The sequence below is a fragment of the Vibrio splendidus genome, assembly GCF_002873455.1.
Lineage (GTDB): Bacteria > Pseudomonadota > Gammaproteobacteria > Enterobacterales > Vibrionaceae > Vibrio > Vibrio splendidus_J.
Genome location: NZ_MCUN01000006.1, coordinates 173,015 through 230,685, shown reverse-complemented (window position 1 = coordinate 230,685; position 57,671 = coordinate 173,015). Strand labels below are relative to the sequence as shown.

Genomic DNA, 57,671 nt, shown 5'->3' with positions numbered 1-57,671 from the left:
TTTAACACCAATATAAAAGTCACCAAACTCACGTTGAATGTAGCGGTAGCGTGTCTTGTAGTCGGAGTCAGAACCTGTCTCTTCTAGTACCATCCTTTCGCGGCCCAAACTATCAAGCTCGTAGCTTAGATTTCCAGGAGTCTCGAAGCCTGTTGGTTTGATTGATTTGTAGTCGTATGAGTTTTCAGCATACACAAATTGACCAGAAGCATACGTTAATGGGTAGCCATCAAGCTCTGGATCGAATTCCTCTCCAGCCTCAACCGTAAGGTCGAAATCAGTGGAGCCAGAAATAATCTTCTCAGAAGCTGGCGACGTCTGTGCAAATGTTGAGGAAGTTGAGTCTAGCCAGAATAGTTCGTCTTGATTTACTTTCAAGATAATCTGGTATTCGCCTTCCTCTGGTTTATGTTGATAAAGCATCTCGTAGAGACTGCCTTCTTTATCAATCATTTTCCCGTCATTGAGTGTCACATCCATACAGTCTTTATCTTGATGTGACATGTAGTCATTGTACTTATCCAGTTCACCTAGCTTAGCAAAAGGTGCGTAGCTCTTACCCCATTGGTCAAGTGCGTCACTCATGTTACCTGAATAGTTTTCGTCGCTATTTGAGCCCCAGCAGAACATCAATCCGTGCTCATCTTTAGCAAGTGATGCGTAGCCGATTTCACCATCATTGTCGGCAAAGCTACCCATTTTCCACTCTTGATTATCGAAGTGTGCTTCAGTAAATCCAAGTTCTAGTGCTGGTGGATCAACTTCATCACTAGGCTTCGCATTTGGCAATGCAAAGGTAACTATTTCAGATTCAATATCGTTTTCGTCACCACCAGAGAAGTTGATTCCTTTCGCTACGTAAAGCATCACGCCGTTGGTTTCTGATGTAGGTGTACCTTCCAGTGTGACTAAGCCACTTGCATCTACATTTACTGAAACACCTGGGATTGGGTTGTGTGCTGGCTCATTGTCGTGAGCAGCGTAGTTTGCATAATATTCAACGTCACCAGAAACATTCGAGGTAAATAACTCGCTGATATCGAGTTGTCCAGAGAAGCCTTCACCAGCTTTAAGTGACCAAGTGTCTGTAATAGTCTTCTGCAGATCGGCTTTCACTGTAAGTTCGACAGTAATATCGCCGATCGTAACGACTGGCAAATCAAAACTAGCAGGCTCAGACACCATGAATGTCGCTGCGTGGCCATCATCAGCCGTGATGTTGAACTGTTTTGTGTCTGCGGTTGGTACCTCAGGATGACCTGAGATAAGCAGTTTGCCTGATTTAGCGTCGTACTTTGATGTCAGCCCTTTTACGACATTACTAATGTTGGAATCATAAGTTAGAGTATCGTTCTCGCGATCTGTAAATAGGCCGTTAACCTTTAGCTCTGCTGAGAAAGCTTCACCCTGCTTCATTGTCCAGTTATCAGTAATATCGCGCTGTAATTCTGATCGTGCTTCCGGATCTACTTTTGGCGCAGTATTTACTAGCGAAACATCGAATGAGAATGTAGTACTTAGCTCACTCAGTACTTTGGAGTTAGCAGTGGCACGATCAACTGCTGTTAGAGTAACAATGTAGCTGCTTAGTGTAGGAATAAAGCTATCTTTTGCTGAGATAGTTAATGTCTCGCCTTCTAGCGTTACCGTAATTTCTTGCTCACCATTCACTTCAGCACGAGCGATAGCGATGTTTTGATATTTATCTTCAGAACTGTACTTATCTTGGAATAAGTTTTCAGGAACAGTGATAGTCTGCGTAAACCCTTGACCTTCAACTACCTCCAGTTTTACAAATTTTGATTCGAGATCAGCTTGTGCTGTAGGGTCTACCAGTAACTTGTAGTTAGTCACAACGGTTTCTGGTTGGCTTGGATCGATAACAGGCTTCTCATTAACAAGTTCCTCAGAACCCATGTTCTCTTCTGTTACGATCTCTTTAGAAGTTTCTGCAGCGGTCTCGGTAATGCTATTTGCATTATTTTCGTAGGCTGTAGGATCTTGTGCTTTGGATTCAGTAAGAATTTGTGCAGTTTTGTGCAACTGTGCGCTTTCAAGATCATCTTTTGAAGTAGCTACAAAGTCTGAAAATAGATCGATAGGTTCTTCAATCGTTCCGCCTAAATCTTCGTTTACAGATGTCGTCGCATCTTCGAATGAGCTATTGTTTTTCTGCATTTCAATAGCAACGAGGTCGGTAATTGGAGAGATAACTAATGCAGTTTTATCGGTACCCTCAGGGGTGCGAAATACAACGCTGTTAGCTATTGGTTGGCCTTCATGGTCCATGTCTGTAGTGTAAACATCCATAAAATCAGAATAGCTATCCGCTTTAGAACTCAACGCTGAAAGCTCTTCAGCAAGCGCTTTAGTCATATCGCCTGGACGAAGTGTTTTTATGGCTAGTTTTCCATCAATTTCAGTATCTACTGGAAGTGTGATTTTGCCATCTTTGTCTGTTAAGCCAAATATAGTATCCGTACCAACCTCTAAAACGCCAGATTGACCTACATCGTCAAATACAACTGCATTTTTAAAGTAGCCGTCGAAGCCAGTAATCACAATACCGCCTGGAGTTGCTCCATCAGATGAACCTCCATCTGAACCGCCACAACCTGATAATGCAATAGCCACTGACGCTGCTAGTAAACTAACCTTCTTCATTCTTTCCATCCTTACCGAGTGAAATCTATTATTTTTTTGAAGTTGTATAAAAACGGGCTAGTTTTTACAGCTTGTATTCGGTAGGTGCAAGATACGGAAATTAATAGAAAATCCGTAAAAATTGTCATAAAAAACAATTTGTGGAATTGGTTATTTGCAAGGTGTACGTGCGGGCTTGGCCATATTGTTCGTGGGGATAAAAAACCCCGCCGGAGCGGGGTATTGATATCAATGTGTTCTGTTAGTCTTTGTTAGCGATGCCTGTCCATTCAATGTTGAATTTAACTGCTTCTAGGTACTCGCCATCGCTGTCTTTTACCTTACCAATTACGCTGTATACGTTATTAACAGTTAGTGCTGGTAAGTCAAAGTCAACAGAGGCATAGTTGATGCCGTTTTCTTCATTTGTGTAGCACTCAATCGGTGTGCCATTGAACTCTTTAGATTGCACTGAATCAATATCTTCACCTGTGAAGTAAAAGCCTGAGAAGAATTCTTTAACGGTTTTACATGTAAAATCATTGTTTGGAACATCAAAGTATAAATCTGCGTCCATAGTACCTTCATCACCGTTACTTATATCTTCAGTTAGCGATAAAGTAATAACGCCAAGGTTGTAAGTTATATCTGCTTCTGCTGGTAAGTAGGCGTTAAAGCCGCGCTCCTCACCTGACATTTCAGATGTCACATTGATACGCTTTTCGATGTCTGCTTTATTGCTGAAATATGTGTACCGTTCTGCTGAATCTTCAGTAGAGTCTTTCATTCGGTGAATGATTGTTTTAGCACCAGTAGAAATATCATCTGCGCCTTCAAACACTTCTACTTGGAAGGTTTCAACTAGGTTTTGTCCATCTTCTACGAACTCAAATGTCGCAAAAAGCTTACCGTCGATAACTTCGTAAGTTGCATTTTCAGTTTGAGTATCAGCAGCAGAACAGCTTGTTTTATTTGCGATGCTTCTTACGTTGCCTAGTACAATGCCATCTTCGAACTTGATTGAATCACACCAGATGCTTGCGTAGTTCTGCTCATTTTCACCGTTTGAACTACCGTGCTCTAGCATGTACCAAGTCTTACCTTCTAGAGGGTGAAGATCTGGTTCTGGAACCACACCTTCAGCGACTTTAGGCATCAACATTTCTTGGTAAGCTGCAGCGTCTTCGTTATCAACACCACCAACCATGAATGCTTCAGAAGCGTCAGCAGCCGTTGCTTTGGTTGGCGTACCCGAAATGGTAATGATTGGGTTCGTACCTTCTTGTGGAGATACAGTTAGCCCTGGGATTGTCATATCACCAGTACGGTAAGAAACAATGTCACCATCTTTGTCTGTGAATAGGTTTACAATATTGATGGTTTGTTCGAATGGAACGCCAACCTCTAGCTGCCAGTTGCTAATTTCAGCTTGTAAAACATTATATTCCGCATGGTCAACAGTAGGAACTTGGTTCGCAGCTTCAATTTTAACGTTGAAAGTCGCGATCGCAGAACCAACGACTTCTGGAGTTGAGTTCTTATCTTCAGCCGTTAAGGTCACAGCAAACTCACCAGAAGTTCCAATGTAGTCTGATGCGAATAGAGTCAGAGTATTATCTGTTAGAGTGACAACAATACCGCTTGCTGCTGGGATGTTGTGAGTAACAACTGGTGTGATTAGGTTTTGGTCTTTATCAACAAATAAGCCAGTTATATCAAGAACGATATTTGATGATCTACCATTCTCTTCCAGTATTGAGATTTTACCTTGCTCTGTTTCTAAAACGCTTGCTGTTACAACCAGCTTATTGTTGGCTACAACAACAGGGTCAAGAGCGTCACCAGGAGCGGCATTATCTTCAATAACAGGTTTTAAATCGTTGTCTGCTAGTTCTGCTGGAGTTAGCGTATCAACGATCGCATCTGCTTCTTTTGCAAACTGCTCGGATTTTTCTACATAAGTAGTAGGGTTAGCCGCTTTCGATTCCGTTAGGATCTGTGCTGTTTTGTGTAGTTCAGCATTTGCATCAGCACCTGAAACGAAATCAGAGTAAGGGTCGATAGGCGCTTCTTCTGTACCACCTAAAGCTGTGTTAACAATCGCTACTGCTTCTTCTTCAGTAACGGGCGCAGCGTCTGTGCCTCTTGCCATTTCAATCGCAACTAAATCAGTAATTGGTGAAATTACATCTGATGAAGTTGGAGCGCGGAATACCAACTCATGAACCATTGCTTGAGCCGGGTGGTCCATATCAATTGTGTATTTACCCGCGTATTTGCTGCTATCGTGATTTACGAGTGCAGTTTGTACTAATCCGCCAGGTGTTAATGTTTGAAGCGCAAGAGATCCGGTAACACCACCAGATATCTCAATTTGGCCTTGGTCGTTGGTAAGACCGAAAATAACGTCAGAGCCAATGTCCAAAACGCCATTGTTGTTTTTATCATCAAACACAACCGCTTGGTTAAAGTAACCATCAAAACCTGTAATTGTTACACCGCTCGGAGAAGGTGAAGCTGAATCACCATCTGAACCACCACAGCCTGTTAGGGCGAAAGCCACTGACGCTGCTAGTAAACTAACTTTTTTCATGTCATATCCTTTGTAAAGAGCTCTAGCCAAGCTCTGTATGTCTATTGTTTTGAGTTTTATATTGTTCTGGTGAATGTTTTACTGGGTGTAGATCGTTTTATCAACACACGTAAATTTTGAAAAAATCCATAAAATATATTTGATTTTATTTATAGGTTTCGAGTTTACGACTGTCGTTATCAAGCGGATGTCGAAGGAACGGTGAGTTATGAAATGATGCCGGGGTTGCATTGGGGTTGGTATGTGATGTTTGGTTATGAGAAACGCTACCTGAAGCCGATACTTACACATTCAGAACCAGCTTGCAGGCATTATGGAGCTTTTAACCATCAGGGCCTAGGAATCTAACATTGAGTTTGATCTCTTCGACTTTATGACGCCACTCAGTTTTCGGGCGAAGGATTATGCTAAAGACTTCGCCATGTTTGAATTCGTCATGGTCGAAGAAATCAACGTCCAAGTATGAGTATTGAAGAGTTTTTATTGGTTGTACACCACATTCGATGGGGGCGTTCTTTTCACTGACGGTGTATCCAATCACATCACCATACAAGCCTTGTCCACCGATCGAGAAGAAATCAAACTTGTTGAGGACGTCTTTGCAAACGACAGTTGTGCTGTACGACTGTATATTTAAATCACCATCCATTTCGTCCGGCCAATCAGGATTCTTTAATTGGTAGTTGCCAATGTGCATACCATACCAACCCAAGTAGTAGCGGCCATCGTTGGCGAGATACATGTAGTTCTGCATGGTCATCTGCAGCGCTTCTAAGCCTGTAATGGTGTTTATGCGCTGCTCTATTTGAGCTTTAGAGGCAAGCGTATAAGTTTCATAGTTATTATTCATTTTCACTTGTGCCACATGAGCCGTTGTGAAAGTAGGGTTACTTGGATAGGTTTCTAAGATTTTCCAGTGCATGTCATTATCAAATATCGACTGGGTGCTAGAGACGATAAGAGTATCGCCATCAACCTGATAACTCCCTACTTTACGCAGTTCATATTCATTCGGGCAGGTGGTTAAGGTGTTCGAAGATGCGAAGAACACTTCATCATTGATAAATTTAAAAGCTTCGCAGTATACCTTTTCATAATTGTAAGTCTTGCCTGCAAATCGATGGTTGGTCTCCAGTCGATACCAAGTTTCGCCAATTAAAGGGTGTAAACCATTCTCCTCTAGCCCTGAAGACATTGAAGGGAGAGAAAAGCTGGTCGTAACCCATGCATTTTCTTCTGAACCATGGTAATTATCTTTGGCGCGAGCAATAAGCTGAGTTGGCGCTACACCTACTTTCGGGGTGCCTTGGATACTTGTCTTTCCGCCGATATTCGAAACTGAGAACTTCGGGTGATTAACGGCGATTTGTGTCGTCAGTAGATCATCATCAGGATCTTCAAATAGTCCTATAATGTTAACCGAGTAGTTAATCGGAGAGTTTTCAGTAAAAGACCATTGGTTGATTTCATGCTGAATGCTTTGCTGCACCGTGAGATTCACTTTTGGTTTTTGATTGCTGTCGGCTCGATCTTGTTCCTTTGTGATGACTGTCGTTCGAGTTTCTGCTTTAAATGTCTCCACATCTAATTGCACTGATTCGAAGGTGCCTGGAACTGACGTAGACATTTGTGTAACGTCTGCTTTTTCTTGAGTAGATTGAGTTTTAGCTTTTGTATTTACATCAGTTAAACCCCCCACTAAATCTGTAGTTACCAGGCTATGAGGTGACGGCTTATTATTAGAAGATAACTGTTTTATGCCACTATTGATGTACGGCATGTTAGTTTCTTTTGATGCTATCCAAGGAGGCAGGAGCATGATAAATCCACAGCCTGCAACTAGCAGTAAACAGAATCGCTTTTTCATTACTAAACCAGTTTGCTCTGTAGCCAGCAGCGAGAGAACTTGAGATCTTTCTCAATCAGACTTGCACTACACTCTAGGATCTCGCTGATCTCTCTATTTTTCATACCCATTAAGTATTTAAGCTTGAGGGCTTGAGACTGCCGTGGGTAGTGAAGACTGAAGTTATCTATCGCTTTATCCATGATCATTAATTGCTCAAACTTATCGTCTTGGCTGTCGCTCAGTATGGTTATCTGTTGGCGTTTTTTTGCCTGAAGGTGGCGAGCATTATCGATTAAAATCTGGCGCATCACTTTTGCAACCATAAGGAAAAAGTCTTTTTTATTTTTGATCGATTGAAGGTCAGAAGAGGAGATCTTCAGGTAGGCGTCATGAATCAAAGCTGTCGTGCTGTTCATACTGTCGCTCAATACTTGATTGTCAGTGCCATATTTTTGAGCGCTTCGAGCTCGTTCTTGTTGAGCAATATGTCTTAGTTGTAAGTAAGCGAATTGATATAAATCGGTTTCGGCATTTTTATCGCCGGATTGCCATTGTTGGATAATTTGTGTGATATCTGCAGTTGCCATTAGCTATTAGACCTCACTTTGGTAAATTCAGAAACGGATAAGGTGCTGATATTATGTGATTTATCAGGGTTTAGTGATATTTTTTGTTTGAATCTGTAGAGTATGCCTTGATCCCAATCTTGGCCTGCAGGTAAATATTCCCATGCGGTGAAATGCTGCTGTGGTACTGAGTCGTACCAACGCACGGTGACGTTCATTTGGGCAAGAGAAGTCGTAGGCTCAGGGTTAGTCAGCCACCACATATCTCCAAATTTGTCTGTAACCTCTTGCGTATATTGCTGGTGGTTCGTCGAGCAGACCTCGATATCACTAGGATCAAGAAAAATGCGTTTATCTTTGATGAGCAGGCACTCGTTGATGATGTCGGCTTGTTGATACAGAGTGTGTTGCCAAACACCTTCATATGGGATGTGATTGCCGCGTTCATTGGTGTAAGTGAACCAGATCATCTCAGCCTTATTTGAGTGACGGATGTGCTTTTTCTTTCCCAAACCTTGGGTTTTTTCCATCAGCAACTCGGTTTCTGTATCAAAATCCAATGCAACGGTACGGTACTTCCAATCCCCTTCATCGTTGTAGTCTTCAATTGAGAACCCACTTAAATCGTGGCGAGTACAACCTTTTTGAGCACAACTGGTAAAGCCCGTCCAGCCATCGCTGTTGGATAACGGCTCGCGAATGATCTTTTGGGGGGTGTGGTAAGGGCGTAGATTACATCCGTTAAAGTAGTCACCTGTTCCTGGGAACTGAATGAGTTCTGTGTCTGTGATTTGGTAGCTAAGCTCTCCAATCGGACCTTTGTATTTTGGATTGGTGTGGTGAGCTAAGTCGTAAAAGCAAGCGCGTCCAGCATAGTCTTTCTTGGCTATTATTATGTTATGAAGCACTTTGTCTTTAGGAGAAAAAATGATTTCCTCCGAGGCAAAGTTGTTCTTGATGTATTCTTGGCTTTGGTTGAGATGCTTTGCAGCTTCTTTGACTGAAACAAGGTCAATGCCTAGTTCTTGATCATCTAAGTAGCTCAGATCGAGCTTTTTGAGCTTCTTTTGAAACTCTACGTCAGATAAAACTTTACTCGCTAAAATGATTTCGTCACGGTGTTCTGGCGTGTCATCGAGTGACAGCAGTAAGCGGGTCATATTGATGCTGCGGCTTGGACGTGTCGATGACAAGGTAGGGGTGATGACTTCTTGCCCTGATAGTGTCGTCAATAGGTAGCCGGAGTTATCAGTGCCGATGAAAAAGCTTACGATGTCACCTGAATTGTATTGAAACGCACCTTTATCTGTCGTGCCTGAGAGATTGGAGCTAGTTTCGTAGTAAAGCCCTGATACTGGGGAATCAATAAAATACCCAGTGAGAGGTTCGCTATCATTAGCACGAATGTAAAGACTCGTTGAATAGATGGTTATCAGTAGGAGAAGTATTTTTTTCATAATTAATTATTGGATGACTTTTCTTTGTTTTTGTTAATCACGGACTTTTCAGGTGATGGTGTCAGCATGGCCAATAGCATTTTTTGTTTAACGTCTTTGGGTAAATCAGGGTTTGATAATATCCGACGTCTAGTGAGTTCAAGCATCGTGCCGACTGACATTTTTGCAGCATCACTGCCTTTGGCATGAAACAGCAGACTCGTCACTTCATACATCATCTCTTCCGCGACTAGTTTTTCTTTTTGTAGCTGCACATTCTTATGGAATATCGCTGTTGAAAATGTTGCGCCTGACAGTAGTAATAGAATTGTTAGAGCACTCTGTACAGGGCGTCGCTTTAATAGCTTTGCTAATGAATAAAGCGGCTGCTTCTCTCTCAAAGAAATGGGGCGGAACTCTAAGATACGTACTACGTCTTGGCGCAATTCACTTACGCTGGCATAGCGACGATAAGGTTCGTGGTTTGTCGCTTTTTCTACAATTAGATTAATATCTAAGTTTGAAGAAGAGGCAAAAATCAATGCTAGAACCTTACCCAGTGAGTAAATATCACTTTGTTGAGTTAAGAAGTGACCTGCAATCTGCTCTGGACTGGCATAGGCCTTGCTATAGGCTGTTAATTTGGAAGCATCTGAGCTTTGGTGGAGTGCAGGTTGTTTGACCTTTTGAGTTAGATTGAAGTCGAGAATCTTAGGTGAACCAAAAGGATCAATTAAGATATTCTCAGGCTTGAGGTCAGCATGCAGCACTTGTTTCTGATGGGCATGTTCAATTGCTGAACAAATTTCTTTAAATACACTGAGCTTTTGTTTTTCACTGACAGAACGATTCTGTAAGTACAGAGAAAGCGTTTCCCCTTCAACCCGCTCCATCACAATGTAGACCGATTCTTCGTAGACTCCACCGTCAAACACTTTGGCTATGCATGGATGGTTTAAATGTGCGAGTAATTGCGCTTCTTGAAATAGAGCATGCTCACCTAAAATATGTGAAAGAGCTGGTTGTATGAATTTGATCGCTAAGTCTTGTTCAAAGGTCCTATCTGCTCGACTGGCTGAGTAGACAATCCCCATACCACCGCGACCGAGTTCATGAGATATATAGTATTTATCGACTAAGGTGTCGGTGAGGCTAAGTTCGGATCCTGTTGCTTGCTGTGCGTGAAAGCCGAGCAGTGATGTGATCTGCTCTGAAGATACTTCGTTAATGAGAGGAAGTATTTGCTCATATAAGCTGGGTTCTTCTTGCTCTAGTTGCTCTAAATAGAGACTTTTTTCCGCGTCGGAGAGATCCATGAGGTGATAAAAAACCTCAGTGGGACTACTGCTTCTGTTTTGCACAACTGATCTTTTTTATGTTTTTTATTATTCGTGCATTCTATAAGAGTTTTAGATGCTTTTTCGATATTTTTATCAACTACGCATAAAAAAACGAGCTAACGAGTCGCACTTTTGAGAAATTATGTAAAAATCCTGTTCTGTGATCTTCTCCCCAAAGTTTTATTCTTGATTTTCTGTCAAATATTGACTGGAAATAGATGGTTAAAGATTCACTTTGTGAGGGTGGATAATGAAAATTGCTCTCTAGTCTTATTTGTTTCGTATTGCTGTTTACTCACATCAACGAGGTTACAAAGATATGAAGTTGAATAAATGGTTAGAGGGCATATCCCCTCAATTCGAAGCGGGTGGTAAATACGAAAAGCTTTACCCAGTGTACGAGGCTTTCGCGACGATATTTTACACGCCTGGCAACGTAAACCAAGGCTTGACCCATGTTCGAGACAGTATCGACCTCAAACGAATCATGATTCTGGTGTGGTTGGCGACCTTCCCTGCAATGTTCTGGGGCATGTATAACGTCGGACACCAGAGTGTCTCAGCACTAACATCCAGTTATCAACTCAATGAGCTTACCTCGGTTATCGAAAGTAGTTGGCGCTTGTCGTGGGCATTTGGCGATGTGCAGTCATTGATAGCAAGTGGCTGGGCAAGTCAGATGTTACTTGGAGCACTCTATTTTCTACCTGTTTATGCCACGGTGTTTGTTGTGGGTGGCTTCTGGGAGGTCTTGTTTGCAGTCGTTCGTAAGCACGAAGTTAATGAAGGCTTCTTTGTTAGTTCGGTGCTGTTTGCACTAATCCTCCCGCCAACCATTCCGCTCTGGCAAGCCGCATTAGGTATCACTTTTGGTATCGTTGTCGCCAAAGAGCTGTTCGGTGGTACAGGACGAAACTTCCTTAACCCTGCACTAGCAGGCCGTGCATTTCTCTACTTCGCATACCCAGCCAACATGTCGGGTGGCTTAGTTTGGGTCGCGGCTGACGGCTATTCAGGAGCGACGCCGCTCAGTCAATGGTATGAAGGTGGTAGTACTTCGCTCATCAACAATATGACTGGCGAGGCGATCACCTGGATGGATGCGTTTATCGGTAATATTCCGGGGTCGATGGGTGAGGTTTCTTCGCTGCTTATCATGTTGACGGGTCTGATTCTGATTTTTATGAATATAGCTTCTTGGCGAATTGTTGCTGGAGTCATTATTGGCCTTGTGGTGACCTCTAGTTTGATGAACTGGATCGGCTCCGATACCAACTCTATGTTTTCGATGCCGTTCTACTGGCACTTTGTGTTGGGTGGTGTTGCCTTTGGTACGTTCTTTATGGCGACCGACCCAGTATCAGCAGCCTTTACCAATAACAGTAAATGGGCTTACGGGATTCTTAGCGGCGTGATGACGGTCGGTATTCGAGTGCTCAATCCTGCTTATCCAGAGGGCATCATGTTGGCCATTCTGTTCGCCAACTTGTTCGCACCACTGTTCGACTTTATCGTCAAAGAGCAAAATATCAAACGCAGACTGAAACGGACATTGCGTTGATGTAAGCGTAGAAGAGGAAAATTGACGCCCATAAGAAAGGCTTGCATTGATGCAAGCCTTTCAATTTTTGCCGCGATTGATTTGAAGTTGATTTAACTCCACTTCAAATCAATCTCGAACGGCTGTGTGTTGTCACAATGCTCACCGCACATTTCATCATAAGCGCTGTTATGGATAAGTGTCGCCGATGCTACACCTTGGTCACTAAAGTGATCGCGTGCTTGGTTTACACTCAAAAACTTCATTGGGTGCTGGTGGTTATCTTTGATTAATTGCTTTTGCTCGTCAATAACTTGGTAAGCCAAGTAGATCCCGCCTTCAAATGATTCAATTAGTAGATTCATCACAAACTCCATTGTTGTTCTAGATAGGTTAGTACCTGTGTTACGTGGAGTTGGGGAGTAAGGTTCAAGAGTGGGCATAAAAAAAGCAGGCACAAGGCCTGCTTTTTAAGAGTTATCAACAAAAGGCGTTGATTACCTCATCGTTACGAATTCTTCGCTGCCAGTTGGGTGGATAGCTACAACAGAGTCGAAGTCTGCTTTGGTTGCGCCCATCTTCATTGCAACGCCGAAGCCTTGAAGCATTTCATCAACAGTGAAGCCGATGCCGTGTAGGCCGACGACTGTTTCTTCTTCGCCAGCACATACTAGCTTCATCTTACAAGGTTGACGGTGTTTGGTTACTGCTGTGTACATTGCAGTGAAGCCAGACGTGTAAACCTTGATGTTGTCTTTGCCGTACTTCTCTTCAGCTTCTTGAGTCGTTAGACCGATCGTGCCGATAGGTGGGTGGCTGAATACAACAGTAGGCACTAGCGTGTAGTCCATCTTCGCGTTCGTTTTGCCGTTGAACAGGCGTTCAGAAAGCTGACGACCGGCTTTAACGGCTACAGGTGTTAGTTCGATGCCGCCTTCCATGATGTCGCCAACACAGTAGATGCCAGGAACATTTGTTGTTTGGAACTCATCTACCTTGATGTAGCCGCGGTCGTTGGTTGCAACACCCGTTGATGCTAGGTTGATAGCGTCAGTCGCTGGGTGGCGACCGATAGCCCAAATTAGGTGGTCAACGTTTTGAGTGTTGCCGTTTTCTAGATGCAGAGTCAGAGTACCGTCTGCTTCTTTCACAACTTCTTTAGGTACAGAATGCGTGTGAAGGGTTGGGCCTTCCGCTTCCATTACTTCAACCAATGTTTCGATGATCATTGGGTCGAAGCTACGAAGTGGTGACTCTTTACGGCAGAACAGGTGTGTTTCTGTGCCAAGTGCACTTAGTACGCCTGCAATCTCAACTGCGATGTAACCTGCACCGATAACCGCAACACGCTTAGGTTGCTCCATCAGGTCGAAGAAGCCATTTGAGTCGATACCGTGCTCGGCGCCTGGGATGTTTGGAATGGTTGGGCGACCACCCACTGCGATCAGGATGTGATCCGCTGTGTAGTGTTCACCGTTAACTTCAACGGTTTTCTCGTCAACAAACTTAGCAAAGCCTTTGATTACGTTTATTTTGTTGTTACCCAAAACGCGATCGTAAGATTCGTGGATACGACCAATGTACGCTTGGCGGTTTTCAACCAACTTGCCCCAATTGAAGCCTTTTACTTCAACGTCGAAGCCGTAGTCTTCAGAGTAAAGATTGATAGCTTCAGCAACTTGAGCGCCGTGCCACATTACTTTTTTAGGAACACAACCAACGTTTACACAAGTACCACCAAGGTCTTGAGCTTCGATAAGTGCAACTTTTGCACCGTGCATTGCTGCGCGGTTAGCTGATGCGATGCCGCCTGAACCGCCACCGATACAGATGTAATCAAAATGAGTCGCCATTACTTTCTCCATTTATTGAAGGCTGTGGGTACAGTGAGTGTACTGAACACCTACGTCCTATAGATTCTTAAATTGTCTAATTATTATATTGAGGGCAGATCGGTTGAACTCAATCTCCCTGTTTAAAATTTATTCGTGTACGTCACAATCTGCTGAGCATTCGTCAGACGATGACGTTAAGTTCGAGATTACTCGGGTACGATCCACTCTACTTTGAAGTGACCGGTCGCCGGCGCAATTGCTTCCTTCAAGAACGGAAGAATTTCGTTCATTTGGCTTTCTAGCTTCCAAGGCGGGTTGATAACAATCATGCCTGATGCTGTCATGCCACGCTCGTTGGTGTCTGGTGATACGCCAAGTTCGATTTGTAGAATCTTGTTGATGCCTAAGCTTTCTAGCCCTTCGATCATGTCTTCGATATCACAGCGGTTTACCACCGGGTACCAAATTGCGTAGATACCGGTTGCCCAGCGCTTATGACTTTGAGCAATCGCAGTCACAACATCGCGGTACTCTTTTGCTAGTTCGTAAGGTGGGTCGATTAGCACCAAACCACGACGCTCTTTAGGCGGCAGGCTGCCTTTTAAGCGTTGGAAGCCATCTTCTTTGTAGATAGATACTTGACGATCGCGGTGGAACTCTTGCTCAAGCAGAGGGTGATCGGCTGGGTGAAGCTCGGTTAATACCATTCGGTCTTGGTCACGCAGATGCGCACGTGCAACACGTGGTGAACCTGGGTAGAAACGCAGTTTCTCGCCATTGTTGAGTGCTGAGATAGACTCAAGGTAGCTTTGAATGTCTTCAGGAAGTTCTTGTTGCCCCGCTTCACTTGCAGACCATAGACGTGCAATACCTTGTTTGTATTCGCCCGTTTTTTCAGACCATTCATGCGTTAAGTCGTAACGACCTACACCAGAGTGAGTGTCATGGTAAACAAAAGGCTTATCCTTCTGTTTCAAAGAATTAAGAATAAGGCTCTGTACGATATGCTTTACTACGTCGGCATGGTTGCCCGCGTGGAAGCTGTGGCGATAACTTAACAAATTAAACTCTCGTAACACTCTCGAATTAGAGTGTGGTTAGTGTAGGTGGGGTTAATTTGACTATTATAACCCTCAATGGACCATAAATTCTCGAACAATTCAGGAACAGTCGTTCGCAATATGCAGTTAGTTATTGGTTCTACTATTGAAATTTGCCTTCATGGGCACTATTTAATAACTATTCGCAGGTGATTTTTTAGGGCGCTCCTTAGCCTGATGACTGTAAGACGACCTCATTATAAAAAGACGAAAGTCTCTAAAGCCAAAGGAATGTTTATATGTCTAATCCGCTATTAACCTTCACGGACTTACCTCCGTTTTCACAAATCAAACCTGAGCACGTTAAGCCAGCGGTTGAGCAAGTGATTGAAGAGTGTCGCAACAAGATAGAACAAGTACTTGAAGGTAATACTTCACCAAGCTGGGACAACCTCGTTGCTCCGATTGACGAAGTGGATGATCGTTTAGGCCGTATTTGGTCACCAGTAAGCCATATGAATTCTGTCGTGAACAGTGACGAACTGCGTGATGCTTATGAGAGTTGCCTGCCTGTGCTATCTGAATACGGCACTTGGGTTGGCCAACACAAAGGTTTGTTCGAAGCATATAAAGCGATCAAGGCAAGCGAAGCATTCTCGGCATTAAATCGAGCTCAACAAAAAACCATTACTGACGCACTGCGTGACTTTGAATTGTCAGGCATTGGCTTACTCGCAGACGAGCAGCACCGCTACGGCGAGATCAGTAAGCGCCAATCTGAGCTGGGCTCTCAATTCTCAAACAACGTACTTGATGCAACCATGGGTTGGAGCAAGCAGGTAACAGACGTGGCTGAACTGGCCGGTATGCCTGAATCGGCATTGGCAGCAGCACAAGCGGCGGCGGAAGCTAAAGAGCTAGAAGGTTACCTACTGACTCTGGATATCCCATCATACCTGCCGGTGATGACGTACTGTGACAACCAAGCACTGCGTAAAGAGCTGTACGAAGCTTACGTGACTCGCGCTTCAGATCGCGGTCCAAATGCTGGCAAGTGGGACAACACCGAGATCATCACCGAGCAACTTAAGCTGCGTCACGAGATCGCACGCATGCTTGGCTTTAGCACTTACAGCGAGAAATCTCTGTCGACGAAGATGGCAGAAACGCCAGACCAAGTACTTGGTTTCCTTAACGACCTAGCAGTAAAAGCCAAACCGCAAGGTGAGCGCGAAGTAGAAGAGCTACGTCAGTTTGCTGAGAAAGAATTCGGTGTTTCTGAATTAAACCTGTGGGACATCGCTTACTACAGCGAGAAGCAAAAACAGAACCTGTTCGAGATCTCTGATGAAGAGCTTCGCCCTTACTTCCCTGAGTCGAACGCAGTTTCTGGTTTGTTCGAAGTACTAAACCGTGTGTTTGGTATGTCGGTGACTGAGCGTGAAGGTGTGGATACATGGCATGATTCAGTGCGTTTCTTCGACATCTTTGATGCGACAGGCACATTGCGCGGTAGCTTCTACCTAGATCTATACGCACGTGAACACAAACGTGGCGGCGCTTGGATGGATGACTGTCGCGGTCGTCGCATTACTCAATCTGGCGAGTTACAAACACCAGTGGCTTACCTAACGTGTAACTTCAACAAGCCAGTCGGTGATAAGCCTGCGCTATTTACGCACGATGAAGTGGTTACCTTATTCCACGAATTCGGCCACGGTATTCACCATATGTTAACGCAAGTTGATGTGGGTGCGGTTTCTGGTATCAATGGCGTGCCTTGGGACGCGGTTGAGTTACCAAGTCAGTTCCTAGAGAACTGGTGTTGGGAAGAAGAAGCGCTGTCGTTCATTTCTGGTCACTTCGAAACGGGTGAAGCGCTACCAAAAGAGATGCTAGAGAAGATGCTAGCGGCGAAGAACTTCCAATCAGCGATGTTTATCCTGCGCCAGCTAGAGCTTGGCTTGTTCGATTTCACGCTACACACTGAATACGATCCAGAAGTCGGTGCTCGCGTACTAGAAACACTAGCCGACGTGAAGTCTAAGGTATCAGTATTGCCAAGCCTTGATTGGAACCGCTTCTCACACAGCTTTGGTCACATCTTTGCTGGTGGCTACAGTGCAGGCTATTACAGCTACCTGTGGGCAGAAGTATTGTCTGCAGATGCGTTCTCGGCATTTGAAGAAGAGGGTATCTTCAACACTGAAACCGGCAATCGCTTCCTGAACAACATCCTTGAGATGGGTGGTAGTGAAGAGCCGATGGAGCTGTTTAAACGCTTCCGTGGTCGTGAGCCTCAAATCGACGCGATGCTGCGTCACGCAGGTATTCAAGCTTAGGTTTATGATTACCTTATATTGCTAGCTGCATAGCTTAGATAGATTAAAGGCTGAACATTGCGTTCAGCCTTTTCTTTTTTGGACACCCCAAAGAATCTAGTTCGTATGTGAGCTAGGGATTCACATTACGATTGATAGGGTTCTGCAACGAAATCAATGTCTCTGTCGATTGAACCTCGTCAATCGCCTGCAATTTATCAATCAGTACGAACTGCAGTTCTTCGATCGACTTACACATCAGCTTTACAAAAATATTGTAAGCACCGGTGGTGTAGTACGCCTCGACCACTTCATCTAAAGCATTGAGTTTGGCAATGGCCGAGTGGTAGTCGCGGGCTGCGTTAAGGTTAATACCAATAAAACAGCACACGTCGTAACCTAGCTTTTTGGTGTTTACCACAACTTCTGTTCGCTCAATAATGTCTGCTGATCTCATCTTTTCGATGCGAACGTGAATCGTCGCAGGGCTGACATCGAACTGCTTGGCCATTTCAGCATAAGGAGTACGAGCATCTTCCATCAAGGTTTTGAGAATGGCACGGTCTAGATCATCTAGACGAGCTGTAGTTGTGGACATGCATAATCCTTAGATTGAACGAAAATAGACCGGCTAGAGTACACATCATAGCCAAGGGTGATAATATTAGCAGTAACTATAGGGTTAGGGTGAATTCAGTGCGATTTTCGTTATTTTTTATTGTGATGTGTTGGAGTGTTTTTGCTTCAGCTCAGGCAAAGGATGTGTTGGTTATTCACTCTTATCATCAAGGTTTTTTCTGGACAGACAGTTTCCAAAAAGGACTGGCAGAAGAGCTGGATCGAAGCCGCTTGTCTTATCGAGTCGTATATCTCGATAGTAAACGCACACAAAATGCTGAGTATTTAGAGCGTGTGTATCAACTCTATAGAAATAAATTGATGCACGAAGATTTTGCGGCCGTTGTTGTGAGTGATAACAACGCGTTAAACCTAATGAAGCGATTGGCTCCGGAATTAAAGGGTACGCCAGTGATTTTTGGGGGAATTAACAACTTTTCACCAGACATGATTGAAGGGTTGAACGCGACAGGCGTAACCGAAGATACCGATATGGCGAGCAACATCGAACTGATTAAGCGCCTTCAAACGTCGGTAAAAAGAATTCATGTCGTAACCGATCACTCGGTCACTGGCGAGGCTGTTCGTAACCAGATTGATACCTTTCTTGAAAACAACCCTGAGATGTCAGGTGTTGTGAAGCATTACACGCCAGACACTTATCAAGAATTGATAGCATTTACTCAAAAGGCAAAGCCGGGTAACTGCTTGTTGTTCTGGGTTTATTTTAGAGATATCAACGGCCGTGTGACTAGCAATGAAGATTGGCGAGAATTAAATAAAAAAAGCCAAATACCTATCTATATGGTTAACGATTTAGGCTTGGGGCATGGCGCTATTGGCGGTGTGATTCAAGGAGGAAAGATTCAAGGTCGAGAGGCTGGAAGCATACTTTTAGAAGTACTTGATAACCCATCAGCTCCATTGCGCGCCGTGGTTCCCGGTGCTGCTGAAATTAAACTCGACTATCAACAGATCTCTCGCTGGAACCTAGGCGCAGAAAACGAAGCATCGGTGACTTTCTTAAACAAACCCAAGCCGTTTTGGATTCGTTATCACGATGAAATTCGTACGATCGGCCTACTTTTCTTAAGCATGTTCTGTGTGATCGTCACCTTGATGTACTACCTTAATCGCTTGAAAAAAAGTGAGCGTACGACTAAGAAAAGCCAATTGTTACTTGAGTCAATTTTTGATCAGAGCCTGCAGTTCATGGGAATCATTGATAAGGGCGGTGTGTTGCTGTCGAGTAACAGTAAATTGCATGAGCTTCTCTATAACCAAGGTTATAAATTGGGAACACCTCTTCAAAGCCACCAACACTGGGAAGACTCAGCAAGGCAGGAACTGAAGGATTACTTTACCTCTAGCCATGAACATCAGATTTTACGATTTGAAGCTGAGGTGTGGTGTCGTGATCGTGGTGCGATGGTGTTGGATATCTCATTAAAGCCTATGCCTGGCAGTGAAGAAGAAGACATTCAGTTCCTATTTGAAGCTCGTGATGTTACGTCGGGTAAACTCGCGGAGAATAAGTTGTTCCAGCGTGAAGCTAACCTAAAGCTGTATTACGACAAACAACCCGTGATGATGATTACGCTCGATGGCAATAACCGCATCCAACAAGTGAACCAGTTTGCGGAGCAGTTGCTAGGTTACCCGCTAGACCAGCTATTAGGTCACCGTCCTAGAGAGTTTTATGTCGATGAAAACTCAATGATCCCGCGTCATATCTTGTTGCAACCACAACATAATATTCGTGGCGTATGGCGTCGTGATATCGAATATCGCCATGCAGACGGAAGCACAATCTGGATTCGTGAAAATATTCGCCCGTTGGTTGAGTCTGATCAGCTGTTGATTGTGGGTGAAGACATTACTGAAACTCGAGAGTTGTCTGAAAAGTTAGAGTATCAAGCTCGTTATGATCTGCTAACCGATACCTTCAACCGGAACCACTTTGAACAAGAGCTGCAAAAGGCGCTTAAAGAGGTTGAGAGCCACATGCGAACTCATGCCATGCTGTTCTTGGATTTAGACCAACTCAAGGTCTTGAACGATACTGCGGGGCATGAAGCGGGTGATGCCGCAATCATGTTCAGTGCCAAGCTGCTGGAAGAGGTACTGCCCTACAATGCAGTGTTAGCGCGAATGGGTGGTGACGAATTTGCAGTATTAATCAAAGACTGTACTGAGCGAGATGCGGTCAATGTGTGTCGCAGTATTATCTCGACGATGAGCGAGAACCCATTCTTGTGGGGTGATATTCGCCTTAATTTGACCAGCTCTATTGGTATCCGATTGATTGACCATACTGCCGCCTCACCACAGATGGTGCACGCTCAGGCCGATGCTGCTTGCCATGCAGCTAAAGAGGAAGGGCGTAACCGTTACAACCTTTACCATCAAGATGATGAAGATCTGCGTCGTCGTCACCTAGAGATGGAATGCGTGAACCTAGTGCATGAGGCTTTGGCTAACGATCGCTTAGAGTTGTTTGCTCAGCGCATTCTTGGCCTAGATAAAAGCAGCGACAAAATGCACTTCGAAATCTTGGTTCGTATCAAGAATATCCAAGGTGAATACATATCCCCGGGGATCTTCATGCCGGCCTCAGAACGCTATAACATAGCGCATTTAATCGACCGCCAAGTCGTCAGTCAAACTTTGAGTTGGTTAGAGCATCGCCCCGGTATTATCGATGATTTGGGGATGTGTTCAATCAACCTTTCTGGTCACTCGATGGGTAATCGAGAGTTTGTAGAGTTCTTAATAGATAGCCTAAGCGATTCATCGATACCGTGTCATAAGATTTGCTTAGAGATCACCGAAACCGCCGCCATGAGTAATATGAAGCAGGCGATCAAGTTCTTTACTCGCATCAAAGAGCTCGGTTGTATGATTGCATTGGATGACTTTGGCTCAGGGTTATCGTCATTTGGTTACCTGAAGCAACTGCCCGTTGATATTGTGAAGATCGATGGCTTGTTTGTACGTGATATTGATGTGAACGAGATGGACCATGTGATGGTTCGATCGATCAATGATTTAGCTAAGCAGATGGGTAAACACACGGTGGCCGAGTTCGTTGAAAATACCCAGATCATCGACAAGTTGAGAGAGCTTGGTGTGAACTACGCACAGGGTTACATCATAGGCCGACCTAAGCCGCTTGCGGAACTCGTTGAAGAGTTAAGGCAAGAGCGAGAGATAGAGCAATTGGTTTAGATAAGCTGACTTTAGCTGTGAATACTTTTCACCGTTAATATGTATTGTTGAGGCAATCAGGTAAACTGGTTGCCTCTTTTGTTTTGAATACTACTGTCTGTTGGAGACGACCTTGCAACTACAACTGATTTGCGAAGATGCTACCCAAATCGAACATTTAAATGACTTAGCGACCCGTTGGAATTTATCTCATGATGAAAACAGCGATTTTGCGTTGGTTCTGACGAGCGAACGACTTGAGTTACGCAAAGTGGACGAACCGAAACTTGGCGCTATCTTTGTTGATTTAGTCGGTGGGGCAGTCGGTCACAGACGCAAGTTTGGTGGTGGTAAAGGTCAGGCGATCGCCAAGGCGGCGGGTTTAAACAAAGGCGCAACGCCAACCATTCTCGATGGTACGGCAGGCTTAGGACGTGATGCGTTTGTGTTGGCCTCTTTAGGTTGTAAGGTGCAAATGGTAGAGCGTCATCCTGTTGTGGCAGCCTTACTGGATGATGGCTTACAACGTGCGCAGCAAGATCCAGATATTGGTGATTGGGTAACTGAACGCATGAAGCTGATTCACGCTTCAAGTCATGATGCTTTAGATAAGTTAAGCGACGATCCTAATTTCGAACAGCCAGATGTGGTTTATCTCGATCCAATGTACCCACACCCTGAGAACAAAAAGAAATCGGCTTTGGTTAAAAAAGAGATGCGCGTATTCCAATCATTGGTGGGTGCAGACATGGATGCAGATGCGCTATTGCAACCAGCCCTCAAGCTCGCATCAAAACGAGTTGTGGTGAAAAGGCCTGATTATGCGGCTTGGTTAGATGAGCAAAAACCGAGCATGGCGATTGAAACCAAAAAGAACCGATTTGATGTGTATGTGAAAGCATCAATGACTTAGAGATAAGCTAAGAAAATTTCCCGTCATAAATACGATAAATTACCATTTAACACTTGCGATAGCCGCGTTACGGATGTATATCTAACTAAGAATCATTATTATTCTTAGCTGGAGTTGTAGCATGGCTAAACGCTTTTGTAAGTTAAACCGTCGAGATATTACCGAACACCTAGGAGAGATCCACAGCTTGGTTACTCAACCTAAGTTTGTGTGTCGTTCTTGTGCGCGTTCATCGTCGGATCAAGCGAACTTATGCAAACCAACTGCAATCCCACCGATTGATTGCCAGAATAAACCCGTTGAAGAAAAAGTCGCGTGTGGCCTACTTGCTGAAACCTTACCAACTCCGGAGGTTTCTCTTATCGAGGTCATGGACAGCGCTGAGCCAGCCGTGCAAATTTTTGACCCTGCTAGCATAGAAGCAGCAGATAAAGTTTCGTTGAAAAAAGCCAAATTGAAAAAACTTATGGCTGTTGGCGATGACAAAGCTGAGCTCAAACGAGCGAAGAAAGCGGCTAAGAAACAAGAGAAGTACAACAAAAAGCTCGCGAAGATGATTAAGAAGCAGCAAAAGCTGTTTAAGAAAAGCCAGAAACTGGAAAGTGATCTTGAACGCATCAACCTACAACTTGATGATGCTGCATTTATTGAAACCAAGACTCAGGTCGTGAGCCATAATCACATTCACTGAAGCTGATTCGGATAGTTTATTGCTACAACGATGATTTAAAAAGAGCGACCTTAGGTCGCTCTTTTGCATTTTAGGGCTATCCGAGCTAGTTCGTTTAGCTCAGTGAAAGCGGTTAGGCGTTGCTTGTGGATCTCGCTACGCGCTTCTTCACCCACGTCTCATTGACGAATAAAGAGAACAAGATAACGGCACCACCAATAGACAATCGAACTAAATCGACATCTCTGTTCCAAATCAGGATGTTCACCACAAGGCCTGCTGGAACTAAAACATTGTTCATCACAGCAAGTGCGCCTGCATTTACCATGCATGCACCTTTGTTCCACATAAAGTAACCCAGCCCTGAAGCAATTAATCCGAGGTAGAGCAGGATTCCCCATTGAAGAGTGGTGGTTGGCAGTTTCTCTGGGTTGCCCAGCAGCATGAAAGCAACCGAAGCGACGCATAACGCCCCTAAGTAGAAGTAACCAAATACGGTTCGTTGAGGTAACTCTGTCGATTCCTTCTCCATCAACACCTTATAACCAACCTGACCGATAGCAAAGCACAGGTTCGCGCCTTGTACGACGAGGAAGCCAACTAAAAAGTTTTCGTTGATGCCCGCAAATTTAATGAATACTGCGCCCAATACAGCAATTGCAGCTGTCACTAAGTACCACGGAGAGAATTGCCCTTTGAGAAAGTCATAAATAAGCGTGACGTAAATTGGGGTAAAAACGGTAAACAAAAGGACTTCAGGAACGGATAGCAGCAAGAAAGACTGATAGTAGAAGCAGTACATTAAGCCAAGTTGGATGCCACCAATGGCCATCAATTTAGCGATAAGTTTTCGCGAGACACCACGGAATTTAAGGAAAGGAAGAAACACGATACCGGCAAGGGCAACACGCATCAGTACAGAGAACCAAGCATCAACTTGACCAGCAAGGTAAACGCCGATCAGGCTAAAGGAGAAGGCCCATAGGAGGGTAACACCAGCTAAATAGCTCATAGTAAAACTTCGTTAATAAGATATGAGCTGTATGTTACCTAACCTTAAATCATTAGTCTTCTGAATCTCTTAGAGGCACGACCAGCATATCAACTGGAGAGGCGTTGATCAGTTGTCGTGTTGAAGAAAGCAGTTTGCTCCAAAAGTCTTGATGGTGACCGCAGACCACTAAATCAACATTGAACTCGTTGATGGTGTCACATAACTCATGGCTCAAATCACCACTGCCCACTAAGGTATGAGTGATCGGGTATTGAGCGTAGTCAGCAAAATTTTGCAGTTGAATACGTGATGCTTCCATCGCGTTGTGTTGGGTTTCTGCCATGTTGATATCAATCAGGCCGGTATAAAGCTCTGCGTAGTTAATGTCGATATGGATAAAAGAGACTTTGGCTTCCAATGGCTTAGCCAATGCTACCGCTTTATCCACAAGTAATTTGCTGTCATCTGATAAATCGACTGCGACCAAAATATGTTTGTAACTCATATTGCTACCTCCTTTATTCATTGTCTGATTAAAGATTAGCACTATGTGATGCCTTTTTTTGCTGAAGTGATCTCATATCCACTGTCTTGCGTAATAGACGGTTGAAATATCGGTTAACTAATGGTCAGCGAGATATTCATTAAATAGTGATATAATAAAGAAAATTGAGGATGTAATTAGGAGTCTTAAATGCTGTCAAAAACTATGGTTGAGCAACTGAATGATCAAATTAACCTAGAATTTTTCTCATCCAATCTATACTTACAAATGAGTGCTTGGTGTGAAGACAAAGGATTTGAAGGTGCAGCAGAGTTTCTGCGTGTTCATGCAGTAGAAGAAATGGAACATATGCAGCGTCTTTTCACTTACGTAAGTGAAACAGGTGCAATGCCAATTCTAGGTGCGATTGAAGCGCCAAAACATGAATTTGATAGCCTTGGTGCTGTGTTCCGTGAAACTTATGAACATGAGCAGATGATTACTCAAAAGATCAACAAACTGGCTCACGTTGCTTTCAGCACACAAGATTACTCAACCTTTAACTTCCTGCAATGGTACGTTGCAGAGCAACACGAAGAAGAGAAGTTGTTTAAAGGTGTATTGGATAAGCTAGAGCTTGTTGGTGAAGACGGTAAAGCACTGTTCTTTATTGATAAAGACCTAGCGCAATTGGCAAAAGATGGTTCATCTTCAATTATGGAAGCTCCTGCCGTTTAGGTAGTACGAGAAAGACACTGATTATCTTTTTCTTTTGAGTTTTCGTATGAAGATGTAGGGAGGAAAGGATGATCAGCGGCGACACTATTCTATTTGCACTAATGGTTGTGACTTGTGTGAACTGGGCGCGTTATTTTACTGCGTTAAGAACACTCATTTATATAATGCGAGAAGCACATCCTCTGCTTTATCAACAAGTAGATGGAGGTGGATTCTTCACAACTCATGGCAATATGACCAAACAAGTTCGCTTGTTTAGTTACATCAAAAGCAAAGAGTACCACCATCATCACGACGAAGTGTTTATGACGAAGTGTGATCGTGTAAGACAGTTATTTATACTTTCTTCCGCTCTGTTGGGTGTAACGTTGCTGTCTTCTTTCATCGTCTAAGTTATTTAGTACGCGTGAAGTAGAGTTTAGGTTTTGGTGCGAAGCTTCGGTTGTTGGTTAGCTAAGCCGAGTAGTTGTTTTGCTGCTGTCTGCAAATTGTACAATTGAACATCAATTGCAAAGTTTAAAATTGCCGCTAAAATAGCGAGCAATTAGTAAGGATGTGCTGTTTATGCACATCCTTTTTTATTGATGGCATTTCGAGAACAGGGCGTACTCGGGGTGCAAAAGTGAAGAAAGCAGAACCCCAATGAGTGAAAAGTTTGATGTAATCGTAATTGGTGCGGGCGCCGCGGGCTTAATGTGTGCTGCGGAAGCGGGTAAGCGCGGCCGACGAGTGCTGGTGGTTGATCATGCAAAGAAACCAGGCAGAAAAATTTTAATCTCAGGTGGCGGCCGTTGTAACTTCACTAACTATGATGTTTCAGCTAACAACTTCCTATGTAACAACCCTCACTTCGTGAAGTCAGCTTTATCTCAATACACCAACTGGGATTTTATCTCGATGGTCAGTAAGTACGGTATTGAGTTCGAAGAGCGCGATCACGGCCAGTTGTTCTGTGTGAATGACCACACCGCAAAAGATATCGTGAGTATGTTGCTTGAAGAGTGTAAGCAGGCGAAAGTCGAACAGCGTTACCGTTGTGATGTTCACTCAATCGAAAAAACAGACGCTGGCTTCAAAATGCACCTTAATACCGACGAAGTTGAGTGTGACTCATTAGTGGTGGCTACAGGTGGTTTATCTATGCCGAAACTGGGGGCGACTCCGTTTGGCTATAAGATTGCAGAGCAGTTTGGTTTATCCGTAATGCCGACTACCGCAGGTTTGGTTCCATTCACTTTGCATAAAGAAGACAAAGAAGCTTTTGCTGAGCTTTCGGGCATCGCGATTCCTGCCGAGATCACCGCGCAAGACGGCACTCTATTCAAGGAAGCGTTGTTGTTTACTCACCGCGGCCTATCTGGACCTTCGGTACTGCAAATATCTTCGTTCTGGAAAGCGGGTCAATCGGTTTCGATTAACCTAGTACCTGAAGTGGACGTTGCTGAACTACTTGAAAACTCTCGTGAGAAACACCCAAATCAAAGCCTGAAAAATACCTTAGCGAAAGCACTACCAAAGCGTTTTGTGGAAGTGTTGATTGATCGTAAAGAGCTCGAAGACAAGCCGCTCAAGCAGTTCAATGAAAAACAATTGAATGACATCGTAGAGCATCTAGAGAACTGGAAAATTGCGCCAAACGGCACCGAAGGCTACCGAACAGCTGAAGTGACTTTAGGTGGTGTAGACACCAATCACTTATCCTCAAAAACAATGGAGTGTAAGACTGTCTCTGGCCTCTACTTCATCGGTGAAGTAATGGATGTAACAGGTTGGTTGGGTGGCTATAACTTCCAATGGTGTTGGAGTTCTGGTTTTGCCGCAGGCCAGTGGGTTTAAGCTTTTAGCTTACCCATTAGATTTCAGATTGCATAAAAATGGCGAGTCATAGGACTCGCCATTTTTGTACCTAACACTGTCATCTAGCTCTAGGTTCGACTTTATCGATAGCTTTTCGTGCTCAATCGAATCTTTTTGCTCATTTGCTCATTTACGCAGGTTTGTTTTTTGAAAACTTGATCTGTTGAATCACCAAGCCCGCAATAATCAGCACCAAGCCGAACAACGTTGCTGGGTGAATTTCTTCGCCAATGATCGTTGAAAGTAGCATTAGCGAGATAAACGGTGAGGCAAAAATTAGGTTGCTAATACGTGCCGTATTATTGGTTAGTTTCAGTGCAGAGAGCCATAAGACAAAGGTAATGCCCATCTCGAACAGGCCAACATAAGTCACGGCCATCCAACCTTTCGTTGTGATTTGGCTGAAGCTTTCGCCTTCGTAAATGGTCAAGCCGATCGCGAAGGGCAATGCCACTAAGAAACCAAGCAGTACACCAATCACAGGGTCAGCCTTGTTTTTGGTGTTGAGAATCCAGTATCCCGCCCAAAGCAAGGTTGAAAGCAGCGCCAGTGCTACACCGAGTGGACTATCGAATTGCATTCCCAGAACATCACCTTTGGTAGCAATGACCACCACGCCCGCATAACTGAAAGTACACGCAATCCAATCTTGTTTGCGAATCTTTTGCCCCAGGAACACTGCAGCCATGAGAGTCAACGTGATTGCCCAACTGTAGTTGATGGCTTGCGCTTGAGATGCGGGCAGTAAGTCGTATGCTTTGAAGAGAATCAGGTAGTAAGCCAATGGGTTAACTAAACCAAGCAGCAAGTAGTACCAAGGGTTTGAAAGAAACGTAGTACTCAGCTGTGAGAGTTTACCTTGGAAAGCGCAGATCGCGATCAGTGCCATTGATGACACAATGCTGGCAATGGTCAGCATCTGGATCGGCGAAAACTCAGCAAGGGTCAGCTTAAAAGCCGTAGCAACGGTTGACCACAGTAATACTGCAGCAAGGCCAAAGCCCAAGGCACGACGTTCGTTCATAGCAACTCATTCTAATTTGATGGGACAGAATACGAAGCGCCTAGTCTATCTGTCGAATTTTAATACGGCAAACTGGACATTTATCCAGTATCAAAATACCATTTAATGAGTTATTTACAATTAGGCTAAATCATTATCATGCAATGGATTATCGAACATCAAGCAACGCTTATTGCTGCAATTTCTGGCGCGCTCGTCAGTGGCGGTGTGGTGGGTTGGTGGATTAAACAGAAGTTCTCTTTTCAGAATCGACTTCTCGAACAACAACTCGAGTCCGATCGTTTGTTGCATGAATCTCAACAGTCACAGCTCAAATCATCACTCGCAGAAGCACAACAAGAGCTTAATGAGTTGGATGACGACCGAGATAAAGCCGCATTTGAACTCAAGCAAGCCCACGGCAAGGTGATGGCTGCTATGGAAAAGCTTCGCTACTTTGAAGCCGTGAAGCAAGAGCGTCAGCAGTACGCTGATGAGATCAATGTACTGAAAGACCATAAATCTGAGTTGGAGGCTGAACTTCGAGAGCAAGAAGCGAGGCACGACCAAGAAAACCTGGCCAATAGTGAAAAACTGCAATTGCTAGAACAAGCGGAATCTCGACTTAAGCAGCAGTTTGAACTGTTAGCCAATCAACTATTTGAGAGCAAAACCGCCAAGGTCGATCAACAGAACAAACAAAGCTTAGAAGGTTTGTTATCTCCGCTGCGAGAGCAATTGGAGGGCTTTAAGAAACAGGTTAATGATAGCTTTGGTCAAGAGGCCAAAGAGCGTCACACCTTGGTGCATGAGCTTAAAAACCTGCAACGCCTCAATGAGAGTATGACGCGTGAGGCGGTTAACCTGACTCAGGCGCTAAAGGGTGATAACAAACAACAAGGTAACTGGGGGGAGGTGGTGCTGGCGCGGGTGCTGGCGGAATCAGGGCTGCGAGAAGGCCATGAATACCAAACTCAAGTAAACCTGCAAAACGATGCAGGCAAGCGTTACCAACCGGATGTGATCGTACATTTGCCACAAGATAAGCAAGTGGTGGTGGATTCTAAAATGGCTTTGGTGGCGTTTGAACGCTACTTCAACGCTGAGACTGATCAGCAACGTGACGCTGCATTGCGCGATCACTTGGTGTCACTGCGCGCGCACATTAAAGGCTTGAGCCAGAAAGATTACCATCAGCTCAAAGGCATCCAGAGTCTTGATTATGTGCTGATGTTTATTCCCGTCGAACCTGCATTTCAGGTGGCGATTCAAGCCGACCCTAGCTTGGTCAAAGATGCGATGGAACAAAACATTATCTTGGTCAGCCCTACGACCTTGCTGGTGGCACTGCGTACCATTGATAACCTGTGGCGCAACGAAAGACAGAACCAGAACGCGCAAGTTATTGCGGAGCGTGCGAGTAAGCTTTACGACAAACTACGTTTGTTTGTTGATGATATGGAAGGGCTTGGCAGTTCATTAGACAGAGCGAACCAAAGCTACCAAGGAGCAATGAATAAGCTAGTGACTGGGCGTGGTAATGTGATTCGTCAGGCTGAAAGTTTCAAGCAATTGGGTGTTGAAGTGAAAAAGTCGATTTCTATTGGTATAGCCGAAATGGCTCAAAATGAGGCTTTTTCAGAAAATGCCTCCTTAGTAGAAAGACAACCTGCTGAGGATAAAGTAAACTAATCGGCCGCAGCGCCTATAAACAGTTAGTGTGCTGACGATGAGAACTTACCATGGTAGATAACAGCATTATGGACACAAGCGTGCAGACAAATTCAGCAGTAGAGTCAGAAACCACACACTTTGGTTTCGAAACAGTCGCAAAAGACGAAAAAGTCGCGAAAGTAGCAGAGGTATTTCACTCTGTAGCCGCTAAATACGACATCATGAATGATCTAATGTCGGGTGGTGTTCATCGCTTGTGGAAGCGATTCACGATTGATTGCAGTGGCGTTCGCCCGGGTCAACGTATCCTAGACCTTGGTGGTGGTACAGGCGACCTTACTGCGAAATTCTCGCGTATCGTTGGCGAAAAAGGCCACGTGGTTCTTGCTGATATCAACAACTCAATGCTGAATGTTGGCCGTGATAAGCTGCGTGATAGCGGTATTGTTGGCAACGTACATTACGTGCAAGCAAACGCTGAAGAGCTACCTTTTCCTGACAACTACTTCGATTGCATTACGATCAGCTTCTGTCTGCGTAACGTAACCGATAAAGACCAAGCGCTGCGTTCAATGTACCGTGTACTTAAGCCAGGCGGTCGCCTGTTGGTTCTTGAGTTTTCTAAGCCAGTACTTGAGCCTCTATCAAAGGTTTACGATGCATACTCTTTCCACCTGTTGCCAAAAATGGGTGAGCTGATTGCCAACGACGCAGACAGCTATCGCTACCTTGCAGAATCAATCCGCATGCACCCTAACCAAGAAACCTTGGAAGGTATGATGCAAGAAGCGGGTTTTGAAAATACTAAATACTTCAACTTAACGGGCGGTATTGTTGCGCTGCACCGTGGTTACAAGTTCTAGTCGAACTTGGTAGCAGGCTCGTAGAGTGTGCTAAAAAATAAGAATAAAGATAGAACGGATAGGTTAACGCTTATCCGTTTTCAAAGGTAAGGACAGTCATGCCATTTGATCCATTGGTCACCGCGGTTATTGAAACCTCTTTAAATACTTTTGTGAACGATGATCCAGCTTTGGTTCGTCGTTTGTCTCGTTTAAAGGGGCAGATCATTCAAGTCAATTTGAAAGAGTTGAATAAAACACTCACTTTCGTTTTCAGCCAACAGATCGATGTGTTGGCTGAATATGAAGGGCAGCCTGACTGTTACCTATCTTTGAACCTATCGGTACTGCCTGAATTGCGTGAGCAATCGAACATCACCAAGCTGATCAAGCAAGATAAGCTGATCTTAGAAGGTGATATTCAGCTCGCACAGAAGTTTGCTCAACTGATGACAGACTGTAAGCCTGATTTGGAAGAGTGGTTGTCACGTGTGACTGGCGATGTGGTTGCTCATACCTTGGTACAAGGCGTTAAAAACGTCGGTAGCCTTGTGGCGAAGCAAGCAACTAAGCATCAAAACCATGTTGCTCAGGTTTTGACTGAAGAGTGGAAGATTGCACCGGCTCCGTTAGAAGTGGTGCATTTTTGCGATCAGGTTGATGACATAAAAAGCTCAGTTGCCCGCCTTGAAGCTAAGTTGAACGCTCTGTTGGAGAAAATATGACCCCGACAGAACTGAAACGTCTTTATCATATTATCAAGGTACAGTTAGAGTACGGCCTTGATGAATTGATGCCTGAGCACCATTTGACTAAAGCGCCACTGTTGGCGAGAAAGTCTCTATTTTGGCTCAAAAATAAGCATCAAGATAAGGAGTTGGGTCAGCGTTTGCGTCTCGCTTTGCAAGAGTTAGGGCCGGTGTGGATCAAGTTTGGTCAAATGATGTCAACGCGTCGTGACCTGTTTCCTCCTCACATCGCAGATCAATTGGCTTTGCTGCAAGACCAAGTGGCGCCGTTTGATGGTCAACTGGCCAAGCAAGATATGGAAAAGGCACTGGGTGGCAGCTTAGATAACTGGTTTACTGACTTTGATATCGAGCCATTGGCTTCAGCATCTATCGCTCAGGTGCATACTGCAAAGCTTAAAGAGAACGGCCGCGAGATTGTTCTGAAGGTCATTCGACCTGATATTCGCCCGGTGATTGACGCAGATCTAAAACTGATGCACCGAATGGCGCGTATAGTCGCTAAGTCGCTTCCTGAAGCACGTCGTTTGAAACCGGTTGAGGTGGTTCACGAGTACGAGAAAACGTTACTTGATGAACTCGACCTGCGCCGCGAGGCAGCGAATGCCATTCAACTGCGACGTAATTTTGAAGGCAGTGAAGAGCTGTATGTTCCAGAGGTTATTCCTGACTTAAGCAGTGAAAGCTTGATGGTGTCAGAACGAATCTATGGTATTCAAGTGTCGGATATCGCGACATTGGAAGCTAACGGCACCAACATGAAACTGCTGGCTGAACGTGGCGTGACGGTATTCTTTACCCAAGTATTCCGAGACAGCTTTTTCCATGCAGACATGCATCCGGGGAACGTGTTCGTTAACCCAGAAAATCCAGATAACCCTCAGTGGATTGGCTTGGATTGTGGCATTGTAGGTACGCTCAATAGCGAAGATAAGCGCTATTTAGCCGAGAATTTACTGGCTTTCTTCAATCGAGATTACCGTAAAGTTGCAGAACTACACGTGGATTCTGGTTGGGTGCCACACGACACCAACGTCAACGATTTTGAATTTGCGATTCGTATGGTGTGTGAGCCAATTTTTGCAAAACCACTTGGCGAGATCTCATTTGGCCATGTGTTGCTAAACTTATTTAATACAGCAAGACGTTTCAACATGGAGGTTCAACCTCAGTTAGTGCTTCTACAGAAGACCTTGTTGTATGTGGAAGGCCTAGGCCGCCAGCTGTATCCGCAACTTGATTTGTGGGCAACGGCGAAGCCTTTCCTTGAAACCTGGATGATGAATCAGGTGGGGCCGCAAGCTGTGATCAACGCAGTAAAAGAGCGTGCGCCATTCTGGGCAGAGAAATTACCAGAGCTGCCAGAGTTACTTTATGACAGCCTTCGTCAGGGTAAAGCGATGAACCAGAGAATGGATCAGCTTTATCAAGGCTACCGAGATACCAAACGCCAACAAGCGACTGGAAAGTTTTTGTTTGGTGTTGGAGCCACTTTAGTCGTATGCTCCGCAATATTAGTTTCAAGCCCTTATGAGCAGCTATCTATGGGCTGTGGCATCGCAGGTGTCACATTTTGGTTGCTTAGTTGGCGAGCTTACCGTCGTTAGACAGTAGACTCTCTTAATATTTTTTATGTGTAGACAGACCCGAGGACAATGACAATGGGTGGTATCAGTATTTGGCAACTTCTAATCATTGCTGTGATTGTAATTTTACTTTTTGGAACGAAGAAACTACGCGGCATGGGTGGTGACTTAGGTTCAGCGGTGAAAGGCTTCAAAAAAGCGATGAGCGATGAAGACAAACCTGCAGATAAGAAAGATGCAGACTTTGAACCAAAGAATATTGAACAGCAGAAGAAAGAAGCTAGCGCTGAAACAACTGCTGAAACAAAGAAAGACAAAGAGCAGGCGTAAATCGTGTTTGATATCGGTTTTTGGGAACTGGTATTAATATCTGTCGTTGGGTTAGTCGTTCTAGGACCTGAGCGTTTGCCTGTTGCTATTCGTAGTGTCTCCAAGTTTATTGGGCAAGCGAAAAGCATGGCAAATAGTGTGAAAGATGAACTTTCTCATGAGCTTAAAGTACAAGAGCTTCAAGAAAACCTACGTAAGGCGGAAAAAATGGGTATGGAAGATTTATCTCCAGACCTAAAAGCATCAGTTGATGAGCTTAAGCAGGCCGCTGCTCAAGTTCAACGTCCGTATGCTAAGCCTGAGTCTGATAAGCCAAGTGATACTGAACCTAGTGTCACGGAAACCGTTGAATCTGAAACCATTCAGGTCAATAGTGAAGCTTCAGCAACGTCAGATAAGAAAGCCGAATAGTCTCGCTAGGAGGAGTCGTCAGATACTTATGTCGCTAGATGTTTAAGTAGCTAGGTGTTTCAGTAGCTAAATATTTAAGTAGATAAGTATGCACGCGGCTCCTTTTCGATCTTCCTGTTTAAGAGGTTTGACATGTCTTCGACTGAGCAGACACAGCCTTTAATTAGCCACCTTCTGGAACTCCGTAATCGCTTACTACGTGCGATTGTCGCAGTTCTGGTTGTATTTGTGGGGCTAATTTATTTCGCTAATGAAATTTATGAATTCGTATCAGCACCTTTGGTAGATCGTCTACCGGAAGGGGCTACGATGATCGCAACGGATGTTGCATCGCCATTTTTCACACCGTTGAAGTTAACTTTAATCGCGTCTATTTTTGTTGCGGTTCCGTTTATTTTGTATCAGGTGTGGGCTTTTGTTGCTCCGGGTTTATATAAGCATGAGAAGCGTTTGATCATGCCGTTGTTGGCATCAAGCTCACTACTGTTTTACTGTGGTGTGGCGTTTGCCTACTTCATTGTATTCCCGTTGGTATTTGGCTTTTTTACTGCAATATCATTGGGTGGCGTAGAATTCGCAACAGATATATCGAGTTACCTTGATTTTGTACTCGCGTTATTCTTTGCTTTTGGTATCGCTTTTGAAGTGCCTGTCGCGATTATCTTGCTATGTTGGACTGGTGCAACGACACCGAAACAACTGTCTGAAAAACGTCCGTACATCGTTGTTGTCGCTTTCATTGTTGGTATGATGTTGACACCACCCGATATGATCTCGCAGACACTGTTGGCTATTCCAATGTGTATTCTGTTTGAGATTGGTCTGTTCTTTGCGCGTTTTTATGTGCGTAAGCCAGATGGTGATGAAGAGGAAGAAGCTGAGTCGTAATTGAATCGTACTTCTTTGCTAAATTTCAGCTAAAAATTTGAAAACAAAAAAGCGGCCTATGGCCGCTTTTTTGTTTTGTCTGTTTATCGAATCTTTAACTGATAGCCACAGTTTTGGCATATATAGAGCTCTTTGATGCCCAAAATTTTATGCCATAAGGTTCGATGTTGACGTTGTAAATGTTGTGAGTGGTCACACATATCAACTACCTCCATATGCAGGTGGTTGATAGTATACATATCACTATGTTTTAACAAATAAATTCACTCTAAACCATTGAATTTATTTATTGATAAATCTGTTACAGGCTAAATAGCGCCTTGGCATTCGCTGTGGTTATACTATCGACTTCATCTATTGTCATGTTGCGTAGTTCGGCGATACGTTTCGCTACCAATTCGGTATAGGCTGGCTCATTGCGTTTGCCTCGATTCGGCGCGGGTGCCAAATACGGACAATCTGTTTCTAGAATGATGTAATTCATATCAAGGTGAGGGATCACTTTGTCCATACCGGAATTTTTAAAAGTCGACACACCACCTAACCCGAGGTGAAAGCCGAGTGCGTTGATCGCTTGAGCTTCCTCTAAGCTGCTGCCAAAGCAATGGAATACACCACGTAAGCTGCCATCTTGTTCTTTACGAAGTAGAGCAAGTGTCTCTTCAATGGAATCACGAGTGTGGATCACCACAGGTAGATCGAGTTCTTTTGCCCATTGCAGCTGAGTCACAAACGCCATCTCTTGTTCTGCTTTAAAGGTTTTATCCCAGTACAGGTCGATACCTATTTCACCCACGGCGATAAAGTCATGCTTATCGAACCAAGCTCGAACGGTTTTGAGGGTTTGTTCGATATTTGCATCCACATAACAAGGATGTAAGCCCATCATTGAACGACATACCTCCGGAAACTGAGCTTCCGTCGCTAGCATTGGCTCGATAGATTCTAAATCGATGTTCGGCAGCAGAATGGTATCAATACCTTGAGCAAGCGCGCGTTGCACGACTTGTTCACGGTCTTCATCGAATTCGCTCGCGTAAATATGGGCATGAGTATCGATCATTGTTTTGTCCTGAAAGCGGTCTTTACTGAATTGTCATGAGTATACGGCAGTGTGAGGAGAAGGTCATTTTTTGCCATTTCTCCCTGTTTTTGAGTGGGTTTTATATTTTACTGTTAGCGTCCTGAGCCATCAGTGATATGCTTTTGCCTGTATTTTGCACTTTTCATATCTAAGCATTTCGGTGCTTAGACTAGGCAAGGAGAATCTAGTGTCAGTTTCAATTCAAGGTCAATTCCCAGGTCGCCGTATGCGCCGTATGCGTAAGCACGACTTTAGCCGTCGCCTAATGGCAGAAAATCAATTGTCTGTGGATGATCTAATCTACCCAATGTTTATTCTCATGGGTAAAGAGCGTCGTGAGCCTGTAGAGTCAATGCCAGGTGTTGAACGCCTGTCTATCGATCTTATGCTTGAGGAAGCGGATTACCTGTCAAAATTGGGTGTTCCTGCAATTGCTCTGTTTCCGGTAGTGAACCAAGATGCTAAAAGTTTATGCGCGGCTGAAGCTCATAACTCAGAAGGTTTGGTACAACGAGCAGTACGCTTACTCAAAGAGCACGTGCCAAATATGGGTGTGATTACTGACGTAGCACTGGATCCGTTCACCACTCACGGCCAAGACGGCATCATCGATGAAGATGGTTACGTGATGAATGACGAGACGACTGAAGTCTTGATTAAGCAAGCACTATCACACGCTGAAGCGGGTGCTGATGTGGTTGCACCGTCGGATATGATGGATGGCCGTATTGGTAAAATCCGTGAAGCGTTAGAAGAAGCTGGCTACATTCATACTCAAATCATGGCGTACTCTGCGAAATACGCATCGTGCTACTACGGCCCATTCCGTGATGCAGTTGGCAGTGCTTCGAACCTGAAAGGTGGTAACAAGAAGAACTACCAGATGGATCCAGCCAACAGCGATGAAGCGATTCATGAAGTTGCAATGGATCTGAATGAAGGTGCAGACATGGTCATGGTTAAGCCTGGCATGCCTTACCTTGATATTGTTCGTCGTGTTAAGCACGAGCTCCAAGCTCCAACGTATGCTTACCAAGTGTCTGGCGAATACGCGATGCACAAAGCGGCGATCCAGAATGGCTGGCTGAAAGAGCGCGAAACGGTAATGGAATCACTGTTGTGCTTTAAGCGTGCTGGCGCAGATGGCATCTTGACTTACTTTGCTAAAGATGTGGCAGAGTGGCTTGCAGCAGATAACGCACAAGCCGCTGAGCACTTAAAAGAAAAGTAACGATTTAGCGTTCGATTAGATGAATCAATTAAAGGGTTGGCCATTGTGTCAGCCCTTTTGTTTATGAGGAGAACGAGTATGTCTGTAATCGTGCGTGAAGGCTCATTAGCAGAGGTGATCTCTGTTGTTGAGCAGATTACCGAGTTTGCTAAGAAAGAGAGTGTAGCGTCTTTATCGGAGCGATTAACGGGTAAAACCAACCTGATCCTTGTAGCCGAGGAAGCGGGTGTATTACTTGGTTTTAAGATCGGCTATGAATTGGATCAACAGACTTTTTACAGTTGGTTTGGGGGCGTGTTACCGCTCGCAAGAAATAAAGGTGTTGCACAGGCGCAATTAGATGCTCAAGAACAGTGGGTGAAGCAACAGGGGTACCAACAGCTGAAAGTGAAATCTCGTAACCAGTTTCCCGCAATGCTGCGTTTGTTATTGAGAAACGGTTACCTAATCGAAAAATTAGAAGAAAAAGAAGACATTAATGCCCATAGAATTCATTTTTTGAAGCAAATTTGAACACTGTCATTAACGGGTTATAAATTAAATGAGATTTATTATCATTTAAGTGTTGACTATTAAATGAGAATCATTATTATTAACTTCGTCTTAGGGAATGAGGAAATGTTCACAAGGATGTTAAGTACTCAAGTATCTACTTGGTTACCCAACAGAATTCTCGCGAACTTGTACTAAGTTCTTTTTGACACGACATTGCTCACATTGCTTCCAGTGTAATTTATAGCTTTTAGGTAAAGCTGTGGTATTCAATTTGAATGGCTTTACCGGTTTTTGCTAGGCGACATCTTCGGGTGTCGCTTTTTTTATACCTCGATTTCAACAAGATGCATATTTAGTGGCACGTTTTTTTATGAATAAAACGCCATCAGCATTCTTTTCCACAATACAAGATCGAGAAAAGATCGTTGATCATATGTTCGATCTGTAATTTTGTCTTTTATTTTCAGTGGTTTATTTGTGTTTTTTGATTGGTTTACCTTAGTTCTCAACAGGGTGGGTAAATAATATAAACAGAGTTATCCACAGAACGTTTGTGTCTAAGAACAAAAAATAACAACAAATTGATTATAACGAACACAGTCGAGTCAACGGATACGGATCGACAACGTAGAATCCAACCAACAGACGTGGCATTCTTAACAGATAATTTCTGTACTTACTGGATTCACAAACATTATGGCTCGTATTCCTGATAATCCATTGATTCTGATCGATGGCTCTTCTTACCTGTATCGCGCGTTCCATGCTTACCCTGGCACCATGAGCAATGGCGATATCCCAACGAATGCTGTTTATGGTGTGGTTAACATGCTGCGCAGCATGATGCGTCAATTTGCTTCTGATCGTATTGCAGTTATTTTTGATGCGAAAGGGAAAACGTTCCGTGATGATATGTACCCAGAGTACAAAGCAAACCGCCCACCGATGCCTGATGATCTTCGTTGTCAGATCGAGCCGCTGCACAACGTAATTCGTGCGATGGGTTTGCCACTTATCTCTATTCCTGGTGTTGAAGCGGATGACGTGATTGGTACGTTGGCTTCTCAAGCTTCTGCGATGGGTATGCCTGTGCTTATTAGTACCGGTGATAAAGATATGGCGCAGCTGGTCGATGACAACGTTACCCTAATCAACACCATGACCAACGTGGTGATGGATCGTGAAGGTGTTATTGAGAAGTTTGGTATCCCGCCAGAGCTTATTATCGATTATCTCGCGCTGATGGGCGATAAAGTGGATAACATTCCAGGCATTCCAGGTGTGGGCGATAAGACTGCCACGGCATTGCTGCAAGGTATCGGTAGTATCGAAAAGCTGTACCAAAATCTTGATGATATTGCGGCACTTGGTTTCCGTGGTTCGAAAACCATGGCTAAGAAGCTGGCTGATAATAAAGACAACGCTGATATGTCTTACCAGCTTGCGACGATCAAGTTAGATGTTGAACTTGAAGAGACACCAGAGTCACTCGTTAAAGCTCAGCCAAATATCGACGAACTGATCAAACTATACGGCCAACTGGTTTTCAAATCTTGGTTGAACGAGCTGCTTGAAGGTGGCAGTGGTGTGGTTGAGGCGGATGAAAGATCTGCAGCAACGGGAGCTGGTGCGGTACGCAGCAGTGCTTCTGCAGCAACGTCTACCGTGGAGATGAATACCTCTGCCGTGACGATTGACCGTAGTCACTACGAAACGATTTTAGATGAAGCGTCATTCAATGTTTGGTTAGAGAAACTTAAAGCCGCAGAGGTGTTTGCCTTTGATACCGAGACTGACAGTCTTGATTACATGGTGGCGAACCTTGTGGGTCTGTCATTCGCGACTGAAGAAGGCGTTGCCGCTTACGTGCCTGTTGCTCATGATTACTTAGACGCCCCACAACAGCTGGATCGCGATTGGGTGCTTGAGCAGTTGAAACCGATTCTTGAAGATGATGCTCAAGCAAAAGTGGGTCAAAACCTAAAATACGATATGAGTGTGCTAGCGCGCTACGGTATCGAGATGAAGGGCATTAAGTTCGATACTATGTTGGCGTCATACGTTTTCAATAGCGTAGGTGGCAAACATGACATGGACAGCCTAGCGCTGCGTTTCCTACAACACAGCTGCATTTCATTTGAGCAAATCGCAGGTAAAGGTAAGAAACAACTTACTTTCAACCAGATTGAGCTGGGTGAGGCTTCTCCATATGCCGCGGAAGATGCTGACGTGACTTTACGTCTTCATAACCGTCTGATGGAAAACATTGAGAAAGATGAAAAGCTAAAATCGATCTATGAAGAGATCGAAGTGCCACTGATTCCTGTGATGTCTCGCATTGAACGCACCGGTGTATTCATCGATGACATGTTGCTAGGCGCTCAATCGCAAGAGATTGCGGTTCGTCTGGATGAGCTAGAACAGAAAGCTTACGAGATTGCAGAGCAAGAGTTCAACATGAACTCACCAAAACAGCTGCAAGCGATCTTGTTTGAGAAAATGGGTCTGCCAGTTATCAAGAAAACGCCATCAGGTGCGCCTTCAACTAATGAAGAAGTGCTGCAAGAACTGGCTCTTGATTACCCGTTACCTAAACTGATCATTGAGTATCGTGGCCTAGCAAAACTGAAGTCTACTTATACAGATAAGCTGCCGAAGATGATCAATGCAGAAACGGGTCGTGTTCATACGTCTTACCATCAAGCAGTGACTGCGACGGGCCGTTTGTCTTCAACCGATCCAAACCTACAGAACATCCCAATTCGTAATGAAGAAGGTCGTCGTATCCGCCAAGCATTTGTTGCACAGCACGGTTGGAAGATTCTCGCAGTCGATTACTCGCAAATTGAATTGCGTATCATGGCACACCTATCGGGTGACAAAGCGTTACTGGAAGCGTTCCAACAAGGTAAAGATATCCACGCAGCAACCGCTGCTGAGATTATCGGTGTTGATATTGATCAGGTAACGACTGAACAACGTCGTCGTGCGAAAGCGGTTAACTTTGGTCTTATCTATGGCATGAGCGCGTTCGGCTTGGCTAAGCAGCTGGGTATTCCTCGTGGCGAAGCACAACATTATATGGACACTTACTTTGAACGCTACCCAGGGGTAATGCAGTACATGGAAGACACTCGCAGCGCTGCTTCAGAGCAAGGCTTCGTTGAAACCATTTACGGTCGTCGTTTGCATCTTCCTGAAATCCAATCTCGTAATAGCATGCGTCGTAAAGCGGCTGAGCGTGCGGCGATCAATGCGCCAATGCAAGGTACGGCGGCAGACATCATCAAGAAAGCAATGCTGCTAGTGGATGAGTGGATCCAAGCCGAAGGCGATGGTCGTGTGAAGCTATTGATGCAAGTACACGATGAATTGGTATTTGAAGTTCAAGAGTCAGCTTTAGCCGAAATTGAAAGTAAAGTACAAGAATTGATGGAGTTAGCTGCAGATCTAGCAGTACCGCTAGTCGCGGAAGCTGGCCACGGTGACAACTGGGATCAAGCCCACTAATCAGTTTTCGACCTTATTGATGAAATTAGTATGAGCCAGTGCACAAACACTGGCTTTTTTTTGTCTGAAATAAAGTCGAGTGGATAATTGGATTTGAATGTTTTAATAAAACATTAATGAAAAAAAACTACAAAAATGGTTTTCATTTCTGAGCAATTGTTGTACATTAAATCTTGTAGGGTACAGAGGTAAGATGTTCTATCTTTCAGACCTTTTGTTTCACGTTATTGGATTAGGCTGATTCAGCCGCCCCAGTCAGTATTTGACTGGGGCGTTTTTTCTTGTGCGAAAGAAAAATATTTCCAATCTAAATTCCCTCGTTAATCGGCTTGTTTTTAGTGCCTTTTCCAGCGTTTCCCCAAATATACTTTTTATTACCAAGCTTGCCTTAAATCTGGAAGTTGATCAGCAATTGGTAATTAACATCCATCCTTAGTTTGATTTTTTTATTGTTTAAAATAACTTTTATTTTACAAGTTACCTGTAAATGATTGATGGCTTGTGCTTTATTTATCAGTGCATTGGCTTGGTGAATGCTCAATGTAACCCATGATTTCCTGTTGTTTCTCTGTACTGAATTTAAGTGCTTCGGCGGTGATTTGGATGGATTGCGCCATAGAAGAGATATTGTTGGTCGCTTTCACTAAGGTTTGCTGCATGGGTTTTAGGATAAGTAGGTAGATGGCAGTCAAGGCGATAACAATGACAGCGATAACGGCTGCTAACGCAATAATGATCTTGGTCTGAATGTCATCCAACAGTATCTGACTGGTTTTTTTAAAGGCGATTCGAGAATTGTCTAAGGCTTGTGGAAGTTGGTTGAGCGATGTCTTGGTTGAATTGGCGAGCTTATTAATGCTCTCAACGGTTTGATTCAATGCTTGCTGCTGATCATCGCTAAGGTTGGGGTTGTTGACGATGGCTTGCAACGATTGTGATATCACTTCGAGAGATTCACTTGCTTCCTGAGCGTACTTCTCCATACCGTCGAGATCTAAGGTCATATCAACATTGACCAAAGCGGCCTCGGTTTTGGGCTGTTCCGCTTCAGATGATGCACCGGTAAATGAGATCAATATAAGCGCGATGGTCGCCAATGGTTTTTTCCACATGAGTATTCCTTTCTCATTGTTCTGTTTGTCAAAGGTAGTCCTTTAGTATGGTTCATTTCTCTCACTTCTAACTGATTAATATTGTCTTTAACTCTCAAGATTTAGGTTTAACTCGCTAATTTTTGGGTAAAAAAATACCCCGCCTAATAAGAGGCAGGGTATTGATAAGGGTAAATCACTTGCTGTAAGTGCTTTACCCTCTAATTATAGATAAAGCTCTAGATAGAGGAACTACTCTGAGTCGTTTTGCTCTTCGTCCGTTAGCTCATCAATGATTTGATCGGCAAATACCGGAGCAAACCACTCATCCATCTTGGCACGCAGTTGGTCAACGCCGATGCCCTTCATTGAAGAGAAGACATCAACCGCAACATCACCACCGAAAGATTTCGCATCATTACGGATTTTCAGTAGCTGTGCTTTACGTGCACCGCTTTTAAGTTTGTCTGCTTTTGTTAACAAAACTTGTACTGGGATGCGGCTATCGATAGCCCAGTAGATCATTTGTTGGTCAAGGTCTTTCATTGGGTGACGGATATCCATCAATACCACTAAACCTTTCAGGCTTTCACGTCGTTGTAGGTATTCACCTAACGACTTTTGCCATTTTTTCTTCATCTCAAGCGGTACTTGAGCAAAGCCATATCCTGGTAAATCGACGATATGACAACCGTCCGTTACCTTAAATAGGTTAATTAGCTGAGTTCGACCGGGTGTTTTACTGGTTTTCGCCAAGCTTTTTTGGTTTGTAACGCGATTTAGCGCGCTAGATTTACCAGCATTGGAGCGTCCTGCAAACGCAATTTCGATCCCTTCGTCTTCTGGTAAATGACGAATATCAGGTGCACTGGTAATGAAATGCGTGTTTTGATAATGAATTTTTACGCTCACTGTTAACTCCATCTCGACTTTGTGTAGTCGATTGATTACTTTTTTGTGAATTTGTGTAAAATAACCGTGCTCGGCATAAGGTCGCCTATTGTACCATGAGTGGCAACATAGAGTGGTACTGGAAGCTTGATAATTATAATGGAATGTCATGAAGAAATTAGCGCTAATTTTGAGTCTTTTAGCCAGCTGCTCAGTATGGGCTCAAGGTAGTATTGAAGCTGGTAAAGCCAAATCACAAACATGTGTTGCCTGCCACGGTGCTGACGGCAACAGTCTGATCACCCAGTACCCTAAATTGGCTGGTCAACATGAGAAGTACCTAGAGAAGCAGTTAAAAGAGCTTAAGCTCGGTATGACTAGTGGTGGTAAGCAAGGTCGTAATGAACCTGTAATGGGTGCAATGGCGATGTCTTTATCTGAAGAAGATATGGCTGACCTAGCGGCGTACTACGCATCGCTACCTATCTCTAGTAACTCTACTCCTGAGAATGTAGTAGATGAAGGAAAGGTTCTTTACACCGCAGGTAACGCAGAACGCGGCGTAACGGCGTGTATTGCTTGTCACGGTCCACGTGGTAACGGTACCGAACTTTCTGGTTTCCCTAAGATTTCAGGCCAGCACGCAGATTACATCAAGGCTCAACTTGAGAAATTCCGCGATGGTAGCCGTAATAACGACATGAATGCGATGATGCGTGATGTAGCTAAAAAGTTAACAGACGCAGATATTGATACCTTATCGAAGTACGTTGGTGGTTTACACTAATATGTCGGTTTCTTGCTCTTAGCCAGAGTAAAGAAATGTACGCTCGAGCGAGATTGAAGAGACGCCCCGATCAGTAATGGTTGGGGCGTTTTCTTTTGTATTGGTTTTATTAATGTGTTTTGTGCTGATGTCTGATTTATCAATGTGTGATCGATTTGTGTACAAAAGTGTGAGCTTGAACTCTTGTAGTCTTTTTGTAACCGGGTAAAGTAACGGCCATCAGCTAGGAGCTGACTTAGATACGGATGGTCATCTAGTCTAACGGTATAGACAGAAACGGATCAGGCTAGGACAGCCCAGCAACAAGGTGTTAGAAAAGGATAGCCAAAACTCATCAGGACGATGAACAACAAACAAATTTGGCATGGAAAGCACCAATAACAAATGGAGATTTGTGTACCAAGTTGAGTATGCAAATTTTGGCCGATATAGGCAGATTTAGAGAGCGATAGGTTTTCCTATCGCTTTTTTTATTGATTTGATGAAAAAACACCCAATACCTCTCCACTATAAACTCAGTTTCTGGTATGTTTCGCATCCCTGTTTAAGGATGTGCTATGTATACTTGTCCCTTATGCCATCACCAAGGCGTGAATCACTATTTTGAAGACAAACGCAGAGCCTATCTGCAATGTCAGCAATGTGAACTGGTATTTGTTAAACCTGAACAAAGGTTAGAAGCAAAAGAAGAGAAAGCACACTATGATCTCCATGAGAACGATCCTAGTGATGCAGGCTATCGTCGTTTTCTATCTCGCATCGCGGATCCACTAACAGACAAAATTTCATCTAACTCACACGGGTTGGATTTTGGTTGTGGCCCAGGCCCTACGCTATCTATTATGTTAGAAGAAGCCGGACACACCATGGAGTTGTACGATATCTATTACCACCCAGAAGCTTCTGTGTTGGAAAAAACGTATGACTTTATGACTGCCACGGAGGTGATAGAGCATCTTTATCACCCAGACAAAGTGTGGCAGCAATGGTTGAATTTAGTTAAACCCAAGGGCTGGATTGGTCTTATGACTAAACTAGTAATAGACGTAGACGCGTTTGCTGGTTGGCACTACAAGAATGACCCGACACATGTCGTCTTCTTTAGTCGTCAAACATTCCAGTTTTTGGCAGAGCGGGATAAGCTCGAACTAGAATTTTTTGGAAATGATGTAATTTTACTGAGGAAAGTGCAGTAATGGGTCGTAGTAAGAAATCAAGAAAACCGGGAGCACTTGGCGCTCCGGAACCTATGGTTACTCGTAACCGTAGTGAATCTGATGTTGAAGGTCGTGAACGTAAGCGTGTTAAAAAGCGTAAAGGCCTTAAATCTGGCAGCCGTCACTCAGATGGTAGCGAAGCAAAACAGCGTAAAGCTGCACTAGCTCGCGACCCTCGTTTAGGCAGCAAGAAAAAAATCCCGCTGATTGTTGAACCAGCGAAGAAGTCGACGAAACAAGAGCGCAAGCTATCTAACGAACAAGAGTTAGAGATGCTTGAGAATGATGCTCAACTGAACACATTGCTAGATCGTATCGAAAATGGTGAAAACCTAGGTGCTGGTCTGCAGAAGTTTGTTGATGAGAAACTTGATCGTATCGAACACCTAATGGGCCGTTTAGGTCTGCTAGAGCCAGAAAACGATGAAGAAGAGATCTTCGAAGAAGCACCGGTTGCATCTAAGAAGAAAGCGAGCTCTGATGAAGACTTACTATCTCAATTCGAAGATTTCGACTTAGACAGCTTTAAAGGTTAATAGCCAATGAACGTAACCTTATTAGCAATTGCTGGTGGAATTATCATTCTCGGCTTGGGCTCTTACGCAGGTTACCTTCTACTTCAAGTGAAGAAGCAGACGGAGTTGCAAAAGCAGCATCAAGCACTTGCCATTGAAAAACGTAACGCGACGATTTACGAAAACGTAAATACTTTGTGCTTAGCGGGTATTCAAGGCCAGTGTGACTTACCTGAGATCAGTATCCGAGTGTGTATTATTATGGATAACGTTCAGGGTGATGAGCGTGTCGATTTTGATTCTGAGTATCCTGCTCTTTCTGAGTTGTACCATATCGTAAAAGATATGGCTCGCGGAGACGGAAGGCAGGAACTGACGAAGAAAGAGCGCATGCAGCAGAATCTCACACGCCATAAGGCGGAGACTCGCTTGAATGATGCGGTCATTGAAGATTTGAAAAGGTTGCAGGAGAAGGTTAAGCCGCTCAACAACCAAATCAACATTCAGATGATCTAGTCACTAAGACTTTTAAATATAGAGGCTTGTCTAACATTCAGTTTTTAAGACGCGCTGCTTTTAATACCTATGCATTTAAGACGCTTTGTCTTAAATGCATATTGTTTTTAGGTCGCCTTGTCTTTTAACAGACAATGTTAAATTAGCCTTCTTACCTTTTGCGTCTCGTTAATCCCGACGCTTTGTTAGTGATCAAGCTAGCAGTTCTGAGTTTTTGTCTGAAAAATTGATTTTGTCTTGGAACGACCTTACTGGTCGTGTGGCAAAATAACCCGTCTATATTTTAATGTATGTAAAATGATTTGAGAGACCTTAGGTTCTCGCGGATCTAAATTGGAATTACCGCTATGTCGAGCAAGCCAGTAACAACGAATCAGCAAATCGTTTGGGATCAAGAGATCTTAAATAAGTACAACTATTCGGGACCTCGTTACACTTCATACCCAACAGCGTTGGAGTTTCATGAAGCGTTTACCGTCGCTGATTACGACATGGCGTGTACTCAGTACCCTGAGCGTCCACTCTCTCTTTACGTGCATATCCCGTTCTGTCATAAGCTTTGTTACTACTGTGGTTGTAATAAAGTCATTACTCGTCACTCGCATAAAGCGGATGAGTACTTAGATGTGATTGAACATGAAATCCGCCAACGCGCCTCTTTGTTGAATGGCCGTGAAGTGACGCAATTGCACTTCGGTGGTGGTACGCCAACGTTTTTGACCAAAACACAAATCACTCGCTTGATGATGATTCTGCGTGAGGAATTTAATTTTACTACTGACGCTGAAATCAGTATTGAAGTTGACCCACGTGAGATTGAGTTAGATGTACTTGACCACCTGCGTAACGAAGGCTTCAACCGCCTGAGCATTGGTGTGCAAGACTTCAATAAAGAAGTACAGAAACTGGTTAACCGTGAGCAAGATGAAGAGTTCATCATTGCAATGGTTCAACGTGCGAAAGAGCTAGGTTTCCGTTCAACCAACCTTGATTTGATCTACGGCCTACCAAAGCAGACTCAAGCTTTGTTCGCGGAAACATTGAAGCAAGTGTTAGAAATGAAACCGGGCCGTTTATCGGTATTTAACTACGCACACATGCCGCAACTGTTTGCTGCGCAGCGTAAGATTAAAGATGAAGACCTACCTGAACCGAAAGAGAAAATGGCAATCCTACAAGATACCATTGAGACTTTAACGGGCGCGGGCTACCAGTTCATTGGTATGGATCACTTTGCTCTGCCTGAAGACGAGTTAGCAGTAGCACAGCGTGAAGGTATCCTGCATCGCAACTTCCAAGGCTACACGACCCAAGGTGAAGCTGACCTAGTTGGTTTCGGTGTTTCAGCGATCTCTATGGTCGGTGATGCTTACGCTCAAAACCAGAAAGAGCTGAAGAAGTACTACGCTCAGGTGAATGACCTTCGTCACGCGCTTTGGAAAGGTGTTGCTCTAGACAGTGATGACCTACTACGTCGTGAAGTGATCAAACAGCTTATCTGTAACTTTAAGCTTGATAAAACCATGATCGAATCTGAGTTCTCGGTTAACTTTAATCGTTACTTCAAAGAAGATTTAGGGCTACTGCAAACCTTCATCAACGATGAGTTGGTTGAAGTTGACGACAAAGAAATCCGCGTGACTTTGCGTGGTCGTTTGTTGATTCGTAATATCTGTATGTGTTTCGATAAATACCTACGTGCTAAGGCTCGCCAACAGCAGTTCTCTCGTGTGATTTAATCGCTCGATTGAGAATAGAAACATAAAAAATGCCAGCATTATGCTGGCATTTTTGTCTCTGGCTCATTCGATTTAACCTTTGTATTCTATTTATTAGCATTGCTGAGGTCGGTAGGCCATTGGTCAAACGGTACTGGACGACTGTATAAAAACCCTTGAGCAAGTGGGCACTTTAGTTGCTTGAGGAGTTCTTCCTGTTGCTGTGTTTCAACGCCTTCTGCCACTAAGCTCACCTTGAAACCCTTGGTGATGTTAACGATGGCTGTGACGATGGAGCTGTCTAGGTTCTCTTGTTCCAGCTTGCTGACGAAGCTGCGATCGATCTTTAAGCAATCAAATGGCAGTTTGTGTAAATAAGCCAGTGACGAATAGCCGGTACCAAAGTCATCAATTGCAATCGAGATGCCTAATGCTTTTAGCGTTAGCATGTTATCGATGATGGCTGGGTCATTGTCGACGATGTGTGACTCAGTGATCTCCAGTGTCAGGTTGCTTGCTGGTAGCTTGGTGTCACGTAGCGTGCCTTTTACTTGTTCAACAAAGCCACTTTCACTCAGTTGATCGACCGATAGGTTGACGTGAATAGAGAAGTCCTTGCTCCATTTTCCTGACTCAATCGCGATTGCAGTATCTCGACACGATTTATGTAGAATTTGCTTGCCGATATCGTAAATGAGCCCACTTTCTTCTGCGAGAGGAATGAACTCGAGTGGTGAGATCACCCCTTCATCGGTTATCCAGCGTGCTAAAGCTTCAGCCCCAATGGTCGAGCCGGATTCGAGATCAATAATAGGTTGATAGAAGGGTTCGAACTGTTGACGTTCAATCGCTCGGTTCATCCGCGCCAACATCTTAGTACGATGTCTTGATGCTTTACCCATCTCTGGGCTGTAAATGCTGACACTCGCTTTGTCTTGTTTTGCGTTGCTTAGAGCAATGCTACTACTGCGCAGCAATAGCGCAATGTCGTGGACGTTAGATACACCGACGATTCCCATCGATACCTTAATGACGACACTTTCTGATTCCATTGAAAATGGGGATGCAAAGGTTTGAAGCAAGCGATTAGTCAGTAGTTGAGCCTCCTCGCTTTGGATGACGTTTGGGGCGTAAATGGCGAACTCATCACCGCCAGTGCGAGCTAATAGGTACTCGGATGGCAGTGTGCCTCTTAAACGAGCGGCTACAATGATAAGCAATTGGTCACCATTGTAATGGCCAAGGCTGTCATTGATGTCTCGGAAGCGATTGATACCAACTAAGTAAAGTGTGCCTTTTTCGTTTTTAGGGTTTTTCTTGGCAGCGTCGATAAAGCCTTCGCGGCTGTATAGCTTGGTTAATGAGTCATAGGTAAGCTGAGACTGCAATGCTTGAAAGGAAGCCTTTAAGTTGTTGGTCATTTCATTGAATGACTCCACCAACATGCTGGTTTCATAGATATGCCCCGTCTTTGGCATGCTCGTGTCCCAATCGCCCTTAGCAAGACGTTTTGCTGCATCCGCTGTTGAGGTGATAGGTTGGGTAACACGATTAAAGGCAATTAATCCTGTAATGACACCAATGCAACTCAGTGCTAGCCCGATCAACCAACTGTTTCTTTGGTTTTCAGGTAATTCACCGAGTAGGTTGCTTTCAGGGATCGACATACCAATAAACCAAGTGATGCCGTGCTCATCTTGATAAGGGGTGATCTGGTTGAAGTATCGTTCGTTGTCTAGGTGAAAGCTAAAGCGCTGCACGCCCAAATTATCGATTAGGTGAAATTGATCTACGTAGCTAGCACTTTCACGTATTACCGGGTTAGCACTCTCTGATGCAAGCAAGCGTTGGCCTTTATTGGTTTTCCCTGTTCCCCAAGAGACCACGCTGCCTCCGCCCGAGTGAGCGACCAAGCGTTGTTGTTTATCAATGATATAAACAGAGGCATCTGTTTTATCTTTAAGTTCTTTGAGAAATGCATTGAAGGTATTGATCTTGATGTCGCTGACGACGACGGCTTTGAATTGGTTGTCATCATAGATAGGGGCGAGGGCAGATAAGGTGATTTCTTGGCGCTCATCAGCATTGGCATAAATTGGCGACCATACCGCCTTTTTTTGTGTAGCAACGGGTGTGTACCATGGGCGGGCTCTCGGGTCGTAACCTGAAATCACAGATCGAATGTCTTCACTAATCTTACTGCCACGGTAAATGACCAACTGATCGTTAGTACGGTCGTCTTGCACCATCAAGGTGTAGCCTTTGTTGGCTTCTTTACGAAAACCGACATAGTTACCATCTTCAGAACCAAAGCCGATCACATCGATTTGAGGGACTGCAGTGAAATGGTCTGAAAACGTATAAAGAATGTAGTCTTGGACCTTGCTAAGATTGCCCGCTTGATAAAGATGGTGGTAGCCGATGTTATGGCTGAGCGAGAGGTTCGCGTGAAATGGTTTTTCTAAAAAATTGGACAGGCTTTGATGAACATTGTCAGTAAGTGATGTTAGTTGGCGTGCACTAACATCACTCACCATCTCTTTGTAGCTTTGCTTTTGAGTGAAAACCATTACGCCCATAGTGAACAGAAAAATCATCACGAATGGCAGAACCACGGCGGTTCTCAAGGTAATCTGTGTTTTCAAAGACATCTTTAGCTACAACTTTGGTGAATAGTGCACTGTAATTGTACCGACACTACTCAAACCAAGCGACACTTTTTTGGTTAAAAAAGTAGCTGCATAGAGAGTCATATAAGGTCTAGTACAGTTCTTTTAGTTTACGAGTTAGGGTGTTTCTTCCCCATCCCAAAACCTTAGCAGCATCCTGTTTATGACCATTGGTATGGTTGAGTGCAGCCTCTAGCAGTATACGTTCAAACTCTGGCAGAGCATAAGTGAGTAATTCCTTTTCTCCTGAATCAAGCGCACACTTTGCCCAATTAGCGAGCAGTTGTTGCCAGTTATCCCCAGTCCCTGAGGTCGTCACCACTTTTTCTTCCAACAGTTCTGGTGGTAAGTCTGAAGGGAGTATTTCACTGCCGCTAGCCATGACGGTGAGCCAACGACAAATGTTCTCGAGTTGACGTACGTTACCTGGCCAATTCAGTTGATTGAGCTTCAAAATGGTCTCTGGGTGCAGTGTCTTCACTTCAACACCGAGTTCTTCTGCGGCTGATGCTAGGAAGTGGTGAGTCAGCTTTTCAATGTCTTGTTTACGTTCGCGCAGTGCCGGAATATGGATTCGGATAACGTTGAGTCGATGGAAAAGGTCTTCACGGAAACCACCGTCATGTACTAAGCGCTCAAGATCTTGGTGGGTTGCTGCAACGATACGAACATCAACCTTAACCGCAGAATGCCCACCGACACGATAAAATTGACCATCAGAAAGTACGCGCAGTAGTCGAGTCTGAATATCGAGAGGCATATCGCCAATTTCATCAAGAAATAGAGTACCGCCGTTGGCTTGCTCGAATCGTCCTTGGCGAACACTGTTAGCGCCGGTAAAGGCGCCTTTTTCGTGGCCAAACAGTTCTGATTCGATCAGATCTTTGGGGATTGCTGCCATGTTCAAGGCAATGAAGGGCTTCTTAGCTCTTGGGCTGTGACGATGTAGAGCGTGAGCGACCAATTCTTTACCCGTACCCGATTCACCATTAATGAGAACCGAAATGGATGAGCGAGACAAACGGCCAATAGCTCGGAAAACTTCCTGCATTGCAGGTGCTTCACCGATAATTTCTGGTGCGTTGGTTTCTTCGGCTACTTCGCTGGCTTGTTCTCGCTTTTGCTCTTGGCTGTGTGCGATCGCTCGCTCTACCAGAGTCAGTGTCTCATCAATATCGAATGGCTTCGGTAGATATTCAAAGGCGCCTTTTTGATAAGCATTCACCGCCGCATCAAGGTCTGAGTGTGCGGTCATAATGATCACGGGCAGGTCAGGAGAGCGTTGATGAACCTGATGCAACAGCTCAATGCCGTCAATGCCGGGCATGCGAATATCAGACACCAAGACGTCTGGTGTTTCGCGCTCAAGCGCGAGCAGTACGCTCTCAGCATCAGCAAATGTTTCACACTTTATATCCGCAGATGACAGTGTTTTCTCTACTACCCAGCGGATAGAGCTGTCGTCATCGACGACCCAAACGTATCCCTTACTCATAATTCAATTCCTTTGCAGCCAAATCTATTGTGATAATCATTGTTGTTTTTATTATGTCTTTAATCTTTGTATTACCGAGTTAAGCCTTTTCACTCGCGACTTAATAACAAGTCATATATTCGCTTAGATCGGTAGGTAAATCGTGAATGTGGTGTTACCCGGCCAGCTCTCAACATCAATTTTTCCATTGTGTTGATCGATCAGGTTTTGAGAAATCGATAGTCCCAGCCCTGTGCCACCCTCTCGTCCGCTAACCATTGGGTAAAACAGCGTGTCTTTTAAATCATCGGGGATGCCCGGACCGTTATCGCTGATCTCAATGCGCGCTGCGAGTTTGTGTCGCTGCCCATGAATATTGGCTTGATGCACCGTTCTGGTGCGAATGGTGATTTTCCTGGATTCTTGGGCCTTTAAAATCTGCGCCGCGTTACTCACGATATTGAGCATCGCTTGTTCAACTTGTGCTGAATCCATCAAAATGTCCGGTAAGCTCGGGTCATAATCTCGCTCTATGACGAGTGTTGAACCCGATTCAAGCTCGACGAGCTGCCTTACTTTTTCAAGTATCTGGTGAAGGTTCTCTTCTGATTTAGTTCCCGGCTTTTGAGGGCCAAGCAGGCGATCGACTAAAGCTCTTAGGCGGTCTGCTTGCTCAATAATTATCTGTGTATATTCATTAAGAGACTGATCAGGAAGCATTTTCCCAAGTAACTGCGCTGCACCTCTTAAGCCACCGAGTGGGTTCTTAATCTCATGTGCTAACCCGCGCACCAACAGCTTAGCTGCTTGTTGTTGTGCGTGTTGGTTGAGCTCTTGGCTGAGGCGTCTTTGCTGGTCTATCTTGCGCATCTCAACCAATAACAGTGTCTCTCGTTGCCAAGAGATTGGGCTAACCGTGACTTCAAGCATCAGTGGGCGGTTATCAACAACGAAGGTCACGTCACTGTCGGTAATGCTCTGGCCACTTTGTAGCGGTTGCGTCAAAAGTGCCAAATCCAATGAGGCGTGTTGGATAAGTTGGCTCAGTGGATGATCGACGATGCGTCGCGCGCTTTGTGAAAAGAGTTGTTCAGCCGCCGGGTTGGCGTATCGGACATACAGTTGCTCATCGAGCATCAATGTGGAGGTCACCATATTGTCTAGAATGGCGCTGGAAAGGTGATGTGTATCTATGCTGTCGCTTTTGGCTGATCGATTCACTATTTCGTCCTTGAACTGGTGTTTTTCTCACTGCACCAAATTGGTGCGTAGCTAAGTTCAAGTATGGCGCATATCAACCAGAAGCTAAAGATAATTCATTAGAGTCGCTGAAAGCTGCTTCGATTAGGTGAAAAGTAGAGGTAATTCAGTCTCTTTTAACACATTGGCCTACTTGAGCGTCGCTCGATGTAAATACACGGTGACTGGACTAGTAGATGCAATAAGCTTGCCGCTTCTATGTGCTTGAATTGCAATGGTGTGAGTACCTCGGTCGATACCTTTCAGTTCCCAATTTGATTGGGTTTGTGGTGCGCCATAACGATGACCATCGAGCATCAGTTGCAACTGCTCGCCAATACCAAGCTTGCGGCTCAGCTCTATTTGAACAGCGATTAAGCCGCGGTTGCTACGGATGGTTTGGTCATGAACGGGAGTTAGCATGGTGAGGGCTAGTTGAGTTGGCAACTCCCGCTTCGTGCTTTCTGTTTTTTCCTGAGTTTGAGTCGGCGTTTTAGTTGTAGATGAAGCTGCAGCGTCAACGGGAGTCGAGGCCTCAAATTGAGGAGCCGGTGCAGAAGCTTGCACATCCGGTAGGCGAAAAGACTGCGCATTTTGATCGGTAGGGGTATCACTAAAGTGGAGTACGCCATCTTCATCTACCCAGGTATACACCGTTTGAGCCGAGCATGAGAGCACGACTGTTAACCCGATTAGGAACAGTATATTTTTCATGTTTTAAGCCTCTTTCCACCGTAAGGTGGTTTCACGTTTGGCGTTGGTTTTGTTGTTGATTTTATTGTATTTATAGCAGCAGCCTCTGAGGGCTTTTGTCAAAGGTATGTTACGAGGAAGCTGGGGGAGGGAGAATAAAAAAAAGGCCCACCTGCGAGGCGAGCCTAATATTTTTTAGCACTTCTTACATGTTGCAGTAAGAGTCACTACACGATTATTAAACTGAGTAGTACAGTTCAAACTCAAGTGGGTGTGTTGCCATGTTCACGCGTTGTACGTCGTCAGATTTCAGTGTGATGTAAGAATCAATGAAATCGTCAGAGAATACGCCGCCAGCTGTTAGGAACTCACGATCGTCGTCTAGCGCTTTAAGTGCTACTTCTAGAGATTCAGCAACGGTTGGGATTTCAGCCGCTTCTTCTGCTGGAAGGTCGTATAGATCTTTATCCATCGCTTCGCCTGGGTGGATCTTGTTCTTGATACCGTCAAGGCCAGCCATCAGCATTGCTGAGTAACATAGGTATGGGTTCGCTGCTGGGTCACCAAAACGTAGCTCGATACGACGTGCTTTCGGGCTTGGTACTACTGGGATACGTATAGAAGCAGAACGGTTACGTGCTGAGTAAGCAAGCATTACCGGAGCTTCAAAACCAGGTACAAGACGCTTGTACGAGTTCGTTGATGGGTTAGCAAATGCGTTGATTGCACGAGCGTGCTTGATTACACCACCGATGTAGTAAAGCGCCATTTCAGATAGGCCGCCGTACTTATCACCAGCAAACAGGTTAACGCCGTCTTTTGCTAGAGATTGGTGAACGTGCATACCAGAACCGTTGTCACCAACGAGTGGCTTAGGCATGAATGTCGCTGTTTTACCAAATGCGTGAGCAACGTTGTGTACAACGTACTTGTAGATTTGAGTCTCATCTGCTTTTGTTGTTAGCGTGTTGAAGCGAGTTGCGATTTCGTTTTGACCCGCAGTTGCTACTTCGTGGTGGTGAGCTTCAACTACTAGACCCATCTCTTCCATTACTAGACACATTGCTGAACGGATGTCTTGAGATGAATCTACAGGAGCTACTGGGAAGTAACCGCCTTTAACGCCAGGACGGTGACCTTTGTTACCACCTTCGATGTCAGAACCTGTGTTCCAAGCTGCTTCTACATCATCAATCTTGAAGAAAGAACCAGACATGTCGTTTGAGAACTTAACGTCATCGAATAGGAAGAATTCTGGCTCTGGACCAACTAGAACTGTGTCTGCGATACCCGTAGAACGTAGGTATTCTTCAGAACGTTTAGCGATAGAGCGTGGGTCACGGTCGTAGCCTTGCATTGTTGCAGGCTCAAGAATGTCACAACGGATGTTTAGCGTTGCGTCTTCTGTGAATGGGTCCAGTACAGCAGAAGCTGCGTCTGGCATCATTACCATGTCAGATTCGTTAATGCCTTTCCAACCAGCTACTGAAGAGCCGTCAAACATTTTACCTTCTTCGAAGAAGTCCGCATCAACTTGGTGAGAAGGAATAGAGATGTGCTGCTCTTTACCTTTTGTATCAGTAAAACGTAAGTCGATAAATTTAACTTCGTTCTCTTGGATCAGGGATAGTACATTTTCTACTGACATCTTGGATAACCTCCAGTGTTATTAATTCGGTATTAGCTCGATTCGGTTGAAACCAGCATTGATTAATGTCTACAAGTGCATTAATCGATGCTGGTTTATCTATAGCCAAAAACGTGCCAAAAAAATTATTCCATTAATTTCAATGATTTAATTGTTTTCTTGTTTCGCTTACTTTGGTTTTTGCACCAAAATGATCTCTACATGCACCTTATTGGTGCAATTACTTGTCAATGCACCAATATGAAACATAAGCGAGCACCATTCAGCAATGAATTGCTTAAGTTGTCAATCCACTTTTGTTATTTTGCCGGAGATTTGGTTGTCCACCTTACGACTGATGCTTTTTTAGAATCCTACGAATTAGACTGCTAGATACTGTACTGAATCAAAGTTAAGCGGATATGAATCGCTAATAAAGAAAAAAGCCTTGGTTGAGATCACATATTTCTGGGTTTTTGTCTAGAATCTGGTATATTATTGACCGTTTTTTAAATCAAGCTAGCGGTTATTATCCAAACAATTGAGATAATTGACGGCTACCTTTTATGAGTGAATCGAGAATCCATGTCTACTCCACAGATTGATAAGTTAAGAAATATCGCGATCATCGCGCACGTTGACCACGGTAAAACGACTTTGGTTGATAAACTACTACAACAGTCAGGCACTCTTGAGTCTCGTGGTGAAGCTGAAGAGCGTGTCATGGATTCGAATGACATCGAAAAAGAGCGTGGCATTACAATCCTTGCTAAGAACACAGCAATTGACTGGAATGATTACCGTATCAACATCGTAGATACCCCTGGACACGCGGACTTCGGTGGTGAAGTTGAACGTATCATGTCTATGGTTGATTCAGTTCTTCTGATCGTTGATGCAGTTGATGGTCCAATGCCTCAAACTCGTTTCGTAACGCAAAAAGCTTTCGCACACGGCCTTAAGCCAATCGTTGTTATCAACAAGATTGACCGTCCTGGTGCTCGTCCTGATTGGGTTATGGACCAAGTATTTGACTTGTTCGACAACCTAGGCGCGACTGATGAGCAACTAGACTTTACTGTTGTTTACGCTTCAGCTCTAAACGGTTGGGCAACAATGGAAGAAGGCGAAGTTGGCACAGACATGGAACCATTGTTCCAAGCTGTTGTTGATACAGTTGAAGCACCTGCAGTTGACCTTGAAGGTCCACTTCAAATGCAAATTTCGCAACTTGATTACAGCTCTTACGTAGGTGTTATCGGTGTTGCTCGTGTTACTCGTGGTTCTGTTAAGCCAAACCAACAAGTAACTATCGTGAATGCTGAAGGCAAAAAACGTAACGGTAAAGTAGGTACTGTACTTGGTTACCTAGGTCTTGAGCGTCACGAAGTAGAACAAGCTAACGCTGGCGACATCATTGCAATCACAGGTCTTGGTGAACTGAAAATTTCAGACACTATCTGTGACGTAAACAATGTTGAAGCAATGGAACCACTGTCTGTTGATGAACCAACAGTAACAATGACTTTCCAAGTAAACACTTCTCCGTTCGCGGGTAAAGAAGGTAAGTTTGTAACTTCACGTAACATCCTTGAGCGTCTTGAAAAAGAATTGGTTCATAACGTTGCACTACGTGTTGAAGAAACTGAAAGTCCAGACCGTTTCCGCGTATCAGGCCGTGGTGAGCTTCACCTTTCTATCCTGATCGAAAACATGCGTCGTGAAGGTTTCGAGCTAGCAGTATCTCGTCCAGAAGTAATCATCAAAGAAGAAGATGGTCAGAAAATGGAACCGTTCGAAACGGTTACTATCGATGTAGTTGAAGAGCACCAAGGTGCGATCATGGAAAGCATCGGTCTACGTAAGGGTGAGCTAACAGATATGGCACCAGATGGTAAAGGCCGTGTTCGCATGGACTTCATGATGCCTTCTCGTGGTCTTATCGGTTTCCAAACTGAATTCCTTACAATGACGTCTGGTTCTGGTCTTATTTACCACTCGTTCGATCACTACGGTCCTTACAAAGGCGGTATCATTGGTCAGCGTAACAACGGTGTTCTAATTTCGAACGCAACGGGTAAAGCACTGACTTACGCATTGTTCTTCCTTCAAGCTCGTGGTCGTCTATTCACAGAGCACGCTGATGAAGTTTATGAAGGTCAAGTAATCGGTATTCACAACCGTTCAAACGACCTGACAGTAAACTGTCTGAAAGGTAAGCAACTAACGAACGTTCGTGCATCTGGTACTGATGAAGCACAAGTTCTTTCTCCACCGATCAAGCACACTCTAGAGCAAGCTCTTGAGTTTATCGATGAAGATGAACTAGTAGAAGTAACGCCACTAAACGTACGTATCCGTAAGAAACTTCTTACTGAAAACGACCGTAAGCGTGCAGCACGTCCAGCTAAGGCTTAATTGCCAGCTGACTAGCTTCTAGCTATCAAGCAATACGTTTTAGAATAAGTAAGAAAGCCCCGAGTAGCCTAGCTGCTCGGGGCTTTTGTTTTATGTGTTGTTTAGCAAAATATCGAGAACCTGAAAGCAACAAGAGATTCCATATCACGTTCGTTCCTCACTGTAGGGAATGACGGAAGGTTGTTTAGATACGAGTAAACGAGATGAGAGATACGAAGAGTGTTTAAGTATTCGTCATCTTCAAGAGGGAGGAACGATTGAGTTGGGGATCTAGGCGTTGATACCTAGGTAGCTTTGAACAAATAGAGCCCGGTCTTCGACTGACATAAATGGCACCTCGACAACCTCATACCCTAACTCTTGATAGAC

Annotated in this window: 46 protein-coding genes (2 of these 46 running past the window's edge); 24 read left to right on the top strand and 22 right to left on the bottom strand. The window is 44.3% G+C overall.

Annotated features, from left to right (window positions below; all coding sequences use genetic code 11):
* The 6 genes from BCU75_RS04295 to BCU75_RS04270 all read right to left on the bottom strand — a co-directional run.
* Positions 1-2,664, bottom strand: the 5' portion of a protein-coding gene (locus BCU75_RS04295; RefSeq protein ID WP_102473017.1) for a hypothetical protein. 114 nt of this gene lie to the left of the window's left edge; the window shows 2,664 of its 2,778 coding nt (coding positions 1-2,664); the start codon lies at positions 2,662-2,664; its stop codon lies off the left edge, out of view.
* A gap of 241 nt (positions 2,665-2,905) precedes the next feature.
* Complete coding sequence (locus tag BCU75_RS04290; RefSeq protein ID WP_102473016.1) at positions 2,906-5,236, bottom strand: hypothetical protein; 2,331 nt, start codon at positions 5,234-5,236, stop codon at positions 2,906-2,908.
* A gap of 322 nt (positions 5,237-5,558) precedes the next feature.
* Positions 5,559-6,863 carry a hypothetical protein gene (locus BCU75_RS04285; protein ID WP_241905343.1) on the bottom strand — a complete coding sequence of 435 codons (1,305 nt, stop codon included), beginning with the start codon at positions 6,861-6,863 and terminating at the stop codon, positions 5,559-5,561.
* A 242-nt stretch (positions 6,864-7,105) separates the two neighbouring features.
* The gene (locus tag BCU75_RS04280) at positions 7,106-7,672 is read right to left on the bottom strand and encodes a sigma-70 family RNA polymerase sigma factor (RefSeq protein ID WP_102467032.1); all 567 of its coding nucleotides are present in this window, start codon (positions 7,670-7,672) and stop codon (positions 7,106-7,108) included.
* Entirely contained in the window at positions 7,672-9,108 is a 1,437-nt protein-coding gene (locus BCU75_RS04275; RefSeq protein ID WP_102473014.1) for a chromosome partitioning protein ParA, read from the bottom strand. The genes BCU75_RS04280 and BCU75_RS04275 overlap by 1 nt, the downstream gene beginning before the upstream one ends.
* Before the next feature lie 2 nt (positions 9,109-9,110).
* Complete coding sequence (locus tag BCU75_RS04270; protein WP_102473013.1) at positions 9,111-10,448, bottom strand: serine/threonine-protein kinase; 1,338 nt, start codon at positions 10,446-10,448, stop codon at positions 9,111-9,113.
* A gap of 298 nt (positions 10,449-10,746) precedes the next feature.
* Between BCU75_RS04270 and BCU75_RS04265 the strand changes: the two genes are divergently transcribed.
* On the top strand, positions 10,747-11,988 hold the full coding sequence (locus BCU75_RS04265; protein WP_102473025.1) for an NADH:ubiquinone reductase (Na(+)-transporting) subunit B: 1,242 nt from the start codon (positions 10,747-10,749) through the stop codon (positions 11,986-11,988).
* 92 nt (positions 11,989-12,080) lie between these two features.
* On the opposite strand, the gene BCU75_RS04260 is transcribed toward BCU75_RS04265, so the two are convergent.
* From BCU75_RS04260 to BCU75_RS04250, 3 genes are all read right to left on the bottom strand, one after another.
* Positions 12,081-12,332, bottom strand: a complete 252-nt coding sequence (locus BCU75_RS04260; RefSeq protein ID WP_076679144.1) for a DUF6482 family protein — start codon at positions 12,330-12,332, stop codon at positions 12,081-12,083.
* A gap of 132 nt (positions 12,333-12,464) precedes the next feature.
* Positions 12,465-13,820, bottom strand: coding sequence for a glutathione-disulfide reductase (gene gorA, locus BCU75_RS04255; protein ID WP_102473012.1), 1,356 nt, complete (start codon positions 13,818-13,820; stop codon positions 12,465-12,467).
* A 188-nt stretch (positions 13,821-14,008) separates the two neighbouring features.
* Positions 14,009-14,863, bottom strand: a complete 855-nt coding sequence (locus BCU75_RS04250) for a 23S rRNA (adenine(2030)-N(6))-methyltransferase RlmJ (RefSeq protein ID WP_102473011.1) — start codon at positions 14,861-14,863, stop codon at positions 14,009-14,011.
* A gap of 278 nt (positions 14,864-15,141) precedes the next feature.
* On the opposite strand from BCU75_RS04250, the gene prlC reads away from it, so the two are divergent.
* Positions 15,142-17,184, top strand: coding sequence for an oligopeptidase A (prlC, locus tag BCU75_RS04245; protein ID WP_102473010.1), 2,043 nt, complete (start codon positions 15,142-15,144; stop codon positions 17,182-17,184).
* 112 nt (positions 17,185-17,296) lie between these two features.
* On the opposite strand, the gene asnC is transcribed toward prlC, so the two are convergent.
* On the bottom strand, positions 17,297-17,761 hold the full coding sequence (asnC, locus tag BCU75_RS04240; RefSeq protein ID WP_004735550.1) for a transcriptional regulator AsnC: 465 nt from the start codon (positions 17,759-17,761) through the stop codon (positions 17,297-17,299).
* Between the two features lie 125 nt (positions 17,762-17,886).
* Here asnC and BCU75_RS04235 point away from each other — a divergent pair, with 125 nt between their 5' ends.
* The 3 genes from BCU75_RS04235 to BCU75_RS04225 all read left to right on the top strand — a co-directional run bounded on the left by BCU75_RS04235 (position 17,887) and on the right by BCU75_RS04225 (position 22,592).
* The gene (locus tag BCU75_RS04235; protein ID WP_102473009.1) at positions 17,887-21,009 is read left to right on the top strand and encodes an EAL domain-containing protein; all 3,123 of its coding nucleotides are present in this window, start codon (positions 17,887-17,889) and stop codon (positions 21,007-21,009) included.
* A 112-nt stretch (positions 21,010-21,121) separates the two neighbouring features.
* Positions 21,122-21,901, top strand: a complete 780-nt coding sequence (locus BCU75_RS04230) for a class I SAM-dependent methyltransferase (RefSeq protein ID WP_102473008.1) — start codon at positions 21,122-21,124, stop codon at positions 21,899-21,901.
* A gap of 121 nt (positions 21,902-22,022) precedes the next feature.
* Positions 22,023-22,592 carry a hypothetical protein gene (locus tag BCU75_RS04225; RefSeq protein ID WP_102473007.1) on the top strand — a complete coding sequence of 190 codons (570 nt, stop codon included), beginning with the start codon at positions 22,023-22,025 and terminating at the stop codon, positions 22,590-22,592.
* A 112-nt stretch (positions 22,593-22,704) separates the two neighbouring features.
* Here BCU75_RS04225 and BCU75_RS04220 read toward each other — a convergent pair whose 3' ends face one another.
* Positions 22,705-23,583 (bottom strand): carboxylate/amino acid/amine transporter, encoded by an 879-nt coding sequence (locus tag BCU75_RS04220; protein ID WP_102464481.1) that lies wholly within the window; start codon positions 23,581-23,583, stop codon positions 22,705-22,707.
* A gap of 52 nt (positions 23,584-23,635) precedes the next feature.
* Positions 23,636-24,070 (bottom strand): universal stress protein UspA, encoded by a 435-nt coding sequence (uspA, locus tag BCU75_RS04215; RefSeq protein ID WP_076678461.1) that lies wholly within the window; start codon positions 24,068-24,070, stop codon positions 23,636-23,638.
* A gap of 189 nt (positions 24,071-24,259) precedes the next feature.
* Between uspA and ftnA the strand changes: the two genes are divergently transcribed.
* The 3 genes from ftnA (at position 24,260) to BCU75_RS04200 (ending at position 26,623) form a co-directional block, all read left to right on the top strand.
* Complete coding sequence (gene ftnA / locus BCU75_RS04210) at positions 24,260-24,787, top strand: non-heme ferritin (RefSeq protein ID WP_004735556.1); 528 nt, start codon at positions 24,260-24,262, stop codon at positions 24,785-24,787.
* A gap of 68 nt (positions 24,788-24,855) precedes the next feature.
* Positions 24,856-25,179, top strand: a complete 324-nt coding sequence (uspB, locus tag BCU75_RS04205; protein ID WP_076678462.1) for a universal stress protein UspB — start codon at positions 24,856-24,858, stop codon at positions 25,177-25,179.
* 250 nt (positions 25,180-25,429) lie between these two features.
* The gene (locus BCU75_RS04200; RefSeq protein WP_054548006.1) at positions 25,430-26,623 is read left to right on the top strand and encodes an NAD(P)/FAD-dependent oxidoreductase; all 1,194 of its coding nucleotides are present in this window, start codon (positions 25,430-25,432) and stop codon (positions 26,621-26,623) included.
* 151 nt (positions 26,624-26,774) lie between these two features.
* On the opposite strand, the gene BCU75_RS04195 is transcribed toward BCU75_RS04200, so the two are convergent.
* Positions 26,775-27,668: a DMT family transporter gene (locus tag BCU75_RS04195; RefSeq protein ID WP_102473006.1), complete on the bottom strand. Its 894-nt coding sequence runs from the start codon at positions 27,666-27,668 to the stop codon at positions 26,775-26,777.
* Between the two features lie 138 nt (positions 27,669-27,806).
* Between BCU75_RS04195 and rmuC the strand changes: the two genes are divergently transcribed.
* The 7 genes from rmuC (at position 27,807) to tatC (ending at position 34,127) form a co-directional block, all read left to right on the top strand.
* A complete protein-coding gene (gene rmuC / locus BCU75_RS04190; protein WP_102473005.1) occupies positions 27,807-29,339 on the top strand; it encodes a DNA recombination protein RmuC in 1,533 nt (510 codons plus the stop codon).
* A gap of 65 nt (positions 29,340-29,404) precedes the next feature.
* Positions 29,405-30,184: a bifunctional demethylmenaquinone methyltransferase/2-methoxy-6-polyprenyl-1,4-benzoquinol methylase UbiE gene (gene ubiE / locus BCU75_RS04185; RefSeq protein ID WP_026012235.1), complete on the top strand. Its 780-nt coding sequence runs from the start codon at positions 29,405-29,407 to the stop codon at positions 30,182-30,184.
* Positions 30,185-30,282: 98 nt separating this feature from the next.
* Positions 30,283-30,888, top strand: coding sequence for a ubiquinone biosynthesis accessory factor UbiJ (locus BCU75_RS04180; protein WP_102473004.1), 606 nt, complete (start codon positions 30,283-30,285; stop codon positions 30,886-30,888).
* The gene (gene ubiB / locus BCU75_RS04175; RefSeq protein WP_076675966.1) at positions 30,885-32,519 is read left to right on the top strand and encodes a ubiquinone biosynthesis regulatory protein kinase UbiB; all 1,635 of its coding nucleotides are present in this window, start codon (positions 30,885-30,887) and stop codon (positions 32,517-32,519) included. Before BCU75_RS04180 ends, ubiB begins: the two co-directional genes overlap by 4 nt.
* 54 nt (positions 32,520-32,573) lie before the next feature.
* A complete protein-coding gene (gene tatA / locus BCU75_RS04170; protein ID WP_004735565.1) occupies positions 32,574-32,828 on the top strand; it encodes a Sec-independent protein translocase subunit TatA in 255 nt (84 codons plus the stop codon).
* A 3-nt stretch (positions 32,829-32,831) separates the two neighbouring features.
* Entirely contained in the window at positions 32,832-33,239 is a 408-nt protein-coding gene (tatB, locus tag BCU75_RS04165; protein WP_102473003.1) for a Sec-independent protein translocase protein TatB, read from the top strand.
* A 132-nt stretch (positions 33,240-33,371) separates the two neighbouring features.
* On the top strand, positions 33,372-34,127 hold the full coding sequence (gene tatC, locus BCU75_RS04160) for a twin-arginine translocase subunit TatC (RefSeq protein WP_076675970.1): 756 nt from the start codon (positions 33,372-33,374) through the stop codon (positions 34,125-34,127).
* Positions 34,128-34,428: 301 nt separating this feature from the next.
* Here the strand turns inward: tatC and BCU75_RS04155 are convergent, their stop codons facing one another.
* On the bottom strand, positions 34,429-35,190 hold the full coding sequence (locus BCU75_RS04155) for a TatD family hydrolase (protein ID WP_102473002.1): 762 nt from the start codon (positions 35,188-35,190) through the stop codon (positions 34,429-34,431).
* Between the two features lie 208 nt (positions 35,191-35,398).
* Between BCU75_RS04155 and hemB the strand changes: the two genes are divergently transcribed.
* From hemB to polA, 3 genes are all read left to right on the top strand, one after another.
* Positions 35,399-36,442: a porphobilinogen synthase gene (hemB, locus tag BCU75_RS04150; protein ID WP_076675974.1), complete on the top strand. Its 1,044-nt coding sequence runs from the start codon at positions 35,399-35,401 to the stop codon at positions 36,440-36,442.
* A 78-nt stretch (positions 36,443-36,520) separates the two neighbouring features.
* The gene (locus tag BCU75_RS04145; protein ID WP_102464474.1) at positions 36,521-36,955 is read left to right on the top strand and encodes a GNAT family N-acetyltransferase; all 435 of its coding nucleotides are present in this window, start codon (positions 36,521-36,523) and stop codon (positions 36,953-36,955) included.
* A 678-nt stretch (positions 36,956-37,633) separates the two neighbouring features.
* Positions 37,634-40,447, top strand: a complete 2,814-nt coding sequence (polA, locus tag BCU75_RS04140; RefSeq protein WP_102473001.1) for a DNA polymerase I — start codon at positions 37,634-37,636, stop codon at positions 40,445-40,447.
* 506 nt (positions 40,448-40,953) lie between these two features.
* Here the strand turns inward: polA and BCU75_RS04135 are convergent.
* On the bottom strand, positions 40,954-41,559 hold the full coding sequence (locus BCU75_RS04135; protein ID WP_102473000.1) for a GTP-binding protein: 606 nt from the start codon (positions 41,557-41,559) through the stop codon (positions 40,954-40,956).
* Positions 41,560-41,790: 231 nt separating this feature from the next.
* Positions 41,791-42,450, bottom strand: coding sequence for a ribosome biogenesis GTP-binding protein YihA/YsxC (gene yihA / locus BCU75_RS04130; protein WP_065113321.1), 660 nt, complete (start codon positions 42,448-42,450; stop codon positions 41,791-41,793).
* 148 nt (positions 42,451-42,598) lie between these two features.
* On the opposite strand from yihA, the gene BCU75_RS04125 reads away from it, so the two are divergent.
* The 5 genes from BCU75_RS04125 to hemN all read left to right on the top strand — a co-directional run bounded on the left by BCU75_RS04125 (position 42,599) and on the right by hemN (position 47,203).
* Positions 42,599-43,216 carry a c-type cytochrome gene (locus tag BCU75_RS04125; RefSeq protein ID WP_004735574.1) on the top strand — a complete coding sequence of 206 codons (618 nt, stop codon included), beginning with the start codon at positions 42,599-42,601 and terminating at the stop codon, positions 43,214-43,216.
* Between the two features lie 557 nt (positions 43,217-43,773).
* Entirely contained in the window at positions 43,774-44,412 is a 639-nt protein-coding gene (locus tag BCU75_RS04120) for a class I SAM-dependent methyltransferase (RefSeq protein ID WP_004735576.1), read from the top strand.
* Positions 44,412-44,969, top strand: a complete 558-nt coding sequence (gene yihI / locus BCU75_RS04115) for a Der GTPase-activating protein YihI (protein WP_102472999.1) — start codon at positions 44,412-44,414, stop codon at positions 44,967-44,969. Before BCU75_RS04120 ends, yihI begins: the two co-directional genes overlap by 1 nt.
* A gap of 6 nt (positions 44,970-44,975) precedes the next feature.
* A complete protein-coding gene (locus BCU75_RS04110) occupies positions 44,976-45,464 on the top strand; it encodes a DUF2489 domain-containing protein (protein WP_017079341.1) in 489 nt (162 codons plus the stop codon).
* Between the two features lie 347 nt (positions 45,465-45,811).
* Positions 45,812-47,203, top strand: coding sequence for an oxygen-independent coproporphyrinogen III oxidase (hemN, locus tag BCU75_RS04105; protein WP_076675986.1), 1,392 nt, complete (start codon positions 45,812-45,814; stop codon positions 47,201-47,203).
* Between the two features lie 86 nt (positions 47,204-47,289).
* Here hemN and BCU75_RS04100 read toward each other — a convergent pair whose 3' ends face one another.
* From BCU75_RS04100 to glnA, 5 genes are all read right to left on the bottom strand, one after another.
* Complete coding sequence (locus BCU75_RS04100) at positions 47,290-49,833, bottom strand: EAL domain-containing protein (protein ID WP_102472998.1); 2,544 nt, start codon at positions 49,831-49,833, stop codon at positions 47,290-47,292.
* A 109-nt stretch (positions 49,834-49,942) separates the two neighbouring features.
* Positions 49,943-51,346 carry a nitrogen regulation protein NR(I) gene (gene glnG / locus BCU75_RS04095; RefSeq protein WP_076675990.1) on the bottom strand — a complete coding sequence of 468 codons (1,404 nt, stop codon included), beginning with the start codon at positions 51,344-51,346 and terminating at the stop codon, positions 49,943-49,945.
* A 123-nt stretch (positions 51,347-51,469) separates the two neighbouring features.
* On the bottom strand, positions 51,470-52,546 hold the full coding sequence (glnL, locus tag BCU75_RS04090) for a nitrogen regulation protein NR(II) (RefSeq protein ID WP_076675992.1): 1,077 nt from the start codon (positions 52,544-52,546) through the stop codon (positions 51,470-51,472).
* Between the two features lie 168 nt (positions 52,547-52,714).
* Positions 52,715-53,278, bottom strand: a complete 564-nt coding sequence (locus BCU75_RS04085; RefSeq protein ID WP_102472997.1) for a DUF4124 domain-containing protein — start codon at positions 53,276-53,278, stop codon at positions 52,715-52,717.
* A gap of 217 nt (positions 53,279-53,495) precedes the next feature.
* Positions 53,496-54,905: a glutamate--ammonia ligase gene (glnA, locus tag BCU75_RS04080; protein WP_004735585.1), complete on the bottom strand. Its 1,410-nt coding sequence runs from the start codon at positions 54,903-54,905 to the stop codon at positions 53,496-53,498.
* Positions 54,906-55,469: 564 nt separating this feature from the next.
* Between glnA and typA the strand changes: the two genes are divergently transcribed.
* A complete protein-coding gene (gene typA / locus BCU75_RS04070) occupies positions 55,470-57,302 on the top strand; it encodes a translational GTPase TypA (protein ID WP_004735586.1) in 1,833 nt (610 codons plus the stop codon).
* 270 nt (positions 57,303-57,572) lie between these two features.
* On the opposite strand, the gene BCU75_RS04065 is transcribed toward typA, so the two are convergent.
* Positions 57,573-57,671: the 3' portion of an AAA family ATPase gene (locus tag BCU75_RS04065; protein ID WP_102472996.1), read on the bottom strand. Its footprint extends 432 nt past the window's final position; only the last 99 of its 531 coding nucleotides appear in the window; its start codon lies beyond the right edge, outside the window — the gene reads right to left on this strand; the stop codon is at positions 57,573-57,575.

Bases quoted from the DNA above. Each gene is read 5' to 3' on its own strand.
- BCU75_RS04290 (WP_102473016.1), bottom strand. From the start codon at position 5,236: ATGAAAAAAGTTAGTTTACTAGCAGCGTCAGTGGCTTTCGCCCTAACA.
- BCU75_RS04285 (WP_241905343.1), bottom strand. From the start codon at position 6,863: ATGTCTACGTCAGTTCCAGGCACCTTCGAATCAGTGCAATTAGATGTG.
- BCU75_RS04280 (WP_102467032.1), bottom strand. From the start codon at position 7,672: ATGGCAACTGCAGATATCACACAAATTATCCAACAATGGCAATCCGGC.
- BCU75_RS04275 (WP_102473014.1), bottom strand. From the start codon at position 9,108: ATGAAAAAAATACTTCTCCTACTGATAACCATCTATTCAACGAGTCTT.
- BCU75_RS04265 (WP_102473025.1), top strand. From the start codon at position 10,747: ATGAAGTTGAATAAATGGTTAGAGGGCATATCCCCTCAATTCGAAGCG.
- BCU75_RS04260 (WP_076679144.1), bottom strand. From the start codon at position 12,332: ATGAATCTACTAATTGAATCATTTGAAGGCGGGATCTACTTGGCTTAC.
- gorA (WP_102473012.1), bottom strand. From the start codon at position 13,820: ATGGCGACTCATTTTGATTACATCTGTATCGGTGGCGGTTCAGGCGGC.
- prlC (WP_102473010.1), top strand. From the start codon at position 15,142: ATGTCTAATCCGCTATTAACCTTCACGGACTTACCTCCGTTTTCACAA.
- asnC (WP_004735550.1), bottom strand. From the start codon at position 17,761: ATGTCCACAACTACAGCTCGTCTAGATGATCTAGACCGTGCCATTCTC.
- BCU75_RS04235 (WP_102473009.1), top strand. From the start codon at position 17,887: ATGTGTTGGAGTGTTTTTGCTTCAGCTCAGGCAAAGGATGTGTTGGTT.
- BCU75_RS04225 (WP_102473007.1), top strand. From the start codon at position 22,023: ATGGCTAAACGCTTTTGTAAGTTAAACCGTCGAGATATTACCGAACAC.
- BCU75_RS04220 (WP_102464481.1), bottom strand. From the start codon at position 23,583: ATGAGCTATTTAGCTGGTGTTACCCTCCTATGGGCCTTCTCCTTTAGC.
- uspA (WP_076678461.1), bottom strand. From the start codon at position 24,070: ATGAGTTACAAACATATTTTGGTCGCAGTCGATTTATCAGATGACAGC.
- ftnA (WP_004735556.1), top strand. From the start codon at position 24,260: ATGCTGTCAAAAACTATGGTTGAGCAACTGAATGATCAAATTAACCTA.
- uspB (WP_076678462.1), top strand. From the start codon at position 24,856: ATGATCAGCGGCGACACTATTCTATTTGCACTAATGGTTGTGACTTGT.
- BCU75_RS04200 (WP_054548006.1), top strand. From the start codon at position 25,430: ATGAGTGAAAAGTTTGATGTAATCGTAATTGGTGCGGGCGCCGCGGGC.
- BCU75_RS04195 (WP_102473006.1), bottom strand. From the start codon at position 27,668: ATGAACGAACGTCGTGCCTTGGGCTTTGGCCTTGCTGCAGTATTACTG.
- rmuC (WP_102473005.1), top strand. From the start codon at position 27,807: ATGCAATGGATTATCGAACATCAAGCAACGCTTATTGCTGCAATTTCT.
- BCU75_RS04180 (WP_102473004.1), top strand. From the start codon at position 30,283: ATGCCATTTGATCCATTGGTCACCGCGGTTATTGAAACCTCTTTAAAT.
- ubiB (WP_076675966.1), top strand. From the start codon at position 30,885: ATGACCCCGACAGAACTGAAACGTCTTTATCATATTATCAAGGTACAG.
- tatA (WP_004735565.1), top strand. From the start codon at position 32,574: ATGGGTGGTATCAGTATTTGGCAACTTCTAATCATTGCTGTGATTGTA.
- tatC (WP_076675970.1), top strand. From the start codon at position 33,372: ATGTCTTCGACTGAGCAGACACAGCCTTTAATTAGCCACCTTCTGGAA.
- BCU75_RS04155 (WP_102473002.1), bottom strand. From the start codon at position 35,190: ATGATCGATACTCATGCCCATATTTACGCGAGCGAATTCGATGAAGAC.
- BCU75_RS04145 (WP_102464474.1), top strand. From the start codon at position 36,521: ATGTCTGTAATCGTGCGTGAAGGCTCATTAGCAGAGGTGATCTCTGTT.
- polA (WP_102473001.1), top strand. From the start codon at position 37,634: ATGGCTCGTATTCCTGATAATCCATTGATTCTGATCGATGGCTCTTCT.
- BCU75_RS04135 (WP_102473000.1), bottom strand. From the start codon at position 41,559: ATGTGGAAAAAACCATTGGCGACCATCGCGCTTATATTGATCTCATTT.
- BCU75_RS04125 (WP_004735574.1), top strand. From the start codon at position 42,599: ATGAAGAAATTAGCGCTAATTTTGAGTCTTTTAGCCAGCTGCTCAGTA.
- BCU75_RS04120 (WP_004735576.1), top strand. From the start codon at position 43,774: ATGTATACTTGTCCCTTATGCCATCACCAAGGCGTGAATCACTATTTT.
- yihI (WP_102472999.1), top strand. From the start codon at position 44,412: ATGGGTCGTAGTAAGAAATCAAGAAAACCGGGAGCACTTGGCGCTCCG.
- BCU75_RS04110 (WP_017079341.1), top strand. From the start codon at position 44,976: ATGAACGTAACCTTATTAGCAATTGCTGGTGGAATTATCATTCTCGGC.
- hemN (WP_076675986.1), top strand. From the start codon at position 45,812: ATGTCGAGCAAGCCAGTAACAACGAATCAGCAAATCGTTTGGGATCAA.
- BCU75_RS04100 (WP_102472998.1), bottom strand. From the start codon at position 49,833: ATGTCTTTGAAAACACAGATTACCTTGAGAACCGCCGTGGTTCTGCCA.
- glnG (WP_076675990.1), bottom strand. From the start codon at position 51,346: ATGAGTAAGGGATACGTTTGGGTCGTCGATGACGACAGCTCTATCCGC.
- BCU75_RS04085 (WP_102472997.1), bottom strand. From the start codon at position 53,278: ATGAAAAATATACTGTTCCTAATCGGGTTAACAGTCGTGCTCTCATGC.
- glnA (WP_004735585.1), bottom strand. From the start codon at position 54,905: ATGTCAGTAGAAAATGTACTATCCCTGATCCAAGAGAACGAAGTTAAA.
- typA (WP_004735586.1), top strand. From the start codon at position 55,470: ATGTCTACTCCACAGATTGATAAGTTAAGAAATATCGCGATCATCGCG.